This is a genomic window from Rhizorhabdus sp. GW822-FHT03C02, assembly GCF_058801765.1.
This window is the reverse complement of the sequence record NZ_JBXANN010000002.1, coordinates 1-56,937: the sequence shown is the minus strand read 5'-3', so window position 1 is coordinate 56,937 and position 56,937 is coordinate 1. Positions and strand designations below refer to the sequence as shown.

Here is a 56,937-nt window from a genome sequence, read left to right as displayed (position 1 = left end):
GCACAACCCGATCCGGGCCTGCGCTTGTTGCACGGCTTGGTGGTGTCGTAGAAATAGGGACAACGGGTGCGCTGGAGCAGGTTGCCGCCGGTGGTCGCCTTGTTGCGCAGCTGCCCCGATGCCCCCGAGAACAGCGCGCGCGACAGCACCGCATAGTCCTTGCGGATGCGCTTGTCGGCGGCGAGGTCGGTGTTGCGCACCAGCGCGCCGATCCGCACCCCACCGTCGTCGGTCCTGGCGATCCGGTCGAGGTCGAGACGGTTGACGTCGATCAGATGCGCCGGGGTCTCGATCTGCAGCTTCATCAGGTCGAGCAGGTTGGTGCCGCCGGCGATGAACTTCGCCCCCGGATTCGCCACCGCCGCGGCGGCCGCTGCCGCGGGGCTTTCGGCGCGCTCATAGGTGAAGGATTTCATGCGCGTTCCCCGGCGACGTCGCGGATCGCGGCGACGATGTTCGAATAAGCGGCGCAGCGGCAGATATTGCCGCTCATCCGCTCGCGTATCTCCTCGGGGCTCGGCTCCATCGGGGCGAGCAGGTCGGCGCTGACATGGCTGGGAATGCCCTTGCGGATTTCCTCAAGCATCGCCACCGAAGAGCAGATCTGCCCCGGCGTGCAATAGCCGCATTGATAGCCGTCATGGGTGATGAAGGCGCGCTGCATCGGATGGAGATCGTCTGGGGTGCCGAGCCCCTCGATCGTCGTCACCTCGTCGCCGTCGTGCATCACCGCCAGCGTCAGGCAGCTGTTGATCCGCCGCCCCTCGACGATGACGGTGCAGGCGCCGCACTGGCCATGGTCGCAGCCCTTCTTGGTGCCGGTCAGATGGAGATGCTCGCGCAGCGCATCAAGCAGGGTCGTGCGCGGATCGACATCGAGCGTGCGGGCCTTGCCGTTGATCTTGAGGGTCGTCGATAGGGTCGGCGTCGAGGCCATGATATTCTCCGAACGCGGCGGATCGGCGGCGAGCAGGGGTGTCGCCGCCGTGGCGCAGGTAGCCGCGCCGCCGGCCAGCAGCCCGCGTCGCGTCACCGACAGGTGCCCGTTTTCCATTTCGCCTCCGAAACCGCAATAGCGAAGGGAAGACGCATGACATTGCGCTTTTGATCCGAGCCTCGGCACACCATCTATCGATAATGCGCGATCACATCAGCTCCGACTGGCAAGCGGCCATCCTCGTCTGCGGCAAATGCTCGAAGAAGGTGAAGGGCGGCTTCGGCCCCAAGGGCAGGACCCGTCTCGCCAAGGCGCTGCGCGATCTCGGCAACGGCAAGAAGGGGCGCAAGGCCGATCTCGGGGTGATCGAGACCGGCTGCCTCAAGATCTGCCCGAAGAACGCGGTGATGGTGGTCGACGGCCAGCGGCCGAAGGACTGGCTGATCGTCGAGGCCGGGACGCCGGTGGAGCAGGTGGCGGGGCGGTTGGGGTTGCCCCGCCGCTAGAGCCGCGCCGCGACCAGCGCCCAGATGTCTTCGGCGACATGCTCGACGCTGCGCCGCTCGCCGGCCGGGTCGAGGATCGGTACCTGCGCCAGACCGGCCGCCGCACCGGTCGTGCGGTAATAGGCATCGACCGCGACCTGCAGCCCGGGCTTCGCCTCGTGGATATCGGCTTCGCCCGCGGCATAGGCCCGGGTCGCGTCGGTGCCGCGGGCGAGATTGCCGCCGCGGCGGAAGAAGTCGGGGGTGCCGACCATGGCGATCTCGACATCGGGACGCGGCAGCGCGAACAGGTCATATTCGACCCAGCTCAGCAGCGCATGGAGTTCGTCGCGGCGCGCGGGGTCGTCGATCTTGGCGCTCTGATAGGCGATGTTCGACGCGACATAACGGTCGCACAGCACGATCGCCCCACGCGCGAGATCGGCACGCATCCGCTCGCGCTCGGCCAGCCGGTCGACCGCGAAGGCGAGGCTGAGGAATTCGGGCGCGACCTCGCCGAAGCGGCCGCCGAGAAAGCCGCCGATCAGCTCGCCGATCGGGGTGCCGCTTTTGTTGGGAAAATCATAGGCGACGATCTCGCGGCCGAGGCCAGCCAGCTCGGCGCGCAGCAGCGCGATCTGGGTGCTCTTGCCGATGCCGTCGGCGCCTTCGACGACGATCAGCCGGCCGGTGGAAAGGGGGGATGTCATCGCGCTGGTGTCGGGCGCGGCGGCGCGGCGGTCAAGCCGGGGCGAGGCTTTTCGCCGCCCATTGTTCGCGCAGGACATTTTTGAGCACCTTGCCCGCCCCCGACAGCGGCAGTGCCTCGACGACGTCGAAGCTGCGCGGCACCTTGAAGCCCGCGATCCGCGCGCGGGCATGCGCGACGATCGCGGCGGTGTCGGCGACGGCGCCGGGCCGCAGCACGATCACCGCATGGACCGCCTCGCCCCAGCGCTCGTCGGGGATCGCGATCACCGCGACCTGGGCGATCGCGGGATGGGTCGACAGCGCATGCTCGACCTCGGCCGAATAGACATTCTCGCCGCCGGTGATGATCATGTCCTTCAAGCGGTCGACGATCGTCACATATCCGCGCGGGCACATCCGGCCGAGATCGCCGGTGTGCATCCAGCCGTCGCGGACCGCCGCCGCGGTCGCCTCGGGCATGTCCCAATAGCCGAGCATGACATTGTCGCCGCGCACCACCACCTCGCCGACCTCGCCGCGCGGCAGCTCGCGATCGTCGCCGTCGACGATGCGGACCTCGACGGTGGCGATCGGCCGGCCGGCGCTGTGCATCCGCCCGTCATGGCGCGCCGCGCCGAGATGATCGTCGGGCGAAAGCGCGGTCGCGCAGGGGCCGAGCTCGGTCATGCCATAGCATTGGTGGAGCGCCGCCGCCGGCAGCGCCGCGATCAGCCGGTCGAGGGTCGCCTCGTCGATCGTCGAGGCGCCGTAGACGATCCGCCTGACGCTCGACAGGTCGTGGCCGGCGAAGTCGGGATGGCCGATCAGCATGCGCAGCATCGTCGGCACCAGGAACAGGTCGGCGATCCGGTGCCGCTCGATCGCGACCAGCGCTGCCTTGGCGTCGAACATCGGCAGGAACACCAGCGGCCCGCCGCCCATCACCGCGATGTTGGTGATCGCCAGCGACCCGATATGGAAGAGCGGCGCGCTGACCAGGAAGGCGCCGCAGGGCTGGCCGCCGGGGGTGGCGATCGTCCCCAGCCCCGAAGCGAGGATGTTGCGGTGGCTGAGCATCACCCCCTTGGGAAAGCCGGTGGTGCCGCCGGTGTACATCACCGCCGCGAGATCGTCGCCCGACCGGCGGGCATCCTCGACCGGCTCGGCAGCCTCGAGCCAGGCGCGATAATCGTCCGATCCGATCTCGATGACATGGTCGAGGCAGGGTGCGCCGTCGCGGATCGCCGGGATCATCGCCGCGAAGGCGGGATCGACCAGCAGGATGCGGGTACCGCAATTGGTCAGCGAATAGGCGACCTCGGCGGCGCTCCAGCGCAGATTGACCGGGTTGATCGCGCCGCCCGCCCACAGCGTCCCGTAGATATAGTCGAGGAACGGGGCACCGTTGCGCGACAGCATCGCCACCCGGTCGCCGGGGGCGAGGCCGATCGCCCGCAGCGCCCCGGCGAAGCGGGCGATCGCGGCGCCGGTCTCGGCCCAGGTCCGCTGCCGGTCGCCGTCGATCGTCGCGACCTCGTCGGGCGCGCACTGCACCATCCGGTGGATCGCCTGGGTCAGATACATGCCGCCTCCCCTGAAGCCCGTGCCGGTCGCCGCCGGCTTCGTCGGGACGACGCATAACCCAACCCCGGCGATTGCACATCACCCCATCGCGGCGCGGGTCCGCTTGTCGACGAGCTGCTCCATCACCGTCAGCGGCATCGCGCCGCTGTCGAGGACGTCGTGGAACGCCTTGAGATCGAACTTCGCGCCGAGCGCCGCCTGCGCCTTGGCGCGCGCGCGGGTCCAGGCCATGTGGCCGACCTTGTACGAGCAGGCCTGGCCCGGCTGGGTGCAGTAGCGCTCGACCTCGCGCTGCGAGCGCGGCTGGGCGAAGCCGGTGGTGTCGACCAGATAGGCGGTCGCCTTCTCGCGGCTCCACTGCTGGGTGTGGATGCCGGTGTCGACCACCAGCCGCGCCGCGCGGAACAGGAAGGACTGGAGATAGCCGGCGCGTTCGAGCGGATTGGCATAGGCCTTGAGTTCGTCGGCGAGCTGCTCGGCGTAGAGCGCCCAGCCTTCGCTATAGGCGCCGAAGAAGCCGATCTTGCGCAGCATCGGAATGTCCTTCGACTGCTGCGCGAGGCTGATCTGGAGATGATGGCCGGGGACGCCCTCATGATAGGTCAGCGACGGCAGGCTGTATTTCGGCCAGTCGCCGACATCCTTGAGGTTGATGAAGTAGATCGCCGGCCGCGCCCCGTCGAGCGAGGCGCGCTTGTAATAGCCGTTCGAGGCGCCGTCCTGGATCTCGACCGGCACCGCGCGGATCTCGAGCGCGGCGGTAGGGACGTGCGAGAAAGCCTGCGGCAGCTTCTTGTACATCGCCTCGATCCCCGTGTTGAGCGAGGCGATCAGCGCGGTGCGGCCCTCGGCCGTGTTCGCATAGAGCTGGGCCGGATCCTTGTTGAGCGCGGTCAGGCGCTCGGCGACCGTCCCCCTGGTCATCCCCTGCCCCTTGAGAATAGTATCGAGCTCGGCCGAGATCTGCGCGACCTGGTCGAGCCCCATCTTGTGGACCTCGTCGGGGGTGAAGTCGGTGGTGGTCGCCTGCTTCAGCGCGGCGGCGTAGATCGCCTCGCCCTGCGGCACCCGCCACACCCCGGCGCCGGCTTTGGTCAGCCCGCGCTGCTGCTTCATCAGCGCGATCTGGCGGTCGAGCGCGGGATAGACCCTGGTCTCGACGATCTGCGCGGCGGGCGTCGCATAGTCGCCGGCGATCCCCTTCTCCTTCGCGCGGCGGACGAGCGAGCCGACCAGGTTGCTCTGCGCGGCCGGGGTCGCGCGCAGCCGCTCCATCTGGCCGATCGTCAGGTCGATCGAAAAATCGGGGGCGATATAGCCTTTCGCGCCGCGCGCCCGCTCGACCTCGGTATCGGTGTCGAGCGAACCCGCGAACGCGTCGAGCCGGGCGAGATAGGCGTCGGCATCCTCCTTGGTCGCGACGACATGGGTGTCGTTGAGGAAGTCGGGGACGCTGAAATAGGCGCCGCCTTGCTGGAAGATGCGATAGGGCCGCGTGACGCTGTCGAGGCCGAATTTCTCGGCGGCGACGAGGCCCTGGCGGCGCGAATAGAGGATGATTTCACGGTTGAGCACAGCCGCCTCGGACAGGCCGGCGGCCGGAAAAGCCTCGAGTTCCGCGACCCATTTGCGGCCACGTGCGAGATTCCGCATATTTTCGGCTTCGCTGTCGTCGTCGAGCTTCGATTTCATCGCCGCGCGCGGCCCCTTGTCGAAGCCGAGCGAGGTGCAGAATTCGGGCGAATGATCGAGGCTGTCCTCGAAGATCCGGTCGAACAGCGCGTTGAGCTTGGCGTCGGCCGGGTTCGCCGCGGGCGCCGCGGTCTGGGCGAGCAGTTCCGCCGAAAAGCCGGTAGCGGCGACGAGCGCGGCGGCGCTACCGGAAGCGAGGAAGGCGCGACGATCCATGATATTCTCTTTCGGTGCGTTAGCAGGATAAGCCACTCTAACGCGCGCGGTTGGCGCCTGACCAGCCCCTCGGGAGATCATCAATCGCAGTCCAACCCGATCGCGCTAACTGCGCGGACTTGTTCCCATCTCCGTCATTCCGGGCTTGACCCGGAATCTCTTTGCCTTTCGCGGGCGGAAGAAGAAGGGAGATCCCGGATCAAGTCCGGGATGACGGGTAAGGGGGGTTGTTCGCGCGTAGGAGCGAACCGCGAATGCATGGCCCGATCAATAGCGCCAGCTGGTCAGATCGGCCCCCTTCGGCGCGGTCTTGGCGATGCGGGCCATGATCCTGGGCAGATACATGCTGTTATAGTGGAGCCGCGAATAAGCGTTGGACTGGCTGTGGTCGCCGTTCCAGCAATGCTCGGCGCGATCGCCATAGTCGACCTGGCCGCCCCAGGCCGGGTCCTTGAGCGCCTCGAGCGTCTCCTGCGCGAAATAGACCGCGTTGGTGAGGAAATAGGTGTCGGCCGATCCGACATAGATGTGGAGCTTGCCCTCGAGCTTGGGGCCCAGCGTCTTCCAGTCGCGCTGGACGATGTGGGTCAGGTCGAAATGCTCCTTCCAATAAGCGGCGACCGCGGGATCGATGTCGCCGGTGCGCTTGTCGAAGATCGGCCGCGGATAGCCGTCCTTGCCCTGCGGGCCGAACACCGCCTGCCAGATGTCATATTGCTGGCCCGACCGGCTGTTGTCGCCGAGCACCAGCTCCATGTGATTCTCGTCGCGCTGGGTCGCGAAGGTGCGGCCGAGATAGTCGCGCGTCGCCGGCTGTTCGATCTTGCCGGCGACCCCGGTCATCGCGAAGGCGTTCTTGTCCTGGTAGAGATTGATCGTGGTGTAGGCACGGAAATCGATCGGGTCGGGGCAGGCGATGAACGCGCCATTGTACATGTCGGGATAGAAGACCTGGGTCGCCATCGCCTCCCAGCCGCCGGTCGACCCGCCATAGGTGAAGCGCGCCCAGCCCTCGCCGATGCCGCGGAACCGCTTCTCGATGAAGGGGATCAGCTCCTTGTTGATCGCGTCGCCATAGGGCCCGAGATTGGCCGAGTTCACCGCATAGCTGTCGTCATAATAAGGATTGGCGTGCTCGATCTCGATGACGAGGAAGCGCGGGAAATCCTTGGCCGTCCACATCCGGTAATTCTTCCACGCCTCCTCCTGCTGGATGCGGTTGTAGCCGGCGAGGTGGAAGCGCTCCGAATAATCGGGCTTGAGGTTCGGATCGGGCGGAGTCTCGCGCCAGGCCGAGATGCCGTCGCCGGGGAAATGGCCATGGTTGACCATCAGCGGATAGTGCGCCTGCGGATGATCGGCGAAACCGGCGGGCAGCAGCACATAGGCGCCGAGATAGGTCGGCCGCCCCCAATAGCGGCTGAGCAGTTCGCTCTTGATCGTCACATGCTTGACGAACGGGGTGTCGGCGGGGGCCGCAATCGGCGGCACGACCTTGTCGAGGGTGAGCGCAAGCGGCGCCATGTTCGGGCCGACATGAACCGCGACCGGGGTCGAATAGAGATTGCCGGGCTTGATCGCCCACTGCTGGCCCTCGCCCTGGTCGGGCGGCAGCTTGACCACCGATCCGTCGGCGCGGCGGAAGGTCTCGTAGCGGTTGAGCACCGCCTGCACCGTGTAATCGCCCGGCGGCAGCGCCGAAAGCTGCTCGACCGGCCAGCCATAGGCCTGGTCGCCGATGGTGACGGCGGCCCCCGGCGCGAGGCCGTCGACGGTCTGGCCGAACATATAGGGGTTCTTGAGCAGCGCCTCGAGCCCGACCTGGAGCCGGGGCTCGGGGGTCTTGACCGGCGAAGCGATCAGGATGAGGCGGCCGTCGAGCGGCCTCTTGCTGGCGGTCGCGGGAAAGGAGACCGACACCGTCGGCGCCGCCGCGATCGGCGCTGCCAGTGCCACTGCGGCGGCCAGCGCCGCTCCCCATGTCCGCATGCCCATATGCCCGGTGCCCCCTTCGCGATGAAGGCGCAGCATCGCGCAGCCGGAGGGCCGCTGACAAGCGCGATCGCGGTGCCCGGCGGGGAGAAATCGCCGTCCCTGTCCACCGTCATTGCCGCGAAGGCGCATAGGTGCCCACCTACCCCGTCGCCCCGCACTCGTTGCGGGGTCCATGGCTGGTGCGTCGGGCGCTATGGCTGAAGGAAAGCGCGCCCGAATGGCGCGTTTGTCCCTCGACGGTGGTCTGTGCGGCGATAGCCATGGACCCCGGAATAAGTCCGGGGCGACGAACGGGAAAACGAGGTACCCTAACTCAGCGCGTCGGCGGGAGCGACGGGAGAAATTCGTGCGCAGGCTCGATTGTGACAGCGCCGGCAACAGTGCCAGAAATCCGTCATCGTCCGTCAACATGACTGTCATGACCGGGGACTAACCCGCCCCGGGACAAGGGGCCAAATGATACGCATCAGATGAGCCCTTCATCCTCCCTGAAGCGCAGCTTTGGGGAGGGGGACCGCGTAGCGGTGGAGGGGTCCGCGCGACGTCGATAGCGCGGAAGACCCCTCCACCATCCTGCGGATGGTCCCCCTCCCCATCTACGATGGGGAGGATCTGGCAGCGGCAGGGGGACCAGGCAGATGCGCACTTCACGATGGCTGGCGGGGACCGCGTTGCTGATGACCGCGACCGGCGGCTGGGCGCAGACGGCGGCGCCGGCGGCGGCCGACGATGTTGCGGGGGCCGACGAGATCGTCGTCACCGGCCAGCGCGCGCAGCAGCAGCGGGCGATCGAGGCCAAGCGGACCGCGATCGGGGTGCTCGACGTGTCGGCCGCCGACGAGATCGGCCGGCTACCCGACCGCAACGTCGCCGAGGTGGTCGAGCGGCTGCCAGGGGTCGGCGTCACCTACGATCAGGGCGAGGGCCGCTTCGTCGCGATCCGCGGCGTCCCGTCCAATCTCAACGGCTATACGATCAACGGTTTCGAGATCGGCAACCCCGACGGCGCCACCCGGTCGCTGCCGCTCGACATCATTTCGGGCCAGCTGCTCAACCGGGTCGAGGTCGCCAAGGTCAAGACCGCCGACATGGACGGCCAGGGGATCGGCGGCAACATCAATCTGGTCACCCAGACCGCGTTCGATTTCCGCGAGCGCACGACGCTGGCGGTCAACGCCCAGGCCGGGCACCAGCAGTTCAACGACAAGGTGCCGGTGCGCGGCGACGCCAGCATCGCGACCCGCTTCGGCAGCGACGACCGGTTCGGGCTGGTGCTCGGCGGCAGCTATTCGGACCGGACGTTCGTCAGCTACGGCTTCTATCCCGACAGCTGGACCCCCGACAGCCGCTGGGCGCGCGGCGGTGCGCCGATCAACATCAAATATACCAACTACACGATCGAGCGCGAGCGGATCGGCGCGACCGGATCGTTCGACTGGCATGTCGACGAGCACACCAAGCTCTATGTCCGCGGCCTCTACAGCCGCTATGCCGAGCATGAGCAAAGGCCGCGCTACCGGCTCGATTTCGGCACCACGCTGGTCCCCAATGCCGATGGGCTGACCGGCACCGCGATCGGGGTCGCGACCCCGGCCAGCGGGGTCGGCGCCGGATCGGGCCCCGAACGCCGGGTCGATTACCGCACCGACGACAAGATCAAATCGGTGCTGACCGGGGCGATCGGCGGCAGCAGCGAATATGACCGGCTGACGCTCGATTACGGGATCGACCGGGTCCACAACAAGGTGTCGGACAAGATCCCGCTGTGGCAGTTCCGCTGCAACCCCGGCACGATCGACGTCGACTTCACCGACACGATCTACAGCGCGACCCCGCGCGCCGAATGCACCGCCAACCAGCTCCAGTTCCGCCAATATTCCTATCAGGATCAGGAGGGCGAGGAGGATATCTGGCAGGCGAAGGTCGATGCGACCTACCGGCTGCCCGGGCTCGGCGAGAACAGCTTCATCCGGATCGGCGCCAAATATCGCACCACCGACAAGAAGCTCGACCAGACCAACGACGTCTGGACCCGCGGATCGACCACTGCGACCCGCTTCACTTTGGGCCAGTTCAACCTCCAGGGGCCGAGCTTCAACGTCTATCCCGACGGCAGCAACAGCGATCACGCTTATGTCAACGCGCCGACGATCGACGGCGCGGCGATCGCGGCGTTCACCGCGACCAACCTGCCCGGCCCCTATTTCGTCAAGGATGTCGCGACCTCACTGGCGAACAACACGCTGTCCGACCTCGACGTCGACGAGGACGTCACCGCGGCCTATGCGATGGCGCAGCTCGGCTTCGGCGCGTTGACGGTGATCCCGGGGGTGCGCTTCGAGCACACCAAGCTGGGCATCGGCGGCTTCCGGCTCGACAATGGCACCACGGTGGTGCCGCTGCATTTCGACAACAGCTATGACGATGTCCTGCCGAGCCTGATCCTGAAGCTGACCCCGTCGGAGCAGACGATCTTCCGGCTCGCTTATTCGAAGAGCATCGGCCGGCCCGAATATAGCCAGCTCACCCCCGGCGGGACGCTGAGCACCTCGACCACCGACTCGCTGTCGAGCGGCAATCCCGCACTGAAACCCTATCGCGCCGACAATCTCGACCTGACCGGCGAGTGGTATTTCGCGCCGGGCGGGCTGCTGAGCGTCGGCGCCTTCGCCAAGTGGATCAAGAACCCGATCTTCACCCAGACCCAGACCCAGACCAATGTCACCTATGCCGGCGTGGTCTATCCGCTGCTGCAGGTGTCGCAACCGTTCAACGCCGACAGCGGCCATATCTATGGCATCGAGGCGCAATATCAGCAGCAGTTCACCTTCCTGCCCGGGCTGCTGTCGGGCTTCGGGGTGAGCCTGACGGGCACGCTGGTCAAATCGTCGGTCCACACCTTCGACGGCCGCAAGACGACCTTCCCCAACCAGTCGGGGCATCTCTACGGCGCCGAGCTGTTCTACCAGAAGGGTCCGTTCGAGGCGTCGGTCGCCTATCATGTCACCGGCCATGCGCTGCTGCTGCTCGGCGCGACCGCGAACGACGACCAGTATAACAACGACCTGCGCCGGCTCGACGCCAAGGCGAGCGTGGCGGTGTGGAAGGACGTCAACCTGTTCGTCGAGGCGCAGAACCTGACCGACGAACCGACCCGCCAATATCAGGCCGGCAACAAGAACTGGATCATCCAGAACGAACGCTATGGCCGAACCTTCTACGCCGGCGTATCGGCGAAATTCTGATGCTGACCCTGCTCATAGCCGCCGCGATCGCGGCCCCCGCCGCGCCTGCCGCGCTGCCCGCCTCGCTGAGCGCCACCGAGGCACGCCGCGTGCCGACCACCGACGCCAACCAGGGCGTGGCGTCGCACGGGCCGCATCTCTACGCGATCGACAATCGCGCGATCGCCCAGATCGACGCCGCGACCGGCCAGCAGGTCGCGCGCTGGGACGGCGACCCCGAACATTATAAGCATCTCAATTCGTGCATCGTCGAGGCGCAGACGCTGGTCTGCGCGGCGTCCAACTATCCCGAGACGCCGATGGCGGGCCGGATCGAGCGGTTCGATATCCGCACGATGCGCCATATCGACACCCGCGAGATGGGCGGCACCTATGGATCGCTGACCTGGGTCGATCATGACAGGAGCGGGCGCCACAAGGCCGACTGGTGGGCGTGCTACGCCAATTATGACGGCAAGGGCGGGATGCCGGGGCGCGACCACCGCGCGACCACGCTGGTCCGCTACGACAAGGATTTTCGCGAGATCGCCCACTGGACCTTCCCCGACACCGTGCTCGACCGGTTCGCGCCGCGCAGTTCGTCGGGCGGGGTGTGGGGCAAGGACGGGCTGCTCTATGTCACCGGCCACGACCGCCCCGAGCTCTATGTGCTGCGGGTGCCGAATCGGGGGAGCGTGCTCGAGCATGTCGCGACGATCGCGATCCCGACCGGGGGCCAGGCGATCGGCTGGGATGCGCGCGAACCGCGGCTGCTCTGGTCGATCGAACGCAGCACCAAGGAGGTGGTCGCAAGCCATATTCCACCGGTGATCGCGGGCGGGAAATGACCGTGCGGACGGCGGCGCGATCGCCCGACGGCGGTTGCCGCTGGCTATTCGGGGCGCGATCGCCTATAGAGTCCGCGCTGACGTCGCCTGCGACGGATATATCAGGCCGATCTCGATCGCCCCTCTTTGTCCCTATCTAGCCTCACCGAAGCCGGGATGCGCCATGTCGGAGCATGCCCGTCACCATGGGACAAAGGATACCCATATGATCACCGGAACCGTTAAATTCTTCAACCCCGACAAGGGCTTTGGCTTCATCGCTCCCGAGACCGGCGGCGCCGACGCGTTCGTCCACATCTCGGCCGTCGAGCGCGCCGGCCTGCGCACGCTCGATAAGGACCAGCGCGTGTCCTACGAGCTCGAGACCGACCGTCGCGGCAAGACCTCTGCGGTCAACCTGCAGGTCGCGTAACCCATGATCGGACGGGCGTCGCGTCAGGCGTCGCCCGTCCGGACTTGTTCAAGGAGACTATCGTAGATGGCGATGTTCAAGGAATTGACGATCCAGGAACGCCAGGCTGCCGCGAAGGAAGCCAAGGCGAAGGCGCTGGCGAAGCTGAAGGCGAAGCCGCCCGTCGATCCTGAAGTGCTGGCCCAGGCCAATGCCGCCCGCCTTGCCCGCGAAGCCGCGCTCGCCGAGAAGCGCGCCGCCGAAAAGCAGGCGAAGAAGGAAGCCGAAGCCGAGCGCAAGGCGGCCGCCGAAGCGGCAGCCGCAGCAGCCAAGCCCAGGCAGCTCACCGAAGCCGAACGCAAGGCCGAGCGCGACGCGCGCTACGCCGCCCGCAAGAAGCGGGTGGGCTGAAGCTCGTTATCCTCCCTATGCGAAGCATGGGGAGGGGGACCATCCGCAGGATGGTGGAGGGGTCATCCCCGCTCGCGACACAGCCGCACGATCCGATCGGCCACCGCTTCGACGTCATGCAGCACGTCGCGCGCCGCGATCCGAACGACCACGACATCTTGGCTCGCGAGCCACGCGTCCCTTATATGGTCGCGCGTTACCTGAGCCGGCGCGTCGTGCCCTGCCCCGTCGAGCTCGATCGCGACCCGCGCGGCTGCGCAATAGAAATCCAATATGTAGACGCCGAGCGGATGCTGTCGCCGAAACTTGGCGTCTACGCCGCGCAGACGTTGCCACAGCAGCACCTCGGGCAGGCTCATCTCGCGCCGGAGTTGGCGCGCGCGGCGATATGTTTGCGGATTCGCTGACATCGCGAATAGCCCCAACTCCGCGGCCATGATGCTCTGGGAGTTGAATAGCCGATTTGGCCCGGTGCTGCCACATTTCAAATCCTCCCCAAAGCGCAGCTTTGGGGAGGGGGACCGCCCGCAGGGCGGTGGAGGGGTGCTCGCCACAAACGCTGCGTGTGCGGCGAGGACCCTCCACCAGCTTCGCCCACGGCTGCTGCGCAGCCGGCTTCGCGCTTTCACCATGCCCCCGGCATGGTGACACACTACGCCCCCCTCCCCATGCGCAGCATGGGGAGGATCTAAAATCAGAAGAACAGCTTGCGGACCTCGAACTTCACCGCGCGGCCGAGCGGGTCGAGATAGGCGCCGCGATAATTGGGCGGGGTCACGCCGGTCGCGTCGCGGACGGTGATGCGGTTGTTGGTGATGTTGGTGACGGCGAGGCTGAGCCGCATGCCGCGCACCCAGGGATGGTTCTTGGCGATCGACTGGACCTGGCCGAGATCGGCGAACAGCCGCAGGTCGGCCTTGGCGAAATCGGAGAAGGTGAGGTCGCCGGTGGTGCTGTTGGCGCCGCCGCGCACGGTGGTGCCGCTCTGCCAGCTGCCGCTGAGCCGGGCGCCGAGGCCGCTCTTGGTGAAACCCGCCTGCAGTTCGATCAGGTGACGCGGCTGGCCGCCATTGTTGCCGGTCGCCGCACCGTCGAGCAGATCGAGCACCGGCACGCCCGGCCGGATCAGGATCTCGTTCTTGAAGAACCAGGTGTGGTAGAGGCCGATCTGCATCCGCCCGAGCCCGCCCGGAGGACCGCCGCCGAAGCGCCCGCCCGGACCACCCGGGCCGCCGAAGCCACCCGGACCACGGCCCTGCCCGCCTCCCTGGCCGCCGCCCTGTTCCCCGCCGAAATTGCGGGTCGAGGGCTGTTCGGGCGTCGCGGGCTGCTGGCCGCCGAGCGCGCTGAGATCGGCCGGGCCGTCCTGCTGCTTGGCCTGTTGTTCCTTCTGGGCGGCCTCGCGCTGCTCGCGCGCCTTTTCCATCTGGGCGCGGCGCGCCTCGCGGGCCTCTTCCATCGCCTTCATCGCCGCCGCCGAGGTCAGCGATTTCGAGAAGTTGATCCCCCAGCGCAGCTGCTGGCGATCCTCGCGCGCGAACTGGACCGGCCGGCTGTCGATCGACAGCAGGCGGCCCGAGGAATCGCGGACGAAGCGGTTGGGGAAGGCGTCCTCGATCTCGACGGTGTTGGTCGGGAAGGTACCGAAGCTGTTCTTGATCCGGGTCTTGGTATAGTTCGCGGTGATCGACAGGTCGGCGCGGTTGGTCAGCGTCGGCTTCAGGGTGAAGCCGAGCTTGAGCACCCGGCGCTTGTCCGATCCGAGATCGGGATTGCCGCCGGTGATCCGGACGATGTTGACCGACTGCCCGGTGCGATAATCATAGACCCGCACGTTCGGGGTGCTGACCACCGGGTTGCCGAGCTGCTGCACGGTCGGGGCGCCTTCATCGTCGGTCACCGAGGCGATGAAGCTGACCAGCGGGATCGGCGTCCATTTGGCGCCATAGCCGATCGTGGTCAGCGTCGAGAAGTTCGACACCCGGTCGGCGGCGAGGTTCAGGTTGAGCGACAGGTCGCCGATCGCGCCGAGCACATTGTTGCGGCGGCTGGCGATCGGCAGGTCGAAACTCGCCTGGCCGCTGGCGATGTTGCGCGACATATCGGATTCGCTGGGAATACCGGACCGTGTCGAGCGCGCGTCGAAGCCGGTGAGTTCTCCGCCGACCTTGATGCTGCTGGTGATCGGACCCGCGGGCAGATCGGCGATGGTGCCGGCGACGACGAACTGGACATTGCCGATGTCCGATTTCGACTTCGCCCGGTCGACCACCTGCTGTGCCGTCGTCGTGCCGTTCAGGATGGCGTCGCGATCGGTGCGGGTGCGGCTTTCGGCATGGTCGTAATTGCCGGTCAAATTCCAGCGCCACGACCCGAGCACGCCACCGAAATTGGAGCCGAAATGGCCGCTCAGCCCGCGGACATTCTGCTTGCGGACATCGTCGGGATCGACGGTCGACAGCCCCTGGATCGAATCGCTGGTCGTATAGCCGAAGGTCGCGTTCAGGCTCATCTGGACCTGATCGGTCAGCGGCCGGGCCAGCACCGAATTGAGGGTCAGCGCCTGGGTCGACGGCAGCAGCGAGCGATATTGGCCGACGCCGTCCGGATCGATGCCGCGTTCGGCCTCGGTCAGGCGATCGGCGGCGGCGTAGCGCAGCCCCAGATTGATCCGGTTGTCGCCCTGGATGCGCAGCAGATAGGAATTGGCCTCGCCGCTCTCGCGCCCGCCCTGGGTGCTGGTGCCGGGTTCGAGTTCGGCGGTCACCGCGCGGAAGCGGGGGCGCAGGACGATGTTCACGACCTTCTGGTTGGCGGGATAGCCATATTTGAGCGCGACCTCCTCGGGCAGGATGTCGACGCGGCGGATCGCCTCGGTCGGGATGTCGCGGATCTCGTTCATGCCCGAGATGCGCTTGCCGTTGAGCAGCACCACCGGCGCCTCGCCGCTGCCGCGGCCGCTGGTGGTCTGCGGGGTGAGTTCGGTCAGCAGTTCGGAGACGGTGCTGACCCCGAACGAGCGGATATCGCCGGCGTTGAGCTGGGTCTCGGGCTTGATGTCGCCGACGACGGCGCCGGGTTCACGCTGGCCGGTGACGAGGATCTCCTCGTCGGCGCGGTCCTGCGCGGCCATGTCGGCGGCCTGGCCGCGCAGCGGCGCGGCCTCCTGGGCTTGCACCGCGGCCGGCAGTGCCGCCAGCCAGACAGCGGTCATCGTTCCCCGATAGATGTTCATGCAGCGTGTCGATCCCCAAATCCGGCCGAATCCCTCGGCTTTGGGCGGCTATAAACGCTATTATCGCCAAAGGATTTCAGGATCGAAACACGATCGGTCAGTTCGTCGCAAGTTCGAAATCCGCCCGCGGCGGGTTGGCGGCGGCGCGCGCATAGAGGCGGTGATGCGCGCAACCGATCGCGCAGAGGATCAGCGCCATCGCCCCGCCGTCGAGCAGGATCAGTGCGATGCGAACCTCGCCATGCCGGGCGACCGCCAGCATCGTCAGCGCGCCATGGAGGATCTGCAACGGCACGATCAGCGCGAGCATCAGGACCACCGTGGCGACGATACGGCCGCGGGTGCGCGCCCAGGACCAGCCGAGGCCCGCCGCCCGATCGCCGATCATCACCCCCGCGAAACCGGGCAGGATGCGAGCCATCACGGCGAGTTCGACGACGAGATAGACGAGCATCGCCAGCACGCTGGCGACGGCGTTGGGCAGGCCGAACGCCGCGACCAGCGCCAGCATCGCCAGCTTGAGCCCGATCATCACCCCGAGCAGACCGAGCAGCAGGAGGAAGGTCACCCCCAGCCATCTGAGCTGGCGCCCGCCCAGGCCCAGCACCGCCGCGAACGGCAGTTGGGGGTCGCCCGCCAGCCGCACGAAACCGATATAGGCGGCAAGCATGATCAGCAGCTTGGGGAGGACGAACAGCGCCACCGCGGCCTTCGACGCGTGGCGCAGGGTCATGCCGTCCATGAAGCCGGCGCGTTCGGCGAGCAGATCGGTCGCGGCCATCAGCAGCGCGACCGCGAGCATGAGCCAGGGCCGTTCGCGCAGGATCCGCAGTCCCGCGGCATAAGCGGCAACGATATCAGCGGCGAGCATCGGCACGTGGTTTCTCCCGGTCGCGAGGGGCGGTGAACAGGCTGAGCAGGATGGCGTGGGCGGTGCCGGTCAGCAGATCGGCGGCGAGCAGCGCGACGATCAAGTCGCGGGTGGCGATCGCATGGCCGGGCCCCGATATCGCGATCCAGGGCAGCAAGATCAGCAGGGTGCCGATCGCGAGGCCGCGCCAGGCCGAGGCGCGATGGACCTTGCGCCAGACAGCCTCGTCGCGGACGAACGGCGGGAAGACGACGCCGTTGAACCAGCCGGGGCGCGACTTGGTCAGCATGTTCGCCTTGAGCAGGAGGAGCGTGCCGGTGAGCGTCGCGGCGGTGGCGATCGCATCGGGCCGATAGCCGAGCTTCGCAACGATCCCCATCAGCTGGAACGCGAGCACCAGCACCGGCCCGCTGACCCAGCTGATCGCGAAATAGCCGCCGGCGCGCACCAGGTTGCGCCGCCAGCGCCGCCCCCGGGCGAGGATCAGCGCATGGACCCCGACGCTCAGCACCGCCTGCACCATCGTGCCGATCATCACCGCGCCGGTCGGCCACCAGACCGAGACCCCGTCGGCCGAACCGTCGAAGCGCCGCGGAAAGGGCGCGTCCTCGCCGAAGGCGATCACGCAGCCGATGCCGACGAGGATGACGGTCAGCACCAGCCCCCAGGCGGTCAGTCGCGCCGTTCGAAGGTCCATGCCGCCTCCTTCGCCGAGGCGCGGCCGACCCGGTTCATCAGGCCGAGCAGCGCGCCCTCGAGCATCGACAGGTTGAGCGAATAGAGGATCTGGGTGCCGCGCCGCTCGCTGAGGATCAGCCCGGCCTTCTTCAAGGTCGCGAAATGGCCCGACAGGGTCGGCTTCGACAGATCGAAATGATCGGCCAGCTCGCCGGCATTGCGATCGCCGTCGCGCAGCAGCGCCAATATCTCCCGCCGGACCGGATGGGCCAGCGCATCGAACACATCCATCGGCAACCCCTATTTCGGATATCTCCTAAATAGGGGTTTTTCTAATTAGGTCGAGTCCTAAATTTGAGGTGGAGGTGGTTGGGCACTCGTTTGCGGGATCACATGAGTACATCCAACTATCGTTGGTGGGCCTGATGAACATCGCAGATTGGGCCGAAAGAGGACTACTTGCTCTCAGTAACGAACTGTACAACAGCTGGCATGCCAATACCGCTAGCCAAGCATTGTTTCGAAATCGTCAGCGAGACCTTCCTGCTTTGGTTGCAGAATGAAACCAGGGAAATCGATGATCCGCGCGTGGCTGCCCATCTCGCGCTCGACCAACGCCAAAGGTTCTGACGTCGAAACGATGACTTGGCCGCCAGCCTTCGCGGCCAGACCGGCGCGCTTGAGAAAAGCAAACAGGCTACCCGAATCGATTTCCTGCTGCCCCGGTTCGTCGAATATTAGGAGCGCCGGATGATTAGTTTGATGAATGCGCCCCAGTTCGAACGCAGCAAGAAGATATGCCCATTTAAGTCGTATGCCGTCGCTCGCCGACACTTCGAAATTTATTTCTTTCTCGACAACCTCTGTCCCCGAACGTTCACGAACGAGCGGCCGGAAATTGTCCGTCGAGAGTGAGATTTCGGCAGGTTGAAACGACCGGAAGCCATAATCCGTCAGCTGTTCGCAGATTTTCGTCGTGAGTATTTCAACCTTCTTCAAATCTTTGGCCGTAAGATCATCGGCAGGAAGCGCGCGTAGCGCTTCGTTGGCCTTCGCCCATGCGGCAGCGATTGCCTTAAGCTCGTCGAGCAGCGAAATTGCAAGATCATCGATGCTGCGAAGCTGGTTCAGAAAATTCTGCTGCCGAACGAGATTCTCGATCACTGCGCGCGACGGAGACGCGCCGGGGCGCACCAACTCCTGACGAAGGCCGCGCAATTCCTGTTGCTTGTCCTGGAGGTTGCGTTCGACCCCTCGGAATCTACCGGCAATCTCTTGCAAACGCTCAGCCGAGGCGGCCAATCCGGATCTGTAAAGTTGCAACTGGGATTTAACGAAAGCGATGTTCTCATCGAGCGCCATACCCTCGGCATCGATAGAAGGAAGTAGCTCGTTCGAAACATCTTGATGACAGGTGGGGCAGAGATGTTCCGAAGACGCCTTGCCAAGGTCCGATCCCAACCGCTGGAGCTTTTGAGCGTCTTGGTTTCGGCGTAGGTCGATTTCGAGCGATCGAACCCGCTCAGCCAAGGCCTGGTTATCCTGTGTTTCAGAAGCGTACTCATTACGGACAGCCTCGATTACGGCCGTCTCAGTGTCGATCTGACCGCGGAGCGTCGCAATTCGCGCTTCCATCTGCGGCGCGACGGTGTCGATCGTTTCCAGCTGGGCCGCTTCCAGATCTCCGATCTGTTCTTCGAGCTCCGCGACGAGGGTAGTAAGCTGAACCCACTCGCCCTCATGGAATAGCTGCAAATCAATTTCAGGCTGCAGCGCGAACTCGGCATTTGGCTGTTTGGGCAGTCCTCGTACTCGGCCCATGCGAGCGGCCGCGTCGATGAGTTTGCTACGCTCTCGCGTCCATCGATTGTTCAAGTCCGCAATCGCATTGCGTAGTTCTGATCGCTGACGCCGGAATTGTGCAATGTCGAGGTTGAGGATAAACTCCATCACCCGCCGGGCAACGTCCTGAATACGGAAGAAGGTCGGGAACGGTCCTTGAATCGTGGACCAGCCCCGCTTCTGTTCCACGAACAGCATTGGGAAAATCGACTCCAGGTAAAGCGGGCATTCGGCGCCATCGTATCGCGCGACGACTGGCAGGCTCCAACCGAGATAGGCTGCAAAAAAGAAGTGAAACCCGTCCTCTTGGACCGCCGCCCCGCCATCGAGAACATAGAAATCACGCTGGCGGGTTCTCGGCGCATCCTCGCTGAGCGAAGCGCCAAATATTACCTGGATCAGCCTGGTATCACTCCCTCCAACGACATCACGATGCAGGACGATGATTTCACCACGATCGTTCTCAATCTCTAGTTCAACGAACGACTGCAGGACCATTTCATAGGGCAGCTTCTCGGCAGCATGGATGCGCTCGCGCATCGCATAGGGGAGTGGGATCGCCAATTGTGGTCCGAGCGCCCGTTCGAGGCCGAGCACGTAGATGACCGCCTGCAGGCATGTCGATTTTCCTGAGGTGTTCGGCGCCTGAATGATATTGAGACCGGCCTTAAGGGAAATGTCCGCTTCGTATGAACGCTCGGCGGTGAAAGATCGAAGCCGTAGGTGTCGAAGCCTGATCATGACGCAGGCCTTTCGCCGAGAAGCGCTGATACGCGAACTTCCGTCAGTTTCTTGGCATGTTCGGTGATGACCGTGCGTTCATCCACGAGCACGTCCTCGACCTTTGCTATTTCTGCCGCTGCCTTGAGCCCCGTCTGGGTAAGCTGCAAGGAGGCGCGCCCGCCGGCTTTTGTCCATTTGGCAAGACGCTCGCCGACGACGAAATCGATCGCTCGAGCGAAGGCGGGCTCAACGCGTAAGTTCCACGGCAGGATTTTGGTATCGAGATTAATGGCATCGCGCAATCGGCTGACCTGATGGGACCGAATAGCATCGTTCAATATGTGGAGTTTCGCCAGCGAGGCTCGGCTCGATCTCGACGCTGATAGCATCAAGAGTATCAGCGGCACCCGCCAAGCAATACGCATATCGCCAGGCACTGGTGTCGGCCGCCGTTGGAATGAGAAACGAGTGTGCGCAAATTCGGGGCTGCTCAAGATGGATCACCTTTTGGGAAGTCCAGCGGGCAACGGATTAGCCACTCGCCGATCGTGCCAAGCGCTATCCGGGTCCGAAGTCCCGGGTTCAAAGTCGGCAGCGCTTCGGCCAAAGACGCTTCTATCCGGTTCATGCTTTCCTGAAGCTGCTCACCAGGGATCGTCGAACTCGCGCCGACCGCGATCAGCCGCGCCTCTTCCGCCTCGATTGTCTCGAAAGCGCGCTCCCACAAGACAGCGTGATTCTCCCGCAATTGAGCAAGCGCATTCTCACGGTGAAGGTGGGCCTTCACATATTGGTTGCGCCTTTCAGCAACCTGCCCGGCTGGAGTCTTTGACCCGAACGCACGCCCCAACTTGTCATCGATTCGCGCCCCAATCTCCGTATCCCCCGCGTCCTTCACTTGCTGCTCGGTCGGTGAATCAATACTGAGCGGTGGCCCCAAGGACATCGCTCTCAACTGCGCGATCTCAGCCTGGAAATCCTCCTGAGAATGACAAAGTGCCTCAAAGTCCGCGGACAAAAAGGCTAGACTCGTTGCTTTGATCGTGACGCCGCGAGCCCGAATGGATGCGACCACGTCCTTGTTATCCAAAAACGGGCAGAGGAGGATCCACCGGCGGGCCATCGTACCCGCAAGCAATTTCTCGATCGTCGCCTTGTTCTTTTCGAGCTTTGGTAAGTCTCGGCCTGCTTTCGCCTTCATCGCGCTAGCTGCCTTGGCGACATCGGATGCCTCTTCGGGAGCATAACATTGGTACAGGCAGCCGCAGGTCGTGAAGAATTCAAGCCCAGCGTCACCCTTGACCTTGTCGGGCACCGCTTGGACGTTTTCTGCGCCATGCCGACGTTGGACGAGCTGCAGGGCGAATTCCTGCCACTCCTTTCCCTTCCATTCCCGCCGATTTGCCATCTGTTCCCCCGCAGTGCAGGTTTAACCAACGTTATCTCTGCTGCAACTGGAAACGGGTTAATGTGCAATCCGCTGCCGGTCTCGGCACCAGCAGACGCGAACGACAGCCTTTGGGCGTAACAATTAAAGCGGGTCGTTCTTGTCGCTAATAGCAGAAGAAGCGAGCCAACGAGGGGCTTCGGATTTCCGTGGACTGGCCCACGACGATACTGCCCGCATAGCCAAAACGGAGGGCCGCTTTCAGGAGGCTCGGACCAATCGTCTCATGCCCGACATCTGGCGGCCAGCCGCCGATGCCGACAATCTCGCTCGTGGCGATTTCGGCCAAGCAATTCCGCATTGCTCAAGTTTCCCCCGCATGCGCTGTCGGCTATCACAGCCCAGACATTTTGGGGGAGCGCCTGATGATCCTACACCTCGCCATCGCGGCCACGCTGAGCACGGCCACCGCCTCGGCTCCCCCGCCGGGCCTGAGCGCGCCGCCCGCACCCACGAACGCCCCGCCCCCCGCGCCGCCGGGTAGCCCGGCCGGCATCGTCGACGGGCAGATCGCGGCCTATAACAGCGGCGACGTGGAGACGTTCGCCGCCTTCTATGCCGACGACGTCGAATTCTTCGATCTCGGTCCAGGCAACCCGACGACGATGCGGGGCAAGGACGCGCTCATCAAGCAATACAGGCCGATATTGGAAAGGCGCCATCCCCGCGCTCGGCTGATCAGCCGCATGGTCGACGGGCGCTTCGTGGTCGACAAGGAACAGATCGTCGCGGGCGACAACAACAATAGCGGGGTGGCGATCTACGAGATCGTCGACGGCAAGATCGCGCGCGTGTGGTTCACGCCGGCGGTGCTCCGGTTGCGGCCGAAATGACGGGCGCGTCGGGTGCTGGTCCGGTGGCAACGACACCGCGTTGACCGGGCGACCAGCGCTCCGCTATTTCTTCCAGCGATATCCGAAGGCTTGGCGGCGGGGCAAAATCCGCCGTCCCAGCAAACGCTCCAGGGTGTGCGACGAACAGTTCCATAGCGCGGAAGCCCCCTCCACCATCCTTCGGCCACGGCTGCTGCGCAGCCGGCTTCGCGCTTTCGCCATGCCCCCGGCATGGTGACGCCCTACGCCCCCCTCCCCACGCTTCGCGTAGGGAGGATCTAAGGCGCCCACGCTTACCCCCGCGCGAAATCGGCAGCCGCCGCGATCTGGGCATCGGTCGGGCGCTGGCCAGTGTAGAGGATGAACTGTTCGAGCGCCTGGCGCAGCGCGACCTCGGCGCCGGTGATCCGCCTTTTGCCCTGGTCCGCCGCGGCGCGCAGGAAGGGGGTTTCGACCGGCAGCGCGACGAGGTCGAACGCCACCTCACACGCCGCGATCCGGTCGATCGGGAAGGCGAGCGCGTCGGCGTCGGGGCCGGTCATGCCGACCGGGGTGACGTTGACGAGGATCGGCGCGGCGAGATCGGCGAGGTCGGGCGCCCAGCGATAGCCATAGGTGTCGGCGAGCGCGCGGCCCGCCGACTCATTGCGCGCAACGACCGTGCCCTGGGCGAAGCCGGCGTCGCGGAAGGCGGCGGCGACCGCCTTGGCCATGCCGCCGCTGCCGCGCAGCAGCAGCGGCAAGGCGCGGTCGAGGGCATATTCGTCGAGCAGGTCGCGGACCGCGCTGTAATCGGTGTTGAAGCCCGTCAGCACGCCGTCGTCGTTGACGATGGTGTTGACCGAATCGATCGCCGCCGCCGATCCCTGCAGCCCATCGAGCAGCGGGATCACCGCCTCCTTATACGGCATCGACACCGCGCAGCCGCGGATGCCGAGCGCGCGGATGCCGCCGATCGCCGCGGGCAGATCGGTGGTGGTGAAGGCCTTGTAGACATAATCGAGGCCCATCGCCTCGTAGAGATGGTTGTGGAAGCGCGAGCCGAAGGTGCCCGGCCGCGCGGCGAGCGACATGCACAGGCGGGTGTCGCGGCCGATCGTGGTCTTGGTCATGGCGTCGGTCCTTCCGTGGCGGGGTGGGGCTGCAATCCTCCCTACGCGAAGCGTGGGGAGGGGGACCGCCCGTAGGGCGGTGGAGGGGTCATGCGCAACACCACCGAAATCCCGCGGATCAAAGTCGGAGAACCCCTCCACCAGCTTCGCTGGTCCCCCTCCCCACGCTTCGCGTAGGGAGGATCTAACGACATCGCCGTGGCGCGGGATAGCTTGCGGGGGAGGATGGCGCCAGCACGGGCGGCTCTTTCCATCCTGCCCGGGCTGTGATCTATCGCCTCCATGAAACAGCTTATCGCGCTGGCCCTCGGGGCCTCCCTCGCCGCCCTGTCCGCCACCGCCGCCCGGGCGGAGGTGGAGACGTTCACCGTCATCTTCGGCGGCAAGGCTGTCGGGCATCTCAACGCCGATACCAGCGGCACCCACACCAATATCGATTTCGACTACAAGAATAACGGCCGCGGGCCGACGATGAAGGAGGGGATCGACGTCGATGCGGCGGGGCTGCCGGTCAAATGGACGATCAGCGGCGCGACCACCTTCGGCAGCAAGGTCAGCGAGAGTTTTACCCGGAGCGGCAAGAAGGCGAGCTGGGTCGATTCGACCGGCGCGGGCAAGGCGAGCGTCAAGGAGCCGAGCATCTATGTCGCGCAGAGCGGCAGCCCCTGGTCGATCGGGCTCTATGCGCGCGCGCTGCTCAAGGATGGCGACCATGCGATGCCGGCGCTGCCCGGCGGCACGCTGAAGCTGACCAAGGGCGATGCGCTGACGGTCGAGGGCAAGCCGGGGCCGGTCGCGGTCACCGCCTATACGCTGGGCGGGATCGAGACCCAGCCCGACACGATCCTGCTCGACGGCGCGAACCAGCTGTTCGCCTATGTCACCCCCGACTTCATCATCGTCCGCGCGGGCTATGAGGGCGAGGAGGTCCGGCTGCGCGGGCTGGCCGAGAAATGGTCGACCGACCGCTATGTCGCGATCCAGAAGGCGGTGGCGCATGATTACGGCGCGCCGGTGCGGATCCGCAACGTCCGCATCTTCGATCCGAAGACCGGCAGCCTGACCGCGCCGATGGCGGTGCTGGTCAACGGCCGGGAGATCGCCGCGGTCGAGCCCAATGACAGCCCGGCGACCCCGGGCGAGGTCAGCATCGACGGCGCCGGCGGCACGCTGGTGGCGGGGATGACCGAAATGCACGGGCATCTCGGCCAGGACAGCGCGATGCTCAACCTGATCGCCGGCATCACCACGGTGCGCGACATGGGCAACGACAATGCGGTGCTCGACACGCTGATCCAGCGGATGGACGCCGGGGTGATCGGCGGGCCGCGGGTGGTGCGCAGCGGCTTCCTGGAGGGCAAGTCGCCGTTCAACGCGAACAACGGCATCCTGGTGAACAGCGAGGCCGAGGCGGTCGACGCGGTGCGCTGGTACGGGGCGCGCGGCTATTGGCAGATCAAGGTCTATAACAGCATGAACCCGGCCTGGGTGCCCGCGGTCGTCAAGGAGGCGCACCGGCTGGGGATGCGGGTGGCGGGGCATGTCCCCGCCTTCGCCACCGCCGACCAGATGATCACCGCCGGCTATGACGAGATGACCCATATCAACCAGTTCATGCTGGGCTGGGTGATCAAGCCGACCGAGGACACCCGCACGCTGTTCCGGCTGACCGCGCTCAAGCGGCTGCCCGCGCTCGACCTCAATTCGGCGCCGGTTCAGCACACGATCCAGATGATGGTCGACGGCCACAAGGCGATCGACCCGACCGTCGGCATCCACGAGAATCTGCTGCTCAACCGCGACGGCCAGATCCCGGCGGGGGCGGTCGATTATATCGACCATATGCCGATCGGCGAGCAGCGGAGCATGCGCAAGGCGTGGATCGACACATCGGCGCCGGGCGACGACGCCGCCTATCGCGGCGCCTATCAGCAGATCCTCAAGACGGTGCGGATGCTCCACGATCGCGGGGTGTTCATCGTCCCCGGCACCGACACCGGCGGCGCGCTGACCTATCATCGCGAGCTCGAGCTCTACACCCAGATCGGTTTCACCAATGCCGAGGTGCTGACCCGCGCGACCTATGACATGGCGAAATATCTGGGCCGCGACCAAAGGCTGGGGTCGATCGAGAAGGGCAAGCTCGCCGACTTCTTCCTGATCCCGGGCGATCCGACCAAGGACATCAAGGCGATCAAATCGATCGCGATGGTGGTGAAGGACGGCACCTTCTATTATCCGAGCGAGGTCTATCCGAATTTCGGGATCAGGCCGTTTGCCGATGCCCCGAAGGTGAAGCTGCCGAAGAAAGAGGACTAATCCCCTCCCTTTTGGAGCTGGCGGATTCACTTATCGGGTCGAGCCCTGCACGACCCCCGAACGGCGATATCGCCGCGATGGGCCACTTCTCCATCGAGGATGGGTGAATCCGTCGGCCCCGCAAGGGAGGGTCCGTCAGTAGAGGAAATAGTCCTGGAGGATCGTGCTGTGGTTGGCGGCGTATAATATGACATGCTGCGACCAGGGCTGGCTGTTGGCCTGATCGAGGTCGATGATCGCGCGGGTGCCGTCGTCCCGGTTGATGTCGTAGAAATCAATGCGGCCCTGGGTGTCGTAATAGGTCAGCTGCGACGTGAAGGGCTGGTTGCCCGCCTGGTCGAAGTCGACGATCGTGCGCGTGCCGTTGTCGTTCCTGATATCGTAGAGATCCACGCGCCCGGCCGTGTCGAAATAGATGAGCTGGTTCACCCAGGGCTGGGTGCCGGCCTGATCGGCATCGACGATGACGCGGGTGCCGTCGTCATTGTTGACGTCGTAGAAATCGACCCGACCCTGTCGGTCATAATATGTGAGCTGCGATCTCCATGGCTGGCTGCCGGCCTGGTCCAGGTCGACGATCACCCGGCTGCCGTCGTCGTTGTTGATGTCGTAGAAATCGATCCGCCCGCGCGTGTCATAATAGGTGAACTGCGACGTGAAGGCCTGGTTGCCGGCCTGATCGAGATCGACGATCGTGCGGGTGCCGTCGTCCTTGTTGACGTCGTAGAAGTCGATGCGGCCCTGGGCGTCGTAATAGGTCAGCTGCGACGTATAGCTCTGGCTGTTGCCCAAGTCGAAATCGACGACGATCCGGCTGTTGTCGTCGTTGACCATCGTCTGCTGGAGGAGCAGCCAGCCGGGGGTATAGATGTTCCTGATGCTCGCCCAGGCATGGCCGCCCGGATCGGTGCGGTTCTGCTCGATGGCCTCGAAGCCGTGCGCCGTGGGGTCGAAGCCCGTCGGAAGCACATCGCCATTGACCACCAGCGTGTCGGTTCCGGCGCCGCCGATGACATTGGCCGCCGTGTCGGCCGCATCATAGACGATGCGGTCGTTGCCCGCGCCGCCGTCGAGACGGTCGTTGCCCGTCCCGCCATCCAGCGTGTCGTTGCCGTCGCCGCCATCGAGATAGTCGTCGCCGGCCAGGCCGTTCAATATGTCGGCGCCGCCCAGGCCCTTGAGGAAATCGCTGTTGCCCTGCCCGTTCAGCGTATCGGCGGAGGCATTGCCCGCCAGGTACACGCCCACCGTCTGGCGCACCACGTCGCCGAGCGCGATCGCGCCGCTGACGTAGATCTGGAGATTGCCGTCGAGCCCGACCCCCTGGAGATAGGAGCCCGATCCGCCCGCGCTGGTCAGCGCCAGGTTCCACACCGGCATCGCCGACAGATCGACGATATCGACGCCGGTCTGGAACCCGCCGATCGAATCGGGCGCCGACGATGTCGAATCGGCGATGCTGGTATAGATGAAACGATCGACGCCGCTGCCGCCGCTCAGATAGTCCTGCCCCAACCCGCCGGTGAGGCTGTTCGCGCCGGCGCCTGCGAAGATCGAATCGTTGCCGGCCGAACCAACGATCCGGTCGTTGCCGTCGCCGCCCTGGAAACTGATGCTTTCGAAGCCCGAAATCTGCGCGCCCGACGCCAGCAGCCCCGCATAGGAGAAGACCAGCGGGGTGGCGTCATAATGGACGAACGACAGCGTATCGGTTCCCGCACCGCCCCTTGCCACCAGCCCCGCGAGATTGTGCGACGCCGCCGTCGAAACATTGATCGAGACGGTGTCATTGCCCTCGCCGCCGTCGAGCAGCAGGACCGAGGACGACGAGGTCGCGGTCGCATAGAGATAATCATTGCCGCCCATGCCCAGCAGCTGGTCGTCGCCGGTTCCCCCGGACAGCGTCTCGCCGAGCGCGGAGCCGGTCAGCCGATCGGCATTGTTCGTGCCGTTGACGTAGATCTGCTCGACATTGGTGATCGATACCCCGCCACCCGACAGCGACAGGATCAACGGCTGGTTGTAATTGGCATAGCTGATATTGAGGCTGTCCTGCCCGTCGCCACCGTCGACGGTGAACGGCGTGCCCGACGAATCCACGGTCAGCTGGAAGCGATCGGCGCCCGCGCCGCCCGCGAACGACGCCGCGCCATAGCCGGCCACCACCACGGCATCGATCCTGTCGTCGCCGTCGCCGCCGTTGATGCTGTCGCCGCCCGATCCCCCGTAGATCTCGTCATTGCCGCCGCCGCCCATGATGATGTCGCGGCTCGCCACCCCGGCGATGACGTCGCCGGCGGCGCTCCCCGTCTGGGTCAGGGTTTCGGTCGCCGCGTTCCAGCTCCAGCCCGCCACCTGGGTGCCGTCATTGCCATTGGTGCCGTACAGATAGCGGATCGCATCGATATCGAGCGTCCCCAGCACGTCGCCGGGCCCCGAATAGGTGTAGCTCATCACCGTCTGGGTGAAGTTGTCGAGCGACGGGTCGAGCGTGATGTCGCCGTCGAACGAATGTTTCAGGCCCAGCGCATGCCCGATCTCGTGCAGCAGCACATGGGTGTTGGCCGCATAGGCCGATTGCAGGAAGACGTCGCTGTTGACCCCGTAGCGCGCGTTGGGCGATCCGAAATAGGCAAAGCCGGCGGCGCCGCCATTGCCCAGCTTGGCGAGATCATACACGCCGAAGTTGATGTCCCCGACCGATTGGGTGACCTCGAACAGGGTCAGGCCGGAAATCGAGGCCCAGGCATTGATCGCATCGCGGACGGCCTGTTTCTCGGTGTCGGACAGCGGCCTGAAACTGGCCAGCGCGTCGGCCGAATAGAGCGTCGCGAGATAGGCCGGCGGCGTCGACGCAAAGGAATAGGTGTAGAAGGCGCCCTTGCCGGCCGTGCTGGAAATCGCCGATGAAAGCAGCGCCGTATAATCGCTCACCACGGTCATGAATACGCCCCCGATCAACGGTGCCGGATGGCCGACCGCCGACTCGCGCAGCTTAGCTTTCGGCCGGTCCGCGGCAAGGCCCGTCTGTCGATGATAGGCGATATTCTGCGCTTTTTCGGCGGATCGAGCGCGAATTCGCCGACATCGTCGCGATCGGTCAGCGCATACGCCAGCGGCCGATCGCGATCGCGGCCAGCGGCGCCGCCAGCCCCGACCACGCCACCACATCCAGCACCCCGTCGCCGAGCAGCCCCGCGATCAGGCCGGCCAGTGTCAGCAGCGCGATCGCCGCCGGGATCGCGAAGGTCCGCAGCAGCGCATGGCGCGGGCGGTGGTGGCGGCTCATGCCGCCCGCCCGCGTGTCGCAGGATTTGCCGCGTGACCGCGTGCCACAGGATTTGCCGCGTGACCGCGGCCGGGCATCGCGCCCTTCCGGCCGAGCCAGAGATAGAGGCCGCTGCCGAGCACGACGATCGTCGCGAGGTCGAGCAGCGCCCACAGCAGCTTCATCGGCAGCCCGCCATAATCGCCGAAATGGAGCGGCTGCGACAGGAGCAGCGCCTGCATGTACCAGGGCATCGGCCGGATGTCGGACAGGGCGCCGGTGCGGGCGTCGACCAGCGCCGGGGTCAGCAGCTTCTTCGTCGCCGGGGTCGCGCCCTGGAGGAAGACGCCATAATGGTGGCGGCTCGAATAGGCCGTACCGGGGAAGGCGACGAACTGGACGCGCATGCCGGGCGCCGCCGCGGTCGCGACATCGACCGCCGCGGCGATCGAGCCCAGCCGGGCGGGCAGGCCCTGGCCGGCATAGGGCGCCGACATCGCCGCGAGCTGGTCGGCCTTCCACAAATCGGTGATCGGCTGGACCAGGGTGTTGATGGTGCCGGTGAGCCCGACGACGACCGCCCAGGCGAGGGTGACGATGCCGAGCAGATTATGCCGGTCGATCCACGCCACCCGCGGCCCGCGGGTGCGGCGGACGGTGCCGAAGGCGAGCCGCTTCATGAACGGGGCGTAGAGCACGACCCCCGAGACGATCGCGGCGACGAAGAACAGCCCCATCGCGCCGAGGAAATACATGCCCCAGGCGCCGGCGAGCATGTCCTTGTGGAGCTGGAGGATGACGTCCATCACCCCGCCGCCCGCCGCGATCGGCAGGATCGCGCCGGTGCGGCGGTCGAGCGACTGGAAATGCATCGCGGCCTCGGCGGCGTCGGGGGTCGGCCCGGTGGTGACGTTGACCACCGGCCGGTCCTCGTCGAAGCTCATATAGAGGCCGACCTCGCCCGGGTAGCGCGCGAGCGCGCGGGCGAGCAGGTCGTCGAGCGGCAGCGAGGGGGTGCCGGCGGGCAGCGTCGCGAGCCGCACCGGCGGCCTGGTCGCGGCGTCGATCTCGTCATGGAAGATCAGCGGCAGCCCAGTCAGGCAGAGCATCAGCAGGAAGGCGGTGCAGACGAGGCTGGTCCATGTGTGGATCAAGGACCAGGTCCGGATCGTGCGCGCCTTCATGAGGAACCGTGCTCCAGGCCATACCGGCCTGCAAACGGCACCTTTCTGCGCTGCCGGTGCTCACGTACTTTCAAGTACGCTGCGCGCCGGTTCTCGAAAGATACCATTTTCGGCTCGGTCTGACCTGAATCACGATCCCTCATGGAGTCATCATAGCGATCAGAACTTCTTCGTCACCGTGGCGGTGACCTGGCGGCTGGCGCCGAAGAAGCAGCTCGTCGGGCCGGTGCAGCGGCCGGCATAGCGTTTGTCGAAGATGTTGCTGCCGTTGATCCCGAACCGCCAGCCGGGGATGTCGTAATGCAGCGTCGCGTCGAACAGGGTCGTGGTCGGGCTGTAATAGAGCAGCTGGTTCGCGGCGGTCTGGATCACCCCCGGGCTGCTGGTCAGGTAGCGGACGCCGGCGCCGCCGCCGAAGCCGGCGAACAGCCCCTGGTCATGGGTATAGTCGACGAACAGGGTCGCCTTGTGGCGCGGGGTCGCCGGGACACGCGAGCCGATCTGGGCCGCGACCGAGCTGTCGGTGAACTTGGCGTCGGTGTAGGTGTAGGACGCGTTGATGCTGAGCTGTTCGCGGATGCGGGTGACCAGTTCGAGCTCGGCGCCCTTCGCGGTGACCTCGCCGGCCTGGACCTTGAAGAACAGGTGCGCCGGATCGTCGGTCGACACGTTCGACTGGCGGATGCGGTAGACCGCGGCGGTCGCGAACAGCTTGATGTCGTCGCCGAGGCCGCGCGCGTCATATTTGACGCCGCCTTCCCACTGCTTGCCGCTGCTGGGGGAGAATTGCGCGCCGCCGAAGGTCGAGCCGACGACCGGCTGGAACGAGGTCGAATAGCTGACATAGGGGGCGATCCCCATCTCGCTGACATAGGTCGCGCCCGCCCGCCAGCTGAACTTGTCCTGCTTGGTGTCGACCGCGGTGGCGCCGGCATAGTTGGTGGTCTTCGTCCAGTCCTGCCGTCCCGACAGGGTCAGGATGACGTCGCCGAACCGGGCCTGGTCCTGGACATAGAGCCCCGACTGCTTGAGGCGCTGGTCGGTGAACGGGGTGAAGCTGGGCACCGCGATCGGGGTGGTGCTGTAGACCGGGTTGAACAGGTCGATGCTGGTCGCGGCACCGAAGGCGAAGGCCGATGCCTCGCGATAGTTGCGATAGTCGAAGCCGACCAGGATGCGGTGCTCGATCGCGCCGGTGGCGAGGTCGATATCGAAGCGGTTGTCGGCCGCGAACTGCTGGACGTCGTCCTTGAACGGGAAGTTGCTGCGGCCGACGGTGCGGTTGTCGGCGCCGATGCTCGAAGCGTAGATGATCTGCTGATATTCGCTGTAATCGTCCCAGCGGACATTCTGGGTGAAGCGGACCGCGCCCGAGAAACGGTGGCTGAGCTCATAGCCGGCGGCCCATTGGCGGCGGCGGTAGAAATTATAGTCGGGCTCGCCGAGGTTGATGCTGCGCGAGACCTTGCCGACCGGATTGTCGAACAGCACGCCGGCCGCGGGCAGGAAGCCGTTGGTATCGCCTTCGACCCGGTCCCACTGATAATGGCCGAGCGCGGTGATCTTGGTGTCCGGGCCGATCTCATAGGTGATCGCTGGCGCGACATATGCACGCTTGACGGTGACATAGTCGGTCTGGATGTCGTTGTCGCGGTACAGGCCGGTCAGGCGTGCGCTCAGCCCATCGGCGAGTTCGCCGGTGACGGTGCCGGCGATCCGCTTATAGTCGTTGGTGCCATACATCGCCTGCACCTCGCCGCCGGTCCGGGCCGACGGACGGCGGCTGGTGAGATTGTAGATGCCGCCCGGGGGGGTGGTGCCGTAAAGCACCGCGGCCGGCCCCTTGAGGACGTCGACCGCGTCGAAGCCGTAGAGATCGATGCCGACGTTCGAGATGGTCGAGCTGACCGGCGCCTGCAGGCCGTCGATATATTGGACCGGGATGAAGCCGCGCAGGGTGAGGAAGTCGTAGCGCTGATCGGGGCCGTAATTCTCGCCGACGATGCCGGCGGTGTAGCGCACCGCCTGCTGGACGTCGGTGAAGTTGAGCAGGTCGATCTGGTCGCGCGAGATCACCGATACCGACTGCGGGGTCTCGATCAGCGGCGCGGTGGTCTTGCTCGCGGTGATCGCGCCCAGCGGCACGAAGCGGGGCGCGGTGACGATGATGATGCCGTCATCCTGCCGGGTGGTCTGGACGCCCTCGGCATCGCCGGTCGCATCGGCCGGCGCAGCCTGCGCGGTCTGCGCCTGGACGGCGACGGGGACGAGCATCGTCGCCCCGGTCAGCAGGACGGCCAGGTGGCGAAAACGATTGCGGTAGGGAGCGGACATGGAAAGGCCTCGTCGATTTGATCGGTCCCAGATGCGAACCGTTCTCGAAAGGGCCGTTGCCGCAAATGAGAGTCATGTTCAATAACTCTGGCAGGCGGCGGTGATTTTTTCAGATATGTTGCAGCGGTGGCACAGTGGGGTGCGGGGAGTAGGCTTCACGCATCGATTGAGCCTAGCCAATCCTCCCTGAAGCGCAGCTTTGGGGAGGGGGACCAGCAAAGCTGGTGGAGGGGTCCTCGCCGCATACGCAGCGTTTGTGGCGAGCACCCCTCCACCGCCCTGCGGCCACGGCTGCTGCGCAGCCGGCTCCGCGCTTTCACCATGCCCCCGGCATGGTGGCGCACTACGCCCCCTCCCCACGCTACGCGTAGGGAGGATTTACGTTCGGCAGGCCCTAAAACCTCAGCCGAACAATTGCCGAAACCGTGCCGGCTGCGAGCGGAGATATTGCGGGGGGGCCTTGACGCTGGCGCCGAGATGGGCGGCGGCGTGCCAGGGCCAGCGGGGGTCGAACAAGATGGTGCGCGCCAGCGCGATCGCGTCGGCGTCGCCGGTGCCGATGATCGCCTCGGCCTGGTCGAAATCGGTGATCAGCCCGACCGCGATCACGGGCACGCCGACCGCCTGCTTGACCGCGCGGGCGAGCGGCACCTGGTAATTGGGGCCGACCGGAATCTTCTGGTCGGCCGAGAGGCCGCCGCTCGACACATGGACCGCGTCGCAGCCATGCGCTTCGAGCGCCTTGGCGAACTCCACCGTCTCCTCGATCGTCCAGCCGCCCTCGACCCAGTCGGTGCCCGACACCCGCACCGTCACCGAGCGATCGGCGGGGAAGGCCGCGCGCACCGCGTCGAAGACCTCGAGCGGGAAGCGCATGCGGTTTTCGAGGCTGCCGCCATATTGGTCGTCGCGCCGGTTCGACAGCGGCGACAGGAACTGGTGGAGCAGATAGCCATGGGCGCCGTGGAGCTGGACCGCGTCGATGCCGATCCGCGCCGCGCGCTTCGCCGCCTCGACGAAGCCGTCGCGGACCCGGGCGAGCCCGTCGGCGTCGAGCGCGACCGGGGGATTTTCGGTCGGCAGGAACGACACCGCCGACGGCGCCACCGTCTGCCAGCCATTGTCCGCGGAGGGCGCGATCTGCTTGCCGCCGTCCCAGGGTTTGGCGGTCGCCGCCTTGCGGCCGGCATGGGCGAGCTGGACCGCGATCGGCATGTCCGACCAGCGGCGGATGCTGTCGACCACCCCGGCCATCGCCGCCTCGGTGGCGTCGTCGTAGAGGCCGACATCGCCATAGCTGATCCGGCCTTCGGGAACGACCGCGGTGGCCTCGATCGTCAGCACGCCCGCGCCCGACAGCGCGAGATTGCCGAGATGGATATGGTGCCAGTCGGTCATGCAGCCATCGACCGCCGAATATTGGCACATCGGCGCGATGACGATGCGGTTGGCGAGTTCCTGCCGGCCGATCTTCAGCGGTTCGAACAATTTGGCGGTCATGCTTGGGTCCCCCGTGGTGCCAGCGTCATATGGTCGCGATATTCGCCCTGCCGTTCGATCATCCAGCCGGGATATTCTTGCGGAAGCGCGCTGACCGTAGCGAGCGTCGCCAGCTCCTCGGGCGACAGCGCGACCCGGGTGGCGGCGATATTGTCGGCGAGCTGGTCCGGGCGCTTGGCGCCGACGATCACGCTGCCGACCGCCGGCTGGTGGAGCAGCCAGGCGATCGCGACCTGCGCGACCGAAACCCCCTTGGCATCGGCGATCGTCCGCATCGCATCGATCGCGGCATAGCCGCGGTCGCGGTCGACCGGCGGAAAATCGAAGCTGGCGCGGCGGCCGTCGCCGGCACCTTCATCGTCGCGGCTATATTTGCCCGACAGCAGCCCGCCGGCGAGCGGGCTCCACACCATCAGGCCGACGCCTTCGGACTGCAGCAGCGGCACCAGTTCGCGTTCGAGATCGCGCCCGGCGATGCTGTAATAGGCCTGGAGCGAGGCGAAGCGGTGGAGGCCCAGCCGTTCGGAGATGCCCAGCGCCTTCATGATCTGCCACGCCGCCCAGTTGGAGACCCCGACATAGCGGACATGGCCGTGCTGGACGAGAGTATCGAGCGCGCGCAGCGTCTCCTCGATCGGGGTCGCCGGATCGAAGCCGTGGATCTGGTAGAGATCGATATGGTCGAGCTGGAGCCGATCGAGGCTGGCCTTCGCGGCGTCGATGATATGGTAGCGCGAGGCGCCGCGGCTGTTCGGCCCGGGCCCCATCGGCCCCATCACCTTGGTGGCGATCACCACCTCGTCGCGCCTGATCCCGAGATTGCGCAGCGCCTGGCCGGTGATCCGTTCGGACCGACCCTCCGCATAGACGTCGGCGGTGTCGATGAAGTTGATGCCGGCGTCGATCGCGGTGCGGACCAGCGTGTCGGCCTCGTCCTGCTGGAGGGTGCCGATCTTCTCCCACATCCCGCCATCGCCGCCGAAGGTCATGGTGCCGAGACAGAGTTCGGAAACGAAGAGGCCGGTCTGGCCGAGCCGGTTGTAGCGCATGGGCACTCCGCGAAAATGGGAGGAAAAGGTCGCGGGCGGCAGATAGGAAGCGGGCTGCGGGTTCGCCAGCCCCCGACGATCGTTTCCTTGCCGGAACCGGATGATCGGGCAAGCATTGTCCTGCAACGGACAAGAGAGGGGCGTCACCGATGCGGCTGGACGACGAAAGCGAGAGCAGCAATTACGAGGTCCGGTCGGGCAGCGGCGGTGGCGGCTTCGGCCTGCCCGGGCTCGCCTTCGGCCGCGGCGGCCTCGGCTGCGGCGGGATCATCGTCGTCGGCATCCTCGCGCTGATCATGGGGATCAACCCGCTGCAGCTGCTCGGGCTGATGCAGGACGGGCAGGTCCAGACCAGCGGGCCGTCGAGCACGGTGCCGGGCGGTTCGGAGGATCCCAAGGCGTTGTCCGACGTCCAGCACCGCTCGCTCAAGGTGCTCGGGTCGACCGAGCGGGTGTGGGGCGAACTGTTCCGCAAGAACGGCCAGAGCTATCAGCCGACCACGTTGGTCTTCTATCCCGGCGGCACCCGATCGGGCTGCGGGCAGGCGAGTTCGTCGGCGGGGCCCTTCTATTGCCCGGCCGACAACCGCGTCTATCTCGACACCAGCTTCTTCGACGAGCTCGCCCGCCGTTTCGGCGCGCCCGGCGATTTCGCGCAGGGCTATGTGATCGCGCATGAGGTCGGCCATCATGTCCAGCAACTGCTCGGCATCCTCGACAAGGCGCATGCCGAGCAGCAGCGCGTGTCCGAGGCGCAGGCCAATGCGATCCAGGTCAAGGTCGAGCTGCAGGCCGACTGTTTCGCCGGGGTCTGGGCCGCGAACGACAAGAATCTGCTCGAGCCCGGCGATGTCGAGGAGGGCATGGGCGCGGCGGCGGCGGTCGGCGACGATACGCTGCAGAAGGCGAGCCAGGGCTCGGTGAGCCCCGAGAGTTTCACCCATGGCAGCGCCGCCGACCGGCAGAAATGGCTGCGGATCGGGCTGGAGACCGGCGACCCGGCGCGCTGCGATACCTTTGCCGCGGCTGGGCGGGGCCGGTGAGACAGCGCTGGCCGGCCAAGCTGTGGATCGTCCGCCATGGCCAGAGCGCGGGCAATGTCGCGCGCGACCTGGCGCATGACGCCGCGCTCGACCGGATCGCGCTGACCGGCCGCGATGTCGACGTGCCGCTGAGCCCGCTCGGCGAGCAGCAGGCGGCGGCACTCGGCCACTGGTTCGCGCAGGGGCGCGAGGACGACCGGCCCGACGTCATCCTGTCGTCGCCTTATGCCCGGGCGATGGACACCGCGCGCCGCTTCCGCGCCGCGGGCGGCGCCGACCCGGATGAGGCGATCTGCTGCGACGAGCGGCTGCGCGAGAAGGAATTCGGCATCCTCGACGGGCTCACCACCGGCGGGGTGCGCAACATCTTCCCCGAACAGGCCGAGTTCCGGTCGGTGCTCGGCAAATTCTACCATCGGCCGCCCGGCGGCGAGAGCTGGTGCGACGTGATCCTGCGGCTGCGGTCGCTGATCGATACGGTGTCGCTCCACCATGCCGAGCGCCGGGTGATGATCGTCGCGCACCAGGTGGTGGTGCTGTGCCTGCGCTACATCATCGAGAATCTCGACGAGGCGCGGATCCTGGCGATCGATGCCGAGGCCGATGTCGCCAATTGTTCGATCACCGAATATCGTTTCGATCCGCACGCGGGCAAGGACGGCAAGCTCGTCCTCGAACGCTACAATGTCACCGCGCCGATCGAGCAGGACAATACCCCGGTGACGTCCGCGCCCGATCCGGCGGTGGCGGCGCGCGGATGAGCAGCATCGCGATCGACAGCCCGTGGCGGCTGGCGCATCCGATCGCGACCCACCAGGAGGATATCGACAAGAATGCGCGCGGCCGGGTGCTGCTGGTCGGCGGCGGGATGTTCGTCCCCGGCGCGTTGCGGCTGACCGGCGAGGCGGCGCTGCGCGCGGGCGCGGGCAAGCTGCAGATGGCGACGGTCGAGGCGGCGGCGACCGCGCTCGGGGTGCTGGTGCCCGAAGCGGCGATGATCGCGCTGCCCGCCGACGCCGATGGCGAGATCGCCGCGGCGGCGGCCGCGCGGCTGGCGAAACCGATCGCGCGCTGCGACACGCTGATCCTTGGGCCCGGCATGCGCGAGGGTGAACATACCGACGAACTGGTGCGCGCGGCGCTGGGCGAGGCGCGCGACGACCTGTCGATCCTGCTCGACGCCGCGGCGATCTCGTGCGCGGGCACGCTCGACGACGTGATTTCGGGGCATGGCGGGCGGGTGGTGCTGACCCCGCATCATGGCGAGATGGCGGCGCTGACCGGCTGCGATCGCGGCGAGATCGCCCGCGACCCCGAGGGTGCCGCGCGCGCCGCCGCCCAGCGCTTCAACGCGATCGTCGTGCTGAAGGCCGGCGAGACCTATGTCGCGGCGCCAGACGGCAGCGTGCTGCTCTACACCAGCGATTGTGTCGGGCTCGCCACCGGCGGATCGGGCGACGTCCTCGCCGGGATCATCGGCGGGCTGATGGCGCGCGGCACTCCGCCGCTGGTCGCCGCCGGCTGGGGGGTGTGGCTGCACGGCGAGGCGGGCCAGGCGGCGGCGGCGAAGATCGGGCCGATCGGGTTCCTGGCGCGCGATCTGCTGGTCGAGGTGCCGGGGCTGATGGTGGTGGAATGAGGCCTTCCCCGCTCCCTTGGGAGGATATCGGGTTCAGCCCACCTCGATCGCGTCGACCCGGTCGGGATAGAAAGCGAGATGATCGCGGATCGCGGCGACCGCGTCGTGCGGCTGCTCGTAGCTCCAGATCGCGTTGACCGACCGCGCGCCGCCCGCCGGGATGCTGAAATAGGACGCGTCGCCCTTGTACGGGCAATGGGTGCTGTGGTCGGTCCGCTCGAGCGCGGCCATGTCGACATCGACGCGCGGGATATAATGGACCGCGGGGTAGCGCGCTTCCTCAAGGGTCAGCGCGCTGCGGGTATCGGCGATGATCTTGTCGCCAAGCCGGACGACGATGCGCCGGGAATCGGGCGTGATGGTGATCGGATGATCGGGGCCCGGAATCAGGACGGGTCGGGTCGCCATGGCATGTTCCTCCGCTTGCGGTCCGGAGATGGGAACGCTTCCCCCGATATGCCAGCTTCGGTCAGGGTTTCGCCGTGAAGATCGCCTTGGGCAGCATGACATGGACGCCTTTGTTGCGGTCGACCAGTTCGGTGATCTCGACATCGCCCGACACGCTGATCAGCATATAGGCGTCGTCGCGGCTCATCTTCTTCTCGGCGACGAGGAAGTCGATCATGTTGCGCAACGCCTTGCGGGTGGCGTTGCTGAGATCGTCGTCGAACCCCATCGCGATATAATGGGTCGGGGTCTCCGCACGAGGGTAGGGACTCGCGACGCCCTTGTGGAGGATGAAGGTCAGGTCGCCCTGCAGCGAGGTTTCGAGCGCGGTGATGTCGACCTCGCCATTGCCCTGCCCCGCATGGCCGTCGCCGACCTGGAACAGCGCGCCGGGGACATGGACCGGCAGATAGAGGGTGGTGCCGGCGACCAGCGCCTTGTCGTCCATATTGCCGCCGATGATCGTCGGCGGCGCGCTGTCGTAGCGGCCGAAGGCGGGTGGCGGCGCCACCCCCATGCTGCCGAAGAAGGGCGCGAGCGGGATATCGATGCCGGGGGCGAACTTCGCGATCATGTGCTTCCGGTCGAGCGGGATGATCTTCATCCGCGCATAAGGGAAATCGTCGGTCAGGAAACCCGCGCCATAGCGGAAGGCATTATAGGCATAGGGAATATCGAGATCGATCCTGCCGATCCGGATCTCGAGCGTGTCGCCGGGTTCGGCGCCCTCGATCGCGATCGGCCCGGTCAGGATATGGCCGCCCGGCCCCTTGTCGGTGACGTTGGCGAAGATCGCGCGCAGGCTCGGCTGGACATCGGCGGGGGCGACCCCGGCCTTTTCGAGCGCCGGCGGGCTGCTGGTGATCAGGGTGTGGACGGTGACACTGTCGCCCGACCGAATCGTCAGCACCGGCTTGCTGGCCGCATCATAATGGCCCCAGGCAACCGTCGCTGGGGTCGCGTCGAGCGTATAATGCGCGGCGCCCGCGGGCGCGGCGAGCCCCGCGATCGCGATCGCGGCGATGATCAGGCTTCTGGACATGGCGGGCCTCCCGCCGCCATCAGAGCCGGGTAACGCCGGGGCGTCAACAGGCCGCACCGGCAGCGACCGGCGGCCGGCCACAAAAAATGGCCCGATCCTTTCGGATCGGGCCAGTGGAGACCGCCAGTGCCCCCTGAACGGTCTCGGGTCGCAGGGGGACTATGCTGTCCTGCAGCAGAGGAATCCGTGACGGGCGTCACACTTTGCGATCGGCGCAAAACATTGTCGGGCTTCCCTAATCGGTCGATACAGGCGATGAGGACATCGGCTTGCCACAACCGCTCGCGGATGGCGCCACTGGGGACTTGAGGACCGGGGCTTGCAGAGGGACGAACGCCTGACCGCGATTTCAGCCGTCTTCTCGTGCGGCGAGGAGCAGGCCGATCTGCTCGACCGGTCGATGCGCGTCGTCGACCTGCCCCACCGCACCGTGCTCGGCCACCAGGGCGACCCGTGCGACCATTGCTGGCTGATCCTCGACGGCGCGGTGCATGTCCAGCTGATCGGCTGGGACGGGCAGCGGGTGCAGCTCGCTTATCATGGCCCGGGCGAAATCTTCGGCGCCTATCCCGAACCGTCGACCCACCGCGCCGACATCGTCGTCGAGGGTGAGGCCCAGGCGCTGCGGATCGCGACGACGACGCTGGCGGCGCTCGCCGACGCCAACGCCCCGATCGCCGCCGGGCTCGCACGACTGCTCGCACGGCAGCTCGACATGGCGCTCGACCGGATGGCCGCGCGCACGACGCTGTCGGCGGCGGGGCGGGTCTATGCCGAGCTGATGCGGATGGCCGACAAGGAGCATCGCATCCGGCCCCAGCCCAAGGTCACCGCGCTGGGGCTGAGCGCCAATGTCTCGCGCGAGACCGCCTCGCGCGCGATCGCGGTGCTCGAACGCCGCGGCATCGTCCGCCGCGACAGCGACGCCTGGACGATCGTCGCGCCGCGCATGCTGGCGGATATGATCAGCTGAGTTGTCGAACCCGCCGATGCCGGCCGTCGGGTATCAGCCCGCGATGATGCTCAGCGCGACATTGCCGCGTGCGGTCGCGATCTCGCCGAAATTCTCGCAGCCGAGATCGGGGGCGGTCAGGACGAGCGCGAGCGCGGCCGCGCGCGACGCGAAGATCTTGCCCGGCAGCGCCGATATCGCGATCGTGCGGGCGCCGTCGAACGGACTCATCGCCGGATCCTCGGGATCGAACAGGCCATAATCGAGCCCGACCGGGATCTTCGCGCCGTCGGGCCCGGCGATCAGAGCCACCGCGGCGCGCGCGGCGACCGCCGGCTCGGCGAAGCGGATCGCGACGATATTGTCGCGGACCTCGCCCAGGCTGCCGCCCGCCGCCAGCAGCCCGTCGAGCGGATGGCCGACCGGCAGCGCCAGCGCGACCTCGCGCGCGAGCGCGGGCAGCGGCAGCGAGGGATATTCGCTGCGCGCGGCGGGAATGCGGTGGACGGGGAGGCCCTGCGCCTCCCATGCCGCGTCGAGCGGGCGGACCGATGGCCGCGACCAGTTGGGGTCGCCGATCCGCAGCGCGATCGCGCTGCCTTCGAGGATGCGCGCCTGGCGGATCGCCAGCCCCATCGCGAGCTGATCGGCCATCACGATTCCGGCCTCGGACACGACCTCGCTTTCGCCGACGGTCTCGACCGAGATCGCCGCCTCGAGCAGCCGGTTGAAGCGCGCGACCCATGACTCGCCGAAGCGGGCGACCGAATCGCGCCGGAAGGCGCCGACCGACGAGGGCAGCACGATATGGAGTTCGGCGCCCCGATCGACGAGGATCTCGGCGGCGATGATGTCGGTGCCGGCGGCGAGCGCGCCGTAGGCGAAACCGGGCCGGATCGCGTCGAACTCGGCGGCGATCGCGTCGCGCACGCCGTCGCCGTCGGTCAGGTGGATGATCCCGCTGAAATGGATGCACGCGGGCGGGCGATGCGCGTCGAGCCAGTCGGCGGGCTGGCCCAGCGCGTCGAGGATCAGCCGAAAATGGCGCAGGGTCGAGGCATGATCCTCCCACGCCGCCGGCGCCTCACCGACCGCATCGCCGAGCGCGGCCTGCGCATCGGCGATGCGGTCGAGCAGCAGATAGGCCTCGGCCCGTGTCGCCCCGAGCCAATAGGGCGTTTCGGGTTCGTGCGCGCCGCTGTCGAGCATGGCGACGATCCGCGCCGCCAGCTCGCGCGACCGCGCGCGATCACCGCCGAGCAGCTCGATCGTCGCCGCGTTGATCAGCGGATAGGTCGCCGGCGAGACCGATGCCGCCTCGAGATAGGCATCGCGTGCCGCACCGAACAATTGCGCCTGGTCGGCCGGCGGCGCCTTGAGCGCCCGATCCTTGATCAGGCGCCCCTTCAGGCTGAGCACATCGGCATCCCGGGTTTCGGACAGCAGGCCGCTGCCTTCGAACAGGCGCCAGGCCCGTTCGGTATCGCCGGAGCGTGCCAGCCGCCGTACCGACCTCAGCGTCGCAACGTTCATCGATCTGCCCGTCCTTGTCCTGCCCGTTACGAATTGGTGGGAGGAGGGTTCCGGATGTCGGGATCGATGGTCAGCGGGATCCAGTGCGGCTCGCCCTTCACGTCGGTCTGCCGAAGGTCGACATTGACGTTGAAAGGATGGCAGGTGTCGGCCTTGCCGCCGCGATTGAACCGCGCCGCGAAGCGGACCTTGCGGTAGCGCTTGGCCACCTTGTCATAATCCTCGTAGATCATGCCGCCGTAGAAATGCTGCCAGTCGCCCTTCATCGTGATCGCGTCATATTGCTTCGAAAAGAAGATCTGGTCGCCGACCAGCGTCACCTCGACCATCGAATCCTGCTTGATCGCGATATAGTCCTGATCCTCGCAGCCTTCCTGGCGCATCGTCAGCTTGATCTGACCGCCATCGACCCCGAGGCTCACCACATAGCGGATCGTATCGCATGGTTCGGCGTGGGGCGCCTTGAACCCCAGCGCCACATGATTCATCGGACAGCCCATCATTTTTCCCCCTTTGACGTTTCCGGAAAGCTTTTCTCGATGCGTTTGCGCCATTTCTGCCAATCCTCATTCTCGGGATCAGCGGCGGTCAGCTGATCGATGACGGTGCGGGCCTCGCCGGCGGCCGCCGACGCCAGCCCCTTCTCGCCGAGATCGCGCAGCACCGTCGCGATCGAATAGCGCGCCAGCATCCAGTCCTGGCGATAGACGACATTCTTCGGATCGGCGGCGACCAGCGCGTCGAGCATGGCATTTTGCCGCCGCCGCTCGGCCAGCGCATCGCGGGTACGGTCGGCGGAGACATAAGCGTCGGCCATCCAGGCGTGGCGATTGGCGACGTCGCGGCGCACGTCGAGATCGCCCGGGGTCGCCCGCTCGACCGCCTCCATCGCGACCATCGCCTCGCCGCACGCCTTGAGGCTGGCGGCCGGATTCGACTTGCGCGCCAGTTCGAGCGAGCAGATCCCGCCCTCGGCATAACTCAGTTCGCGCAGGTAGCGCGGGTCGCCGGGGGCGATCTTCACCAGCCGCTGGGCAAGCCGCAGATAGGCCTCGAACCGCGGCAGCGCATTGTCGTAGCGCGCGGCGAGGAAGTCGGTGTAGCCGAGATAGAATTCGGACTGGGCATGCGCGAAGATCCGCGCCGGATCGTCGGGATCGTCGGCGAGCAGCGCCTGGGTGACGCGCTGCGCCTCGCGGAACTTGCTGAGCGCGGGGCCGAAATCGCCGCGCCGCTGATCGTCCTCACCCATCGCATGGAGCACCCGTGCGCGCCGCTCGAGCGAATTGCTCGGCAGCCGCGACAGATCGCCCTGTTCGCCATAATAGCCCAGCGCGCGTTCGTTGACCGAGGTCAGGATGTCGAGCCGGCCGACGCTCTGCAGCCTGAGCCGCAGATCGGTCAGCATGAATTCGATCAGCCCTTCGGCCTGGGCGCGCTGATGCTCGGCCTCGTTGCGCGCGTTGAGCGCGAACACCAGCAGCATCCCCATCAGCAGCGTCGAGGCGAGTGCCGCGACCGACACCGCGATCACCCGGCGGATCTGCCGCTGCGCATCGCGCTGGACCAGCTCGTCGAGGGCGATGCCGGTGATGCCGGCGACGATCTTGAGCCGCGCCAGCCGGGTCCCGTCGCCCTGGCGGCGGAAGTCGGCGGCGATCGGTTCGCGCAGCACCCCGTCGGCCCCCATGCCGGCAAGCGTCGCCGGGAAGGAGTCGCGCGGCTCGCCGTCGATCAGCGCGGCCAGCACCACCCCGTCGGGGTTGAGCGCGCGATAGAGCCTGATCTCTTCCTCGACCCAGCGCGACGCCTTGGCGGCGGGCGAGCACAGCACGATCAGGCAGGCCGATTCGGACAGCGCCGATGCCACTTCCTGATCGAGATTGTCCGATGCCGGCAGCTCGTTGCGATCGCGGAAGATCGGCAGCAGCCGCTTCGGCACCACCCCGCGCGCGGTGGTCTTGCCGACCGCGTGGCGCGGAATCTTGTAGGTTTCGAGCCAGCGATGGAGCCTCAGCGCGGCCCGCTCGTCGGCATGGCTGTAGCTGATGAACGCACGGTAGCGGGGCTCGGTGGCCGGGGTGCCGATCCCCGCCGAGGCCGATTTCCTGATACCGTCATAACCCATCTTGCCTGCCCCCTCATGGGCGACCGGCGGCAAGGTCTCACGAAACCACCCCGTCCCGCTGCCGGAACGCCCTGTCTGACGGAGGGTGCAAGGGTCATGCAAGCCAAAAAGCGCGGGGGACGGCGCACGCATCGCGGCGGTCATGGGTCACCTGCCGCGGACATCGAGGCCGTATCAGGCGCCAAGGAAGCTTCCATCGTCGATGATGTTGTCGAGGATCCGCCCGGCATGGACCAGATCCTGCAGCCGATATTCGAAGAAGCTGGCGGCGTGACGGGTGAAGGCGCGGGCATCGTCGGCGCGCCAGGCGATCATCGCCAGGCACCATTCGAACGAGGCCAGCACATGACCGTGCAGATATTGGCGCTTGCGCAGGTCGGGCATCGAGGCCTGCCCGGCGCAGATGTCGAGCTCGGCGAGCGCGAAGTTGACCAGCACCTCGTCGATCGCCCAGGCACGCTGGCCGGCGGTCATCCGCACCGGCTCGCCGACGCCGCGCCCGGCCGCGAACGGCCAGCGCGACGGGTCGCCGCCGATGTAGCGCAGCAGGTCGATCGTCTCGGCGACGACCTCGGCGGCCGGCGCGCAGAAGCTGCGCACCCGCAATATGTTGCGGGCGAGATGGACACGGCGAAACTCCATGTCATGGTCGAAACGGGTCTCGAGCAGCACGCATGCCTCGATCGCGACCTCAAGGTCGCGGATCGCGGCATCGAAGCGCCCGCGCCGATAGGCGAGATAGGCCTCGACCGCGAGCTGCGATGCACGGATCGCGACCATCGCATGGTCGGACAGCTCGGCATCGGCGGAGATGGCGACCGCCTGCTCGAGCCGCTCCTCGGCGCGTTCGAGATGCCCCGAGCGCGCGAACGACAGCGCCTGTTCGCGCTTCTCCTCGCCCGCCAGGATCACCGACACCTCCTCGAGCGGCAGCAGCCCCGCGAGCTTGAGCAGATGCGCCGCGCTGAACAGCTTGTTCGCGTCGAGCCGCAGCCGCGTCGTCTTCTCGCGGTTGAAGGCCTGGCGCGCCGAAGCGAGCCTGGAGCTGGCGGTCAGCCGCGCTGTGTGGGGTTCGGCAAAGGCAATCACTGGCATTGGTCATCTCCCGACGCGGCAGGCACCGGGGAACCTCCCCCGCCCCGAGTCCCATCCGACCGGTCGACGATAGGCGCGAGTCGGGCATGGCGCGCGTGACGGGGATCACGCACCCGATCGGGCAGCCGGCTTTTTCGCTATTGCGGGGCGATCCATCCCGCGGCGCGCAACGGCGCCACCGAGGCCCGTGCGACGGGCGCGCTGACGCCGTTGCTCAGCCGCAGGCGCAGGTTGCGGCCCTCGCTTTCGACCGCGGCCACGGCCTTGCGCGCGACCCACCATGAACGGTGAACCTGCCGGCCATCGGCATCGCCGAGTTCGGCGATCGCCTGGCCCAGCGTCGCCAGCACCAGCCGCGAGCCCGCGTCATGATGCACCCGCACATAATGATCCTCCATCTGCAGGCACAGGACATGCTGCGGACGGATGCCCAGCAAGCCGCCGGTCACCGGAGGCTCGGATGCGACCGCCTCATCCGCGAGCGTGTCGCGACGGCCGCGGTGAAGCGCGAGAAAGGTCAGCCCGATCACGAACGGCTCGGCGGTGATCAGCCCCTGCCAATACCAACTCGCCGGCGACAGCCAGCCGAGGAACGGCCAGATCGCGCGGGCGAGCGCGGCGACCAGCAGCGAGAAGGGCCAGGTCAGGATCGCGACCAGCGTCACCACCGCGACCCACAGCACGGCACCGCGAAACCGGCGCCCGATCAGCAGCCTGATACCGACGCCGTAGATCAGCGTTCCCAGCCAGAAACAGGCGATCTGAAAGGCGGCACGTTGCCAGGGCGGCCCGTTGAAATAGCTGCCGAACGGTCCGATCAGGCCGAGAAACAGTCCGCCGGCGGTCGCGATCGAAAGATCGACGGCCCAATAGCGCAGCGATTTCGGCAAGACCCCATTCCGCATGGCGCCGTTCTATAACGGCGGTTCGCCCGATCGCGAACCCGTTCGCCCATTCGCGAAAGCGCGCTGGGAAATCGAGCATCTTCCGCCGAGCAGGAGGGTCTCAGCCACCAACAGGATCGATCGATGCGCCGCTTCATCGCCACGCTACTCCTCGCCTTTGCCACCCTCGCCGCCGCGCCCGTGCTCGCCGCATCGGTCGGCTTCCAGCATCTGACCATCCCCGACCCGCAGGGGCCGCCGATCGAGATCGGCATCTGGTATCCCACCGATGCCACGCCGAGCGCGCAACGGATCGAGCTGGGCGGCCAGACGGTCGCCCCCGATGCGGCACCGAAGGGCGAGCGGCTGCCACTGATCCTGATGTCGCACGGCCATGGCGGTTCGTATGCCGGCCATGCCGATACCGCGATCGCGCTGGCCGAGGCGGGCTATGTCGCCGCCGCGCTTACCCATAGCGGCGACAATTGGCGCGACACCGGCGCAGCCACCGCGGTCTGGGAGCGTCCGCGCCAGCTGAAGCTGCTCGCCGACTATATGCTCGGCGGCTGGCGCGATCATGGCCGGATCGATCCGGCGCGGATCGGCGCCTTCGGCTTTTCGGCGGGCGGCTTCACCGTGCTGTCCGCGGCGGGCGCCGAGCCCGACCTGACCGCGATGGTCGCGCATTGCCAGGCGCATCCGGCGTTCGAGGATTGCCAGATCGTGCGCGGCCATCTGCCGGCGCTGCCGCGGCCGATCGTCTGGACCCATGATGCGCGGATCAAGGCGGTGGTGTCGGCGGCACCGGCGCTGGGCTTCGCCTTCGGCAAGGCGGGGCTCGCCGCGGTGACGGTGCCGGTCCAGCTGTGGCGCGCCGCCGACGACCAGGTGCTGCCCGATCCTTATTATGCGAGCGCAGTGCGGCAGGACCTGCCGACCCCGCCCGATTATCATGTCGTCGCCGGCGCCGGCCATTACGATTTTCTCAGCCCCTGCTCGGCCGCGCTCGCCGCGCAGGTGCCGATGATCTGCCGCAGCACCGCCGGTTTCGACCGCACCGCCTTCCACGCCGATTTCAACCGGCAGCTGGTCGCGTTCTTCGGCCGGACGCTGAAATAATCTCAGGCCCAGGGATCGTAGGTTCCGAAGTCCCAGTCATTCCCTTCCGGGTCGCGGACATTGTAGCTGCGGCCCGGATAGCCTTCATTGTCGTGCGGTTCGGTGACGATGTCGGCACCGGCGGCCTTGGCCCTTGCGAAATGCGCGTCGGGATCGTCGATCACGCAGCAGACGCAACCGGTGACCCCGCCGGCTTCGGCCGGGGTCTTCCAGCGATAGAGATCGGTCGCGGGACCGGGTCGCGCCGAACTGAGCATCACCAGCGAGTCGCCCAGCTGAAGCTGGGCATGGTGGATCAGGCTCGGATCGGCATCGTCGGCATAGACCGCGTGGCGGGTGAAGCCGAAAGCGGTGCACAGAAACTCGATCGCCGCGGGGGCATCGGCGTAGCGCAGGCAGGGGATCAGCGATTGCTTGGGCATGGTCGTCTCCTTCGACTCACGGCGTAGCGGATCCCAGGCATCGCGGATTGGATCAAACGCACCTCAATGTTCGACCAACCCGCCGCCACCGGGCAGCGAACGCGCACGATAGTCGCCCGGCGTCATCCCGGCGAATTCGCGAAACTCGCGGATCATGTGCGACTGGTCGCAATAGCCGGTCGCAATGGCGAGGTCGGCCCAGTCGGGGGCCTGCTCGCCCGCCATCCCGCCGACCAGCCTTTCGAAGCGGATCAGCCGGCGCCAGCTGCGCGGCCCGACCCCGGTCGCGTCGCGCACCCGATCGGCGAGATGCTTGCGGCTCCAGCCGATGTCGCGCGCGACCTCGGCGATGTCGAGATCGGGCCGGCTGTACAGCAGCGCGAGCGCATGGCGCTGCGCCGCGGGCAGCACCGGGCGCGTGGCGAAGCGCCGGATCAGCGCCGCGTCGAGAAGCGCGATCCGCCGGTCCATGTCGTTGGCTTCGACCAGCGCCGCACAGAAGCGGGTGGCATCGCCGCCGAGCAGCGCATCGAGCGGGACGACCCGGTCGAGCAGCCGGTCGAGCGGCACCCCCACCAGCCGCCGCAGGCTGGCGAGCGGCAGGAAGACATGGATTCCGGCCTGCGCGCCCATCGATCGCGACAGCGCCGGCCGCAGATGCGCCCCGGCGACGAACGCCTCGCCGGCGTTGAGGACGATCTCGCGCGCGTCGCCGCCGACGATTGCCAGCGGCGCGCCGAGATTGACGATCAGCACCGCCTGCGCGTGCGGCAACTCACGCCGGGTCGTGAAACTGCCGGTGCGCTCGTCATAATCGCCATAGCCACCGATCAGCCCGGCCAGCTCGGGCGGCGGCGCGATGTCGGCCATCCGCCAGGCATCGACGCCGTCGTCATGGACGCGCAGGTTGCGCAGGCGCGGATGGGTATGGGTATGGGCCATGGCCGCAGCCTAATCGGAAATCGGATCGCGCTCCATGCGCTTCGAAAGAGATTGCCGCCGGCCGCCGCGACCCGTCATGATGATGCAACGCACCATCCTCCATAGGCGACCGATCATGGATATGTCCCGACGCACGCTTCTTGCCGCCGCCGGTGCCGTCGCGGCGAGCGCCCCCATAGCCGCCCGCGCGCCGGCGACCGATCTGCCACCCGAAAAACTGGCGCGCGACGAGGCGCATTGGGCCCAGGTCGCGGCGTTGTTCGACCCACCGCCGGCCGGCGTGATCCCGCTCGAGGCCGGCCATTTCGGATCGATGCCGCGCTCGGTGCGGCTGGCGTTCGAGGCGCGCACCGACCGCATCAACCGCGAGACCACGCTCTACACCCGCGGCGACTATGCCGCCGACGCCGGTGAGGTCCGTACCCGGGCCGCAGCCTTGCTCGGAGTCGACCGAGACGAGATCGCCTTCACCCGCGGCGGCAGCGAATCGATGGCGGTGCTGATCGGCGGCTACAACCGGCTGAAGCCCGGCGACGCGGTGCTCTATGCCGATCTCGATTATGACGCGATGCAGACCGGCATGGCGTCGCTCGGCCGGCTGCGCGGGGTCGAGGTCGTCCGGATCGACCTGCCCGAACCCGCGACCCGCCAGGGAATCATCGACGCCTATGCGCAGGCGCTGGAAAGGAATCCGAAGATCCGGCTGATGCTGCTCACCCAGCTCAGCCATCGCACCGGGCTGGTGCCGCCTGCAAAGGAGATCATCGCGCTGGCCAAGGCGAAGAATGTCGACGTGCTGCTCGACGTCGGCCATGCGCTCGGCCAGGTCGACTTCTCGCTGCGCGATCTCGATGTCGATTTCGCCGGGCTCAATCTCCACAAATGGATCGCCTGCCCGCTCGGCGTCGGACTGGTCTATATCCGCAAGGGGCGCATCCCCGACATCGATCCGTCGCTGCTCGAAGGGCCGAGCGACCGGATCGATGCGCGCATCCACACCGGCACCGTCAACTTCGCGGCGATGCTGACGGTGCCCGACGCGATCGACGTCCACCAGTCGATCGGGCTCGCCGCCAAGGCGCATCGGCTGCGCTATCTGCGCGACCGCTGGGCCGAGGCGCTGCGCGACGATAACCGGTTCGACATATTGACCCCCGCCGATCCGGCGATGAGCGCGGGCATCACCTCGCTGCGGATCCGGGGCCGAACCAGCGGGGAGGCCAATGTCGCGCTGCGCAAGGCGCTGTTCGACCGCCACCGCATCTTCACGATCGAGCGGTTCGGGGTCGCCAAGGGGGCCTGCGTGCGGGTGTCCCCGTCGTTCGTCAACGATGCCGGCCAGATGGACCGGCTGGTCGTCGCCCTCAAGGATCTCGCGGGGCAGCCGGCCTGAGGTTCAGCCGGCGAGGCTTTCGGCGATCATCGCTCGCGCGAGATCGAGCATCGCGGCGAGGTCGGCCACCGCCGAGGGGATGACCCGGCGATAGGTGGCGAAGCCGTGGATCGTCCCGCCGATCTCGCGATAGCTGGTCGGCACCCCCGCGGCGATCGTCGCCGCGGCATAAGCGCGACCCTGGTCGCGCAGCGGATCGAGCGCCGCGGTGACGACCAACGTCGGCGGCAGGCCGGCCTGGCCGGCCAAGAGCGGCGTCCCCCGCCAATCGCGAAAATCTGCGCCATAATGTTCGTCGTAAAGCTTCATATCGGCGGCATCGAGACCATAGCCGGTCGAGAAGGCCCGGCCCGACGGATAATCGCCGCCGATATCGGCGCCCGGATAGATCGGAAATTGCAGGATCACCGGCAGCGCCGCGGGGCGGTCACGCAGCGCGAGGGTGGTGACGATGGTCAGCGTTCCGCCGGCGCTGTCGCCGCAGATCACCAGGCCGGTGAAGCGACGGTCGAAGGCACCGCCATTGTCGGCGATCCAGCGCGCCGCCGCCTCGGCATCGTCGGGCGCCGCCGGCCAGCGATGCTCGGGCGCCAGCCGATATTCGACCGAGATCACCGGCAGGTCGAGCGACCGGGCGATCTCGGCCGCGAGCGCGGCATGGGTCGCGATGCTGCCGACGACGAAACCGCCGCCGTGAAAGAAGACGACCACCGGACCCGGGCCGCGGTCCGCGCGCGGATCGAACAGGCGCAGGCCGATCTCGCCGCCGGGCCCCGGCATCGTCAGGCTGCGATCGACCGCGAGATCGCCGACCGGCAGATCGAGCGACGCCATCATCTCGGCTGGCATCTTGCGGATCTCGGCAAGAAATTCGGCGGTGAAGGCCGGACGCGGATTGGCCGCCATCATGTCGAGAAACGCACGGACGTCGGGACGGACATGGGGTTCGATCATGCAGGCCTCTCGCTTTTCTTGCTGTCGCCGCCTGTAGAGCGCGGGCGCGGATCGGGGGCAAGCCCCATCAGCCGGCGGCCGGCGGCTCGATCAGCGGGAAACGCAGCACGAGGGTCAAGCCGCGGCCGATCGGATCGACCTCGGCGGTGCCGCGATGCGCCAGCGCGATCGCACGCACCATAGCCAGGCCGAGCCCATGACCGGGCCGGCCGCGCGACGGCTCGAGCCGGGTGAGCCGTTCGAAGATCGCCTTTTCCGTGCCGGGGGCGACGCCGATACCGTCATCGGCGACGCGCAGTTCGGCCATCCCGTTCGCGACGGCCAGGTCGATGATCACGCCAGCCCCCGGCCCGGCATGGGCGAGCACATTTTCGAGGATGTTGGCGAGCGCACGCTTGAGCAATTGCTCGTCGCCGTTCACCGTCACCGGCATCAGCGTCGGCGAGAGGTAGCGATCCTCCTCGTCGAAGGTCGGTCGATAGGCCTCGACGATCTCATCGACCACTTCGTGGAGCGCGACCGGCCTGAAGCGCCGGCGCGCGACGAATCCCTCGACCTCGGACACGCCGAGCAGCCCGGTGAACAGATCGAGCAGCGCATCGGTATCCGCGATCATCCGACGGATCGCCTCGATCGATGCCGGCCGGTCCTCGGTGCCGAGCAGGCCGTCCATCTGGTGTCGGATCCGGGTGATCGGGGTGCGCATGTCATGGGCGATGTCGCTCGAAACCTGCTGCAGGTTGCGCATCAGCGTTTCGATCCGCGCGAGCATGTCGTTGAGGATATGCGACAGCCGGTCGAATTCGCTGCCCGAACCGTCGAGCGGCACCCGGCGCGCATAATTGCCTTCCATGATCGCCTGCGCGGTGTCGCTGATCGCCTGCAGGCGGCCATGGACCAGCCGGCCGAAGGCGAAGGTGCCGACGATGCCGGTCAGCAGAATCGTGCCCAGGCCGATCAGGATCAGCACGATGATCCGATGGTCGGTGCGATTGAGCGACAGCCGGTCGCCGGCCACGACGATATGGCCGCCATCGGGTAGCGACCGGGTCAGCGCCTGCGCGAAGCCGCGGGTGCCGTCGGGGCGCCGGATCGGCAGGAACTCGTCCCAGCCGTCGGGCGGGATACGGGCGATCAGCGACCCCGCCAGCCGATGCCCTTGGGCATCGGATACGGCATAGCCCATGATCCGATAGGCGCCGTCGACGTCGGCCAGATAGCCGCTATGGCCGACGGTGACCCCGTCGCGCGCCTGGACGACACGGGCGAGTTCCTCGGTACTGTGGGTCGCGCGGAAGGCGAGCAGCGCCTCCATCTCGAGTTCGATCCGCTGATCGATCTGCGCCTCGATCTCCTCGTGCGAGGTGTAGACGGTCGCGGCACCGATCAGCAGCATCGCCAGCCCCGATATGGTGGCGACGACGATCGACAGTCCGCGGACGGTGCGGGGCCAGGGGCTAAGCTTCATCGGTGACGAGAATATAGCCCGACCCCCGGACCGTATGGATGGCGTTGCCGGCATGGCCGGCGTTCAGCTTGGTGCGCAGCCGGCTGATATGGGTTTCGACGATGTTGGTCTTCGGGTCGAAGCCGAAATTCCACACCCGATCGAGCAGCATCGTGCGGGTGACGACGCGGTTGGCGTTGCGCACCAGATATTCGAGCAGGCTGAATTCGCGCGGCTGGAGGTCGACGGGCTTGCCGGCGCGGCGGACTGTCCGGCGCACGAGATCCATCTCGATGTCGCCCGCGCGCAGGATCATCGTCGCCTGCTCCCCGTCCCCGGGCGGGGGACGCCGGGCGAGTGCGACCAGCCGCGCGGCGAGTTCGGCGAAGGCGAACGGCTTGACCAGATAGTCGTCGGCACCGCCCTCGAGCCCGGCGACCCGATCCTCGATGCCGGCCATCGCCGACAGGATGATCGCCGGAGTCTGACAACCGGCCTCGCGCGCCAGGCGCAGGACCGTCAGCCCGTCGAGTTCGGGCACCAGCCGGTCGAGGATGAGCACGTCGAAGCTCTCGGCGAGGATCAGGCGCAACGCCGCCTTGCCGCTGCTTTCCGACGCGACGCTGTGCCCCAGTTCCGACAAACCGCGAATCAGATAGGCCCGCGCGTCGCGGTCGTCCTCAAGCAGCAATATCCGCATCATGCCCACGTCGTTCGCACTCTGGGCAGGATGGCAGGAATATCTGTCTTCAAACATTGGCATTTATATACCATTTCCCAATGTTTCGGCTTTCGATGGACCGGCCGGCCCGCATCAATAAATAGCCCCTCGTTGCGATTCATTCTTAGTAGCAATCGCATTAGCTGCAAGCGGGTTTCGCCCGCACGCACAGGGGATCTGAAGCATGGCACGGCGGGGCATCACCGAGCTTCATCACCACGCACGCCGAACGCTTGCGGCTGGGCGTGCGCCCAACGACGCCGCCCAAGGCGGCACTGGTGAAAGTTTCCCGACATTTCGCGCCCGCGCCGAGCTTCGAACCTGACCGGGCGCACCGCGCCACCGACATCCTCAACGACGAAGAGACGCCCGATGCAGGCGCCTCCACCGGACCAACAGCACCAAAGGGGTAATATGACCGTCTCCAGACACGACACATCGACCGCGATCGGATCGCCGGGCTTCCTCGCCATGGCGTGCGTCGGTTTCATCGCCTCGGCGCCCGCCGCCGCGCAGACCGCGGCGACGCCGCCTGCCCCCGTCAACCAGAAGAGCCTCGGCGGCGTCACGGTCACCGACACCGCGATCGACGACCAGGGCTACAAGGCCGAGCGGGTCGAGAGCCCGAAGGCGGTCGCGCCGCTGCTCGATACGCCGCGCTCGGTGGTCGTGATCGACAAGCAGGTGATCAAGGACACCGGTTCGGCGACGCTGGTCGATGCGCTGCGCACCGTGCCCGGCATCACCTTCGGCGCGGCCGAAGGCGGTAACCCGATCGGCGACCGCCCCTTCATCCGCGGCTTCGACAGCCAGGGATCGACCTATATCGACGGCGTCCGCGACATCGGCGCGCAGAGCCGCGAAGTGTTCGCGGTCGAGCAGATCCAGGTCGTCCGCGGTTCGGATTCGACGCTCGGCGGACGCGGCAGCGCCGGCGGCTCGCTCAACATCGTCTCGAAGCTTCCGCAGAAGGACAATTTCGTCGCGGGCAGCGCCAGCTACGGCACCGACAATTACAAGCGCATCACCGGCGACGTGAACTACCGCCTGTCGGACATGGTCGGTTTCCGGCTCAACGCGATGTGGCACGATCAGGACGTCGCCGGGCGCGACGCGATCTTCCAGAAGCGCTGGGGTGTGGCGCCGTCGGTGCGGATCGGCATGGAAGGCCCGACCAAGCTCACCCTGTCCTATTATCATCTCGACACCGACGAACTGCCCGACAGCGGCATTCCCTATTTCTACACGATCGGTAACGCACCCGGCACCGGCACGATCTATTCGGAGCCGCTGGTCGGCACCGGCACCACGATCAGCGGTGCGACCGGCAAGGTCGATCGCAGCACCTTCTACGGCCTCAAGAATCGCGATTTCCGCGACAGCAAGACCGACCAGGCGACGATGCAGTTCGAACATGATTTCGGCGATGGCATCAAATTCCGCAACACCGCGCGCTATGGCCACGCCACTCAAGCCTATATCTACACCCAGCCAGACGACCAGCAGGGCAATGTCTACGGCACCAACGCCGCCGCAACCGCAACGGCGGGCGGACTGGTATGGCGCCGGGCCAATACCCGTTTCAGCACCACCGACAACCTGTCCGACCAGGCCGATTTCTACGGCACCATCGACACGGGATCGATCAAGCACAGCTTCTCGGTCGGTGGCGAATATAGTTATGAGAAGGCCGACCGCGGCGCCTATGTCCTGGCGAGCGGCTCGACGATCACCCCGGCACGCTGCACCACGCTGGCACTCGCGCGCGGCTATTGCACCAGCCTGTTCAATCCGAATCCCGACGACAATTTCGTCAACTACACCAACGACACGGTGACGGGCACACCGACCCCGATCACCAAGGGGCTGCCGCCGACCCACACGATCAACACGGCCTACACCAAGGCGATCTACGGGTTCGATTCGATCACGCTCACCGAGCAGCTGATCCTCAACCTCGGCGCGCGTTACGACCGCTTCACATCGAAGACGGTGCTGCCGCTGGCGAATGGCGCGCGTCCGGTGGTCAGCCGGCACGATAGCACCTTCAACTATCAGGCGGGCCTGATCTTCAAGCCGACCGCCAACACCAGTCTCTACACCTCCTATGCGACGTCTTCGACGCCGCCGAACGCGTTGCTCGGCGAAGGTTCGGAAGGCAATGCGCTGAGCACGGTCGCGACGATCCAGGACTCGCTCAAGGTCGAGAAGACCAAATCGATCGAGGTCGGCGGCAAGGCCGAAATCCTCGACGGGGGTCTTTCGGTGAACGCGGCAGTGTTCCAGACCGAGACCAAGAATGCCCGCACGACGGTCGATGCGAATACGGTCGCCTATATCGGTGAGCGGCGTGTGCGCGGCGTCGAGTTCGGCTTCGCCGGCAACATCACCGACAAATGGAACGTGACCGGCGGCTACAGCTATCTCGACGCCAAGATCGTCGATGGCGGCACCACCGCGCTGACCGCGGCTGCGATCACCCAAGGCACGATCGTCATCCAGGCGGCCAAGACCGTGCTGGTTCCTTCGGTCAACACCGGCCGCCAGTTCCCGCAGACCGCGAAGCACAGCTTCACCTTCTGGTCGAACTATCAGGTGACCTCGGCACTCTCGGTCGGCGGCGGCGCCTTCTATACCAGCCGGGTGTTCGGTGGATATTCGGACAACCGCACCGCGACCCAAACCAACGCCGGAGTCGTCACGGTGAACCCGGCGACCAAGATCCTGGTCCGTACGATCCCCAGCTACTGGCGTTTCGATGCGCGCGCCGGCTGGAAGATCAACGATCAGCTCGACCTCGGCGTCAACGTCCAGAACCTCACCAACAAGACCTATTTCAACCAGGCTTATACCGCGCACTATGCGTCGATCGCGCCGGGCCGCTCGGCCTTCGCGACGCTCAACTTCAAATATTGATCTGACGACGCGCTTCGGCGCCTTATATGGCCCGCTCCTCGACCAGAGGAGCGGGCCTTTCTTTTTCGGACATGACCAGATGACCCTGACGATCGATGCGATATTGGCGATGGATGCCGCCGAGATGGCCCGCCGGCTCGGTGGCCCGCCCGAGGAGCGTGCCGAATTCGTCCGGGTCGCCGCCGAGGGCGGGGTCGCCGACGCACAGGCGGTCTATGGCCAGATGCTGCTCGACGGCACCGGCGTCGCCAGGGATCAGCAGGCCGCGGTCGGCTGGTTCTTCAAGGCGGCGCAGCAGGGCCATGCGATGGCGATCAACATGATCGGCCGCTGCTACGATCTCGGCTGGGGCGTCGCGATCGACAAGGCCCGCGCGGCCGAGTGGTTCAAGGCGGCCGCCGACCGCGGGCTCGAATGGGGCCTCTATAATTATGCGACCTCGCTGACGCTGGGCGAAGGCGTGGCGCAGGACCGGCCGGCGGCGCTGGCGCTGTTCCGGCGGGCCGCCGAGATGGGCAATGCCAAGGCGATCAACTTCGTCGGCAGTTTCTACGAGGATGGCTGGGAGGTCGAACGCGACCTCGAGGCCGCCGCGGCCTGCTATGCCAAGGCGGCGGAGGGCGGCGATTTCCGCGGCCAGTTCAACCATGCGCGGATGCTCGCCGATGCGGGCCGGATCGACGAAGCCAAAGCCTGGCTGGCGCGCGTCCCCGAAACCGCGACCGACGCCTTCATGACGAAGCTGCGCGTCTATCTGCGCGACCACCCCGAACTGGCGGCCGGGCTCGATTGAGGCAACCGCGCGCCGGATGACGCGATGTTAATGTCGGCCAACCGTCACGGTCATGATAATATCTTAATCCGATCAATATCTTATAGCCGATCGACATCAGCTATCCGTCCGGATTCTGTCCAAGCCTTAACGTGCCTTTCGAGCGCCCTCGGAGCATTGTCCTTTCAGCGCAGGACGCTACCGCAAGCCCCGTCCCGCCCCAGCAAAGGACCGGATCATGTTGAAGACCGCACTGCATTTCACCGCCATGACCGCCACGATCGCCGGCCTGGGCCTCGCCTTCGTGATGGGCGCCGCCGATGCCGCGACGCCGACCGGCACGCCGCCGGTCTGTTCGAAGACGGTGACCGACAGTTGCATCGAACGCTCGCAAGCCCCGCGGACCTCGCATCCCGCGCAGCATGCCCATCATCGTTCGACCAAAGCCTGACGCCTCAGCGCCCGACCATTTCACGCCGCCCGCAAAAAGGCCGTCCGAGCGATCGGGCGGCCTTTTTGCATGGATCAGCAGGGGATGGATATTAGAGCATGTCCTGATCAGATTGATCAGGACATGCTCTAAATTGTCTTTGTTTTCCGTATTTTCCGAGCCGTCAGGT

49 protein-coding genes (1 of these 49 only partly in view) are annotated in these 56,937 nt (G+C 66.6%); 16 read left to right on the top strand and 33 right to left on the bottom strand.

What is annotated here, in order from left to right; translation table 11 throughout:
* Window positions 1–416, bottom strand: the 5' portion of a protein-coding gene (locus tag AC1RM6_RS07375; protein ID WP_493099684.1) for an FAD binding domain-containing protein. The gene continues 541 nt to the left of window position 1, outside the view; the window shows 416 of its 957 coding nt (coding positions 1–416); it begins with the start codon at window positions 414–416; the stop codon falls past the left edge of the window.
* Window positions 413–1,054 carry an aldehyde dehydrogenase iron-sulfur subunit PaoA gene (gene paoA / locus AC1RM6_RS07370; RefSeq protein ID WP_493099682.1) on the bottom strand — a complete coding sequence of 214 codons (642 nt, stop codon included), beginning with the start codon at window positions 1,052–1,054 and terminating at the stop codon, window positions 413–415. Before paoA ends, AC1RM6_RS07375 begins: the two co-directional genes overlap by 4 nt.
* 83 nt (window positions 1,055–1,137) lie before the next feature.
* Between paoA and AC1RM6_RS07365 the strand changes: the two genes are divergently transcribed.
* Window positions 1,138–1,443, top strand: a complete 306-nt coding sequence (locus tag AC1RM6_RS07365) for a hypothetical protein (RefSeq protein WP_493099680.1) — start codon at window positions 1,138–1,140, stop codon at window positions 1,441–1,443.
* Here the strand turns inward: AC1RM6_RS07365 and AC1RM6_RS07360 are convergent.
* From AC1RM6_RS07360 to AC1RM6_RS07345, 4 genes are all read right to left on the bottom strand, one after another.
* Window positions 1,440–2,132 (bottom strand): dTMP kinase, encoded by a 693-nt coding sequence (locus tag AC1RM6_RS07360; RefSeq protein WP_493099678.1) that lies wholly within the window; start codon window positions 2,130–2,132, stop codon window positions 1,440–1,442. The two genes, AC1RM6_RS07365 and AC1RM6_RS07360, sit on opposite strands and share 4 nt — an antisense overlap.
* 31 nt (window positions 2,133–2,163) lie before the next feature.
* Entirely contained in the window at window positions 2,164–3,696 is a 1,533-nt protein-coding gene (locus AC1RM6_RS07355; protein ID WP_493099676.1) for an acyl-CoA synthetase, read from the bottom strand.
* 78 nt (window positions 3,697–3,774) lie between these two features.
* A complete protein-coding gene (locus AC1RM6_RS07350) occupies window positions 3,775–5,604 on the bottom strand; it encodes a DUF885 domain-containing protein (RefSeq protein WP_493099674.1) in 1,830 nt (609 codons plus the stop codon).
* A gap of 267 nt (window positions 5,605–5,871) precedes the next feature.
* Complete coding sequence (locus AC1RM6_RS07345) at window positions 5,872–7,593, bottom strand: alpha/beta hydrolase (protein WP_493099672.1); 1,722 nt, start codon at window positions 7,591–7,593, stop codon at window positions 5,872–5,874.
* A gap of 644 nt (window positions 7,594–8,237) precedes the next feature.
* On the opposite strand from AC1RM6_RS07345, the gene AC1RM6_RS07340 reads away from it, so the two are divergent.
* The 4 genes from AC1RM6_RS07340 (at window position 8,238) to AC1RM6_RS07325 (ending at window position 12,473) form a co-directional block, all read left to right on the top strand.
* The gene (locus AC1RM6_RS07340; protein WP_493099670.1) at window positions 8,238–10,844 is read left to right on the top strand and encodes a TonB-dependent receptor; all 2,607 of its coding nucleotides are present in this window, start codon (window positions 8,238–8,240) and stop codon (window positions 10,842–10,844) included.
* Window positions 10,844–11,671: a hypothetical protein gene (locus AC1RM6_RS07335; RefSeq protein ID WP_493099668.1), complete on the top strand. Its 828-nt coding sequence runs from the start codon at window positions 10,844–10,846 to the stop codon at window positions 11,669–11,671. Before AC1RM6_RS07340 ends, AC1RM6_RS07335 begins: the two co-directional genes overlap by 1 nt.
* A 205-nt stretch (window positions 11,672–11,876) precedes the next feature.
* Window positions 11,877–12,083 carry a cold-shock protein gene (locus tag AC1RM6_RS07330; RefSeq protein WP_493099667.1) on the top strand — a complete coding sequence of 69 codons (207 nt, stop codon included), beginning with the start codon at window positions 11,877–11,879 and terminating at the stop codon, window positions 12,081–12,083.
* A 66-nt stretch (window positions 12,084–12,149) separates the two neighbouring features.
* A complete protein-coding gene (locus tag AC1RM6_RS07325) occupies window positions 12,150–12,473 on the top strand; it encodes a DUF6481 family protein (RefSeq protein WP_493099665.1) in 324 nt (107 codons plus the stop codon).
* A 62-nt stretch (window positions 12,474–12,535) separates the two neighbouring features.
* Here the strand turns inward: AC1RM6_RS07325 and AC1RM6_RS07320 are convergent, their stop codons facing one another.
* The 8 genes from AC1RM6_RS07320 to AC1RM6_RS07285 all read right to left on the bottom strand — a co-directional run bounded on the left by AC1RM6_RS07320 (window position 12,536) and on the right by AC1RM6_RS07285 (window position 21,230).
* Entirely contained in the window at window positions 12,536–12,883 is a 348-nt protein-coding gene (locus AC1RM6_RS07320; protein ID WP_493099663.1) for an endonuclease domain-containing protein, read from the bottom strand.
* A 284-nt stretch (window positions 12,884–13,167) separates the two neighbouring features.
* Window positions 13,168–15,708, bottom strand: a complete 2,541-nt coding sequence (locus AC1RM6_RS07315) for a TonB-dependent receptor (protein WP_493099662.1) — start codon at window positions 15,706–15,708, stop codon at window positions 13,168–13,170.
* Window positions 15,709–15,805: 97 nt separating this feature from the next.
* Window positions 15,806–16,585 (bottom strand): hypothetical protein, encoded by a 780-nt coding sequence (locus tag AC1RM6_RS07310; RefSeq protein WP_493099660.1) that lies wholly within the window; start codon window positions 16,583–16,585, stop codon window positions 15,806–15,808.
* A complete protein-coding gene (locus AC1RM6_RS07305; RefSeq protein ID WP_493099658.1) occupies window positions 16,566–17,276 on the bottom strand; it encodes a hypothetical protein in 711 nt (236 codons plus the stop codon). Before AC1RM6_RS07305 ends, AC1RM6_RS07310 begins: the two co-directional genes overlap by 20 nt.
* Window positions 17,252–17,548, bottom strand: coding sequence for a metalloregulator ArsR/SmtB family transcription factor (locus tag AC1RM6_RS07300; protein ID WP_493099656.1), 297 nt, complete (start codon window positions 17,546–17,548; stop codon window positions 17,252–17,254). Before AC1RM6_RS07300 ends, AC1RM6_RS07305 begins: the two co-directional genes overlap by 25 nt.
* A gap of 213 nt (window positions 17,549–17,761) precedes the next feature.
* On the bottom strand, window positions 17,762–19,840 hold the full coding sequence (locus tag AC1RM6_RS07295; RefSeq protein WP_493099654.1) for an ATP-binding protein: 2,079 nt from the start codon (window positions 19,838–19,840) through the stop codon (window positions 17,762–17,764).
* A complete protein-coding gene (locus AC1RM6_RS07290) occupies window positions 19,837–20,316 on the bottom strand; it encodes a hypothetical protein (RefSeq protein WP_493099652.1) in 480 nt (159 codons plus the stop codon). The genes AC1RM6_RS07295 and AC1RM6_RS07290 overlap by 4 nt, the downstream gene beginning before the upstream one ends.
* Complete coding sequence (locus tag AC1RM6_RS07285) at window positions 20,313–21,230, bottom strand: hypothetical protein (RefSeq protein WP_493099650.1); 918 nt, start codon at window positions 21,228–21,230, stop codon at window positions 20,313–20,315. The genes AC1RM6_RS07290 and AC1RM6_RS07285 overlap by 4 nt, the downstream gene beginning before the upstream one ends.
* Window positions 21,231–21,523: 293 nt before the next feature.
* On the opposite strand from AC1RM6_RS07285, the gene AC1RM6_RS07280 reads away from it, so the two are divergent.
* Window positions 21,524–22,102, top strand: a complete 579-nt coding sequence (locus AC1RM6_RS07280) for a nuclear transport factor 2 family protein (protein WP_493099648.1) — start codon at window positions 21,524–21,526, stop codon at window positions 22,100–22,102.
* 293 nt (window positions 22,103–22,395) lie between these two features.
* On the opposite strand, the gene AC1RM6_RS07275 is transcribed toward AC1RM6_RS07280, so the two are convergent.
* Window positions 22,396–23,214 (bottom strand): shikimate 5-dehydrogenase, encoded by an 819-nt coding sequence (locus tag AC1RM6_RS07275; RefSeq protein ID WP_493099646.1) that lies wholly within the window; start codon window positions 23,212–23,214, stop codon window positions 22,396–22,398.
* Between the two features lie 282 nt (window positions 23,215–23,496).
* Here AC1RM6_RS07275 and AC1RM6_RS07270 point away from each other — a divergent pair, with 282 nt between their 5' ends.
* Window positions 23,497–25,533, top strand: coding sequence for an amidohydrolase family protein (locus tag AC1RM6_RS07270; protein ID WP_493099644.1), 2,037 nt, complete (start codon window positions 23,497–23,499; stop codon window positions 25,531–25,533).
* Between the two features lie 135 nt (window positions 25,534–25,668).
* Here the strand turns inward: AC1RM6_RS07270 and AC1RM6_RS07265 are convergent, their stop codons facing one another.
* From AC1RM6_RS07265 to AC1RM6_RS07240, 6 genes are all read right to left on the bottom strand, one after another.
* Window positions 25,669–28,476 carry a M57 family metalloprotease gene (locus AC1RM6_RS07265; protein ID WP_493099642.1) on the bottom strand — a complete coding sequence of 936 codons (2,808 nt, stop codon included), beginning with the start codon at window positions 28,474–28,476 and terminating at the stop codon, window positions 25,669–25,671.
* 157 nt (window positions 28,477–28,633) lie between these two features.
* Window positions 28,634–28,822 (bottom strand): hypothetical protein, encoded by a 189-nt coding sequence (locus tag AC1RM6_RS07260; protein ID WP_493099641.1) that lies wholly within the window; start codon window positions 28,820–28,822, stop codon window positions 28,634–28,636.
* Window positions 28,819–29,985, bottom strand: a complete 1,167-nt coding sequence (locus tag AC1RM6_RS07255; protein ID WP_493099639.1) for a PepSY-associated TM helix domain-containing protein — start codon at window positions 29,983–29,985, stop codon at window positions 28,819–28,821. The genes AC1RM6_RS07260 and AC1RM6_RS07255 overlap by 4 nt, the downstream gene beginning before the upstream one ends.
* Window positions 29,986–30,144: 159 nt before the next feature.
* Complete coding sequence (locus tag AC1RM6_RS07250; RefSeq protein ID WP_493099637.1) at window positions 30,145–32,319, bottom strand: TonB-dependent siderophore receptor; 2,175 nt, start codon at window positions 32,317–32,319, stop codon at window positions 30,145–30,147.
* 402 nt (window positions 32,320–32,721) lie between these two features.
* Window positions 32,722–33,819, bottom strand: a complete 1,098-nt coding sequence (locus AC1RM6_RS07245; RefSeq protein WP_493099635.1) for an NADH:flavin oxidoreductase/NADH oxidase — start codon at window positions 33,817–33,819, stop codon at window positions 32,722–32,724.
* The gene (locus tag AC1RM6_RS07240; protein WP_493099633.1) at window positions 33,816–34,868 is read right to left on the bottom strand and encodes an aldo/keto reductase; all 1,053 of its coding nucleotides are present in this window, start codon (window positions 34,866–34,868) and stop codon (window positions 33,816–33,818) included. Before AC1RM6_RS07240 ends, AC1RM6_RS07245 begins: the two co-directional genes overlap by 4 nt.
* Before the next feature lie 149 nt (window positions 34,869–35,017).
* On the opposite strand from AC1RM6_RS07240, the gene ypfJ reads away from it, so the two are divergent.
* Genes ypfJ through AC1RM6_RS07225 form a run of 3 tightly spaced genes read left to right on the top strand, consistent with a single transcriptional unit; the run spans window position 35,018 to window position 37,550 of the window.
* Window positions 35,018–35,911, top strand: a complete 894-nt coding sequence (gene ypfJ / locus AC1RM6_RS07235) for a KPN_02809 family neutral zinc metallopeptidase (protein WP_493099631.1) — start codon at window positions 35,018–35,020, stop codon at window positions 35,909–35,911.
* Complete coding sequence (locus AC1RM6_RS07230) at window positions 35,908–36,672, top strand: histidine phosphatase family protein (protein ID WP_493099629.1); 765 nt, start codon at window positions 35,908–35,910, stop codon at window positions 36,670–36,672. Before ypfJ ends, AC1RM6_RS07230 begins: the two co-directional genes overlap by 4 nt.
* The gene (locus AC1RM6_RS07225) at window positions 36,669–37,550 is read left to right on the top strand and encodes an NAD(P)H-hydrate dehydratase (RefSeq protein WP_493099628.1); all 882 of its coding nucleotides are present in this window, start codon (window positions 36,669–36,671) and stop codon (window positions 37,548–37,550) included. Before AC1RM6_RS07230 ends, AC1RM6_RS07225 begins: the two co-directional genes overlap by 4 nt.
* Before the next feature lie 33 nt (window positions 37,551–37,583).
* Here the strand turns inward: AC1RM6_RS07225 and AC1RM6_RS07220 are convergent, their stop codons facing one another.
* Window positions 37,584–37,958: a DUF427 domain-containing protein gene (locus AC1RM6_RS07220; protein WP_493099626.1), complete on the bottom strand. Its 375-nt coding sequence runs from the start codon at window positions 37,956–37,958 to the stop codon at window positions 37,584–37,586.
* 61 nt (window positions 37,959–38,019) lie between these two features.
* Window positions 38,020–39,039, bottom strand: coding sequence for an acetamidase/formamidase family protein (locus AC1RM6_RS07215; RefSeq protein WP_493099624.1), 1,020 nt, complete (start codon window positions 39,037–39,039; stop codon window positions 38,020–38,022).
* A gap of 319 nt (window positions 39,040–39,358) precedes the next feature.
* Between AC1RM6_RS07215 and AC1RM6_RS07210 the strand changes: the two genes are divergently transcribed.
* Window positions 39,359–40,012, top strand: a complete 654-nt coding sequence (locus AC1RM6_RS07210; RefSeq protein ID WP_493099622.1) for a Crp/Fnr family transcriptional regulator — start codon at window positions 39,359–39,361, stop codon at window positions 40,010–40,012.
* Window positions 40,013–40,045: 33 nt separating this feature from the next.
* On the opposite strand, the gene AC1RM6_RS07205 is transcribed toward AC1RM6_RS07210, so the two are convergent.
* From AC1RM6_RS07205 to AC1RM6_RS07185, 5 genes are all read right to left on the bottom strand, one after another.
* A complete protein-coding gene (locus tag AC1RM6_RS07205) occupies window positions 40,046–41,524 on the bottom strand; it encodes a TRAFs-binding domain-containing protein (RefSeq protein ID WP_493099620.1) in 1,479 nt (492 codons plus the stop codon).
* A 26-nt stretch (window positions 41,525–41,550) separates the two neighbouring features.
* The gene (locus tag AC1RM6_RS07200; protein ID WP_493099618.1) at window positions 41,551–42,012 is read right to left on the bottom strand and encodes a nucleotide synthetase; all 462 of its coding nucleotides are present in this window, start codon (window positions 42,010–42,012) and stop codon (window positions 41,551–41,553) included.
* Window positions 42,013–42,023: 11 nt separating this feature from the next.
* Window positions 42,024–43,652 (bottom strand): toll/interleukin-1 receptor domain-containing protein, encoded by a 1,629-nt coding sequence (locus AC1RM6_RS07195; protein ID WP_493099616.1) that lies wholly within the window; start codon window positions 43,650–43,652, stop codon window positions 42,024–42,026.
* 174 nt (window positions 43,653–43,826) lie between these two features.
* Window positions 43,827–44,747, bottom strand: coding sequence for a hypothetical protein (locus tag AC1RM6_RS07190; protein ID WP_493099614.1), 921 nt, complete (start codon window positions 44,745–44,747; stop codon window positions 43,827–43,829).
* Window positions 44,748–44,884: 137 nt separating this feature from the next.
* A complete protein-coding gene (locus tag AC1RM6_RS07185; protein WP_493099612.1) occupies window positions 44,885–45,637 on the bottom strand; it encodes a LytTR family DNA-binding domain-containing protein in 753 nt (250 codons plus the stop codon).
* A 138-nt stretch (window positions 45,638–45,775) separates the two neighbouring features.
* Between AC1RM6_RS07185 and AC1RM6_RS07180 the strand changes: the two genes are divergently transcribed.
* A complete protein-coding gene (locus AC1RM6_RS07180) occupies window positions 45,776–46,750 on the top strand; it encodes an alpha/beta hydrolase family protein (RefSeq protein WP_493099610.1) in 975 nt (324 codons plus the stop codon).
* A gap of 2 nt (window positions 46,751–46,752) precedes the next feature.
* Here AC1RM6_RS07180 and AC1RM6_RS07175 read toward each other — a convergent pair whose 3' ends face one another.
* The gene (locus AC1RM6_RS07175; RefSeq protein WP_493099609.1) at window positions 46,753–47,172 is read right to left on the bottom strand and encodes a VOC family protein; all 420 of its coding nucleotides are present in this window, start codon (window positions 47,170–47,172) and stop codon (window positions 46,753–46,755) included.
* A gap of 63 nt (window positions 47,173–47,235) precedes the next feature.
* On the bottom strand, window positions 47,236–48,114 hold the full coding sequence (locus AC1RM6_RS07170; protein ID WP_493099607.1) for a helix-turn-helix domain-containing protein: 879 nt from the start codon (window positions 48,112–48,114) through the stop codon (window positions 47,236–47,238).
* Between the two features lie 115 nt (window positions 48,115–48,229).
* Here AC1RM6_RS07170 and AC1RM6_RS07165 point away from each other — a divergent pair, with 115 nt between their 5' ends.
* Window positions 48,230–49,507 carry an aminotransferase class V-fold PLP-dependent enzyme gene (locus tag AC1RM6_RS07165; protein ID WP_493099605.1) on the top strand — a complete coding sequence of 426 codons (1,278 nt, stop codon included), beginning with the start codon at window positions 48,230–48,232 and terminating at the stop codon, window positions 49,505–49,507.
* Between the two features lie 3 nt (window positions 49,508–49,510).
* Here the strand turns inward: AC1RM6_RS07165 and AC1RM6_RS07160 are convergent, their stop codons facing one another.
* From AC1RM6_RS07160 to AC1RM6_RS07150, 3 genes are all read right to left on the bottom strand, one after another.
* A complete protein-coding gene (locus AC1RM6_RS07160; RefSeq protein WP_493099603.1) occupies window positions 49,511–50,461 on the bottom strand; it encodes an alpha/beta hydrolase in 951 nt (316 codons plus the stop codon).
* Window positions 50,462–50,528: 67 nt separating this feature from the next.
* Window positions 50,529–51,929, bottom strand: coding sequence for a HAMP domain-containing sensor histidine kinase (locus AC1RM6_RS07155; protein WP_493099601.1), 1,401 nt, complete (start codon window positions 51,927–51,929; stop codon window positions 50,529–50,531).
* Window positions 51,919–52,608 (bottom strand): response regulator transcription factor, encoded by a 690-nt coding sequence (locus tag AC1RM6_RS07150; RefSeq protein WP_493100589.1) that lies wholly within the window; start codon window positions 52,606–52,608, stop codon window positions 51,919–51,921. Before AC1RM6_RS07150 ends, AC1RM6_RS07155 begins: the two co-directional genes overlap by 11 nt.
* Window positions 52,609–53,043: 435 nt before the next feature.
* Between AC1RM6_RS07150 and AC1RM6_RS07145 the strand changes: the two genes are divergently transcribed.
* The 3 genes from AC1RM6_RS07145 (at window position 53,044) to AC1RM6_RS07135 (ending at window position 56,768) form a co-directional block, all read left to right on the top strand.
* Window positions 53,044–55,545: a TonB-dependent receptor gene (locus AC1RM6_RS07145; protein WP_493099599.1), complete on the top strand. Its 2,502-nt coding sequence runs from the start codon at window positions 53,044–53,046 to the stop codon at window positions 55,543–55,545.
* Window positions 55,546–55,624: 79 nt separating this feature from the next.
* The gene (locus tag AC1RM6_RS07140) at window positions 55,625–56,338 is read left to right on the top strand and encodes a tetratricopeptide repeat protein (protein ID WP_493099597.1); all 714 of its coding nucleotides are present in this window, start codon (window positions 55,625–55,627) and stop codon (window positions 56,336–56,338) included.
* A 217-nt stretch (window positions 56,339–56,555) separates the two neighbouring features.
* Window positions 56,556–56,768, top strand: coding sequence for a hypothetical protein (locus tag AC1RM6_RS07135; protein ID WP_493099596.1), 213 nt, complete (start codon window positions 56,556–56,558; stop codon window positions 56,766–56,768).
* The last annotated feature ends 169 nt before the right edge of the window (window positions 56,769–56,937 follow it).

Coding starts and splice junctions, on each gene's coding strand:
- paoA (WP_493099682.1), bottom strand. CDS start 1,054: ATGGAAAACGGGCACCTGTCGGTGACGCGACGCGGGCTGCTGGCCGGC.
- AC1RM6_RS07365 (WP_493099680.1), top strand. CDS start 1,138: ATGCGCGATCACATCAGCTCCGACTGGCAAGCGGCCATCCTCGTCTGC.
- AC1RM6_RS07360 (WP_493099678.1), bottom strand. CDS start 2,132: ATGACATCCCCCCTTTCCACCGGCCGGCTGATCGTCGTCGAAGGCGCC.
- AC1RM6_RS07355 (WP_493099676.1), bottom strand. CDS start 3,696: ATGTATCTGACCCAGGCGATCCACCGGATGGTGCAGTGCGCGCCCGAC.
- AC1RM6_RS07350 (WP_493099674.1), bottom strand. CDS start 5,604: ATGGATCGTCGCGCCTTCCTCGCTTCCGGTAGCGCCGCCGCGCTCGTC.
- AC1RM6_RS07345 (WP_493099672.1), bottom strand. CDS start 7,593: ATGCGGACATGGGGAGCGGCGCTGGCCGCCGCAGTGGCACTGGCAGCG.
- AC1RM6_RS07340 (WP_493099670.1), top strand. CDS start 8,238: ATGCGCACTTCACGATGGCTGGCGGGGACCGCGTTGCTGATGACCGCG.
- AC1RM6_RS07335 (WP_493099668.1), top strand. CDS start 10,844: ATGCTGACCCTGCTCATAGCCGCCGCGATCGCGGCCCCCGCCGCGCCT.
- AC1RM6_RS07330 (WP_493099667.1), top strand. CDS start 11,877: ATGATCACCGGAACCGTTAAATTCTTCAACCCCGACAAGGGCTTTGGC.
- AC1RM6_RS07325 (WP_493099665.1), top strand. CDS start 12,150: ATGGCGATGTTCAAGGAATTGACGATCCAGGAACGCCAGGCTGCCGCG.
- AC1RM6_RS07320 (WP_493099663.1), bottom strand. CDS start 12,883: ATGTCAGCGAATCCGCAAACATATCGCCGCGCGCGCCAACTCCGGCGC.
- AC1RM6_RS07315 (WP_493099662.1), bottom strand. CDS start 15,708: ATGAACATCTATCGGGGAACGATGACCGCTGTCTGGCTGGCGGCACTG.
- AC1RM6_RS07305 (WP_493099658.1), bottom strand. CDS start 17,276: ATGGACCTTCGAACGGCGCGACTGACCGCCTGGGGGCTGGTGCTGACC.
- AC1RM6_RS07300 (WP_493099656.1), bottom strand. CDS start 17,548: ATGGATGTGTTCGATGCGCTGGCCCATCCGGTCCGGCGGGAGATATTG.
- AC1RM6_RS07295 (WP_493099654.1), bottom strand. CDS start 19,840: ATGATCAGGCTTCGACACCTACGGCTTCGATCTTTCACCGCCGAGCGT.
- AC1RM6_RS07285 (WP_493099650.1), bottom strand. CDS start 21,230: ATGGCAAATCGGCGGGAATGGAAGGGAAAGGAGTGGCAGGAATTCGCC.
- AC1RM6_RS07280 (WP_493099648.1), top strand. CDS start 21,524: ATGCCGACAATCTCGCTCGTGGCGATTTCGGCCAAGCAATTCCGCATT.
- AC1RM6_RS07275 (WP_493099646.1), bottom strand. CDS start 23,214: ATGACCAAGACCACGATCGGCCGCGACACCCGCCTGTGCATGTCGCTC.
- AC1RM6_RS07270 (WP_493099644.1), top strand. CDS start 23,497: ATGAAACAGCTTATCGCGCTGGCCCTCGGGGCCTCCCTCGCCGCCCTG.
- AC1RM6_RS07265 (WP_493099642.1), bottom strand. CDS start 28,476: ATGACCGTGGTGAGCGATTATACGGCGCTGCTTTCATCGGCGATTTCC.
- AC1RM6_RS07260 (WP_493099641.1), bottom strand. CDS start 28,822: ATGAGCCGCCACCACCGCCCGCGCCATGCGCTGCTGCGGACCTTCGCG.
- AC1RM6_RS07255 (WP_493099639.1), bottom strand. CDS start 29,985: ATGAAGGCGCGCACGATCCGGACCTGGTCCTTGATCCACACATGGACC.
- AC1RM6_RS07250 (WP_493099637.1), bottom strand. CDS start 32,319: ATGTCCGCTCCCTACCGCAATCGTTTTCGCCACCTGGCCGTCCTGCTG.
- AC1RM6_RS07245 (WP_493099635.1), bottom strand. CDS start 33,819: ATGACCGCCAAATTGTTCGAACCGCTGAAGATCGGCCGGCAGGAACTC.
- AC1RM6_RS07240 (WP_493099633.1), bottom strand. CDS start 34,868: ATGCGCTACAACCGGCTCGGCCAGACCGGCCTCTTCGTTTCCGAACTC.
- ypfJ (WP_493099631.1), top strand. CDS start 35,018: ATGCGGCTGGACGACGAAAGCGAGAGCAGCAATTACGAGGTCCGGTCG.
- AC1RM6_RS07225 (WP_493099628.1), top strand. CDS start 36,669: ATGAGCAGCATCGCGATCGACAGCCCGTGGCGGCTGGCGCATCCGATC.
- AC1RM6_RS07220 (WP_493099626.1), bottom strand. CDS start 37,958: ATGGCGACCCGACCCGTCCTGATTCCGGGCCCCGATCATCCGATCACC.
- AC1RM6_RS07215 (WP_493099624.1), bottom strand. CDS start 39,039: ATGTCCAGAAGCCTGATCATCGCCGCGATCGCGATCGCGGGGCTCGCC.
- AC1RM6_RS07205 (WP_493099620.1), bottom strand. CDS start 41,524: ATGAACGTTGCGACGCTGAGGTCGGTACGGCGGCTGGCACGCTCCGGC.
- AC1RM6_RS07200 (WP_493099618.1), bottom strand. CDS start 42,012: ATGAATCATGTGGCGCTGGGGTTCAAGGCGCCCCACGCCGAACCATGC.
- AC1RM6_RS07195 (WP_493099616.1), bottom strand. CDS start 43,652: ATGGGTTATGACGGTATCAGGAAATCGGCCTCGGCGGGGATCGGCACC.
- AC1RM6_RS07190 (WP_493099614.1), bottom strand. CDS start 44,747: ATGCCAGTGATTGCCTTTGCCGAACCCCACACAGCGCGGCTGACCGCC.
- AC1RM6_RS07180 (WP_493099610.1), top strand. CDS start 45,776: ATGCGCCGCTTCATCGCCACGCTACTCCTCGCCTTTGCCACCCTCGCC.
- AC1RM6_RS07175 (WP_493099609.1), bottom strand. CDS start 47,172: ATGCCCAAGCAATCGCTGATCCCCTGCCTGCGCTACGCCGATGCCCCC.
- AC1RM6_RS07170 (WP_493099607.1), bottom strand. CDS start 48,114: ATGGCCCATACCCATACCCATCCGCGCCTGCGCAACCTGCGCGTCCAT.
- AC1RM6_RS07165 (WP_493099605.1), top strand. CDS start 48,230: ATGGATATGTCCCGACGCACGCTTCTTGCCGCCGCCGGTGCCGTCGCG.
- AC1RM6_RS07160 (WP_493099603.1), bottom strand. CDS start 50,461: ATGATCGAACCCCATGTCCGTCCCGACGTCCGTGCGTTTCTCGACATG.
- AC1RM6_RS07155 (WP_493099601.1), bottom strand. CDS start 51,929: ATGAAGCTTAGCCCCTGGCCCCGCACCGTCCGCGGACTGTCGATCGTC.
- AC1RM6_RS07150 (WP_493100589.1), bottom strand. CDS start 52,608: ATGCGGATATTGCTGCTTGAGGACGACCGCGACGCGCGGGCCTATCTG.
- AC1RM6_RS07145 (WP_493099599.1), top strand. CDS start 53,044: ATGACCGTCTCCAGACACGACACATCGACCGCGATCGGATCGCCGGGC.
- AC1RM6_RS07140 (WP_493099597.1), top strand. CDS start 55,625: ATGACCCTGACGATCGATGCGATATTGGCGATGGATGCCGCCGAGATG.
- AC1RM6_RS07135 (WP_493099596.1), top strand. CDS start 56,556: ATGTTGAAGACCGCACTGCATTTCACCGCCATGACCGCCACGATCGCC.